The 57671-nt window shown below is 50.5% G+C and carries 49 protein-coding genes and 2 pseudogenes (1 of these 51 running past the window's edge); 26 read left to right on the top strand and 25 right to left on the bottom strand.

Annotated features, from left to right (window positions below; genetic code table 11):
- The 7 genes from adk to lpxK form a co-directional block, all read right to left on the bottom strand.
- A protein-coding gene (adk, locus tag ACTHSQ_RS00255; protein ID WP_003682888.1) for an adenylate kinase crosses the window boundary here: on the bottom strand, nucleotides 1–626 show its 5' portion. The gene continues 22 nt to the left of window position 1, outside the view; only the first 626 of its 648 coding nucleotides appear in the window; the start codon lies at nucleotides 624–626; the stop codon falls past the left edge of the window.
- Between the two features lie 80 nt (nucleotides 627–706).
- Nucleotides 707–1216, bottom strand: a complete 510-nt coding sequence (locus ACTHSQ_RS00250) for a 3-deoxy-manno-octulosonate cytidylyltransferase (RefSeq protein WP_440370887.1) — start codon at nucleotides 1214–1216, stop codon at nucleotides 707–709.
- Between the two features lie 21 nt (nucleotides 1217–1237).
- Entirely contained in the window at nucleotides 1238–1996 is a 759-nt protein-coding gene (gene kdsB, locus ACTHSQ_RS00245; RefSeq protein ID WP_250600125.1) for a 3-deoxy-manno-octulosonate cytidylyltransferase, read from the bottom strand.
- Entirely contained in the window at nucleotides 1993–2175 is a 183-nt protein-coding gene (locus ACTHSQ_RS00240) for a Trm112 family protein (protein WP_002221286.1), read from the bottom strand. The genes kdsB and ACTHSQ_RS00240 overlap by 4 nt, the downstream gene beginning before the upstream one ends.
- Before the next feature lie 68 nt (nucleotides 2176–2243).
- The gene (locus ACTHSQ_RS00235) at nucleotides 2244–2825 is read right to left on the bottom strand and encodes a DUF2059 domain-containing protein (protein ID WP_440370886.1); all 582 of its coding nucleotides are present in this window, start codon (nucleotides 2823–2825) and stop codon (nucleotides 2244–2246) included.
- Nucleotides 2826–2870: 45 nt separating this feature from the next.
- Entirely contained in the window at nucleotides 2871–3536 is a 666-nt protein-coding gene (locus tag ACTHSQ_RS00230) for a hypothetical protein (RefSeq protein ID WP_440370885.1), read from the bottom strand.
- Nucleotides 3537–3600: 64 nt separating this feature from the next.
- On the bottom strand, nucleotides 3601–4611 hold the full coding sequence (gene lpxK / locus ACTHSQ_RS00225; RefSeq protein WP_440370884.1) for a tetraacyldisaccharide 4'-kinase: 1011 nt from the start codon (nucleotides 4609–4611) through the stop codon (nucleotides 3601–3603).
- 181 nt (nucleotides 4612–4792) lie between these two features.
- Between lpxK and xseA the strand changes: the two genes are divergently transcribed.
- The 3 genes from xseA to ACTHSQ_RS00210 all read left to right on the top strand — a co-directional run bounded on the left by xseA (nucleotide 4793) and on the right by ACTHSQ_RS00210 (nucleotide 7856).
- Complete coding sequence (xseA, locus tag ACTHSQ_RS00220; protein WP_440370883.1) at nucleotides 4793–6142, top strand: exodeoxyribonuclease VII large subunit; 1350 nt, start codon at nucleotides 4793–4795, stop codon at nucleotides 6140–6142.
- A gap of 123 nt (nucleotides 6143–6265) precedes the next feature.
- Nucleotides 6266–7045, top strand: a complete 780-nt coding sequence (gene pssA / locus ACTHSQ_RS00215) for a CDP-diacylglycerol--serine O-phosphatidyltransferase (protein WP_070590265.1) — start codon at nucleotides 6266–6268, stop codon at nucleotides 7043–7045.
- Nucleotide 7046: 1 nt separating this feature from the next.
- Complete coding sequence (locus ACTHSQ_RS00210) at nucleotides 7047–7856, top strand: sulfite exporter TauE/SafE family protein (RefSeq protein ID WP_440370882.1); 810 nt, start codon at nucleotides 7047–7049, stop codon at nucleotides 7854–7856.
- Nucleotides 7857–7942: 86 nt separating this feature from the next.
- On the opposite strand, the gene ACTHSQ_RS00205 is transcribed toward ACTHSQ_RS00210, so the two are convergent.
- The 7 genes from ACTHSQ_RS00205 to ACTHSQ_RS00175 form a co-directional block, all read right to left on the bottom strand.
- Nucleotides 7943–8623, bottom strand: coding sequence for a sulfite exporter TauE/SafE family protein (locus tag ACTHSQ_RS00205; RefSeq protein ID WP_049359586.1), 681 nt, complete (start codon nucleotides 8621–8623; stop codon nucleotides 7943–7945).
- Nucleotides 8624–8733: 110 nt separating this feature from the next.
- Nucleotides 8734–9774: an ABC transporter permease gene (locus ACTHSQ_RS00200; protein WP_004520828.1), complete on the bottom strand. Its 1041-nt coding sequence runs from the start codon at nucleotides 9772–9774 to the stop codon at nucleotides 8734–8736.
- A gap of 36 nt (nucleotides 9775–9810) precedes the next feature.
- The gene (locus ACTHSQ_RS00195; protein WP_049329246.1) at nucleotides 9811–10866 is read right to left on the bottom strand and encodes an ABC transporter permease subunit; all 1056 of its coding nucleotides are present in this window, start codon (nucleotides 10864–10866) and stop codon (nucleotides 9811–9813) included.
- An 89-nt stretch (nucleotides 10867–10955) separates the two neighbouring features.
- Nucleotides 10956–11726, bottom strand: coding sequence for a phospholipase D family protein (locus ACTHSQ_RS00190; protein WP_308111405.1), 771 nt, complete (start codon nucleotides 11724–11726; stop codon nucleotides 10956–10958).
- 152 nt (nucleotides 11727–11878) lie between these two features.
- Nucleotides 11879–12808: a CobW family GTP-binding protein gene (locus ACTHSQ_RS00185; RefSeq protein ID WP_003744588.1), complete on the bottom strand. Its 930-nt coding sequence runs from the start codon at nucleotides 12806–12808 to the stop codon at nucleotides 11879–11881.
- A complete protein-coding gene (locus tag ACTHSQ_RS00180) occupies nucleotides 12796–13269 on the bottom strand; it encodes a Fur family transcriptional regulator (RefSeq protein ID WP_250590180.1) in 474 nt (157 codons plus the stop codon). Before ACTHSQ_RS00180 ends, ACTHSQ_RS00185 begins: the two co-directional genes overlap by 13 nt.
- A gap of 113 nt (nucleotides 13270–13382) precedes the next feature.
- On the bottom strand, nucleotides 13383–14207 hold the full coding sequence (locus tag ACTHSQ_RS00175; protein WP_107857210.1) for an SDR family oxidoreductase: 825 nt from the start codon (nucleotides 14205–14207) through the stop codon (nucleotides 13383–13385).
- A gap of 132 nt (nucleotides 14208–14339) precedes the next feature.
- Between ACTHSQ_RS00175 and ACTHSQ_RS00170 the strand changes: the two genes are divergently transcribed.
- Together ACTHSQ_RS00170 and ACTHSQ_RS00165 are read left to right on the top strand one after the other, a co-directional pair.
- A complete protein-coding gene (locus ACTHSQ_RS00170; RefSeq protein ID WP_250590181.1) occupies nucleotides 14340–14801 on the top strand; it encodes a c-type cytochrome in 462 nt (153 codons plus the stop codon).
- Nucleotides 14802–15187: 386 nt separating this feature from the next.
- Complete coding sequence (locus tag ACTHSQ_RS00165; protein ID WP_250590182.1) at nucleotides 15188–17950, top strand: TonB-dependent receptor domain-containing protein; 2763 nt, start codon at nucleotides 15188–15190, stop codon at nucleotides 17948–17950.
- A gap of 149 nt (nucleotides 17951–18099) precedes the next feature.
- Here ACTHSQ_RS00165 and ACTHSQ_RS00160 read toward each other — a convergent pair whose 3' ends face one another.
- Nucleotides 18100–19296 carry an acetate kinase gene (locus ACTHSQ_RS00160; protein WP_250590183.1) on the bottom strand — a complete coding sequence of 399 codons (1197 nt, stop codon included), beginning with the start codon at nucleotides 19294–19296 and terminating at the stop codon, nucleotides 18100–18102.
- 240 nt (nucleotides 19297–19536) lie between these two features.
- Between ACTHSQ_RS00160 and ACTHSQ_RS00155 the strand changes: the two genes are divergently transcribed.
- From ACTHSQ_RS00155 to trxA, 9 genes are all read left to right on the top strand, one after another.
- The gene (locus tag ACTHSQ_RS00155; RefSeq protein WP_003681461.1) at nucleotides 19537–19842 is read left to right on the top strand and encodes an HLGFF motif protein; all 306 of its coding nucleotides are present in this window, start codon (nucleotides 19537–19539) and stop codon (nucleotides 19840–19842) included.
- The gene (gene ccoS / locus ACTHSQ_RS00150; RefSeq protein ID WP_003681462.1) at nucleotides 19842–20030 is read left to right on the top strand and encodes a cbb3-type cytochrome oxidase assembly protein CcoS; all 189 of its coding nucleotides are present in this window, start codon (nucleotides 19842–19844) and stop codon (nucleotides 20028–20030) included. Before ACTHSQ_RS00155 ends, ccoS begins: the two co-directional genes overlap by 1 nt.
- Entirely contained in the window at nucleotides 20027–21343 is a 1317-nt protein-coding gene (locus ACTHSQ_RS00145) for an MFS transporter (protein ID WP_440370881.1), read from the top strand. Before ccoS ends, ACTHSQ_RS00145 begins: the two co-directional genes overlap by 4 nt.
- Nucleotides 21344–21665: 322 nt before the next feature.
- Nucleotides 21666–22646, top strand: a complete 981-nt coding sequence (locus ACTHSQ_RS00140) for a DNA polymerase III subunit delta' (RefSeq protein ID WP_308887340.1) — start codon at nucleotides 21666–21668, stop codon at nucleotides 22644–22646.
- A 10-nt stretch (nucleotides 22647–22656) separates the two neighbouring features.
- Nucleotides 22657–23010 carry a PilZ domain-containing protein gene (locus tag ACTHSQ_RS00135; protein ID WP_003682949.1) on the top strand — a complete coding sequence of 118 codons (354 nt, stop codon included), beginning with the start codon at nucleotides 22657–22659 and terminating at the stop codon, nucleotides 23008–23010.
- Nucleotides 23011–23014: 4 nt separating this feature from the next.
- Nucleotides 23015–23800 carry a TatD family hydrolase gene (locus ACTHSQ_RS00130; RefSeq protein ID WP_003682946.1) on the top strand — a complete coding sequence of 262 codons (786 nt, stop codon included), beginning with the start codon at nucleotides 23015–23017 and terminating at the stop codon, nucleotides 23798–23800.
- A gap of 321 nt (nucleotides 23801–24121) precedes the next feature.
- On the top strand, nucleotides 24122–25675 hold the full coding sequence (locus ACTHSQ_RS00125; protein WP_440370880.1) for a fatty acid--CoA ligase: 1554 nt from the start codon (nucleotides 24122–24124) through the stop codon (nucleotides 25673–25675).
- Between the two features lie 81 nt (nucleotides 25676–25756).
- Nucleotides 25757–27322: an ABC transporter ATP-binding protein gene (locus ACTHSQ_RS00120; protein ID WP_440370879.1), complete on the top strand. Its 1566-nt coding sequence runs from the start codon at nucleotides 25757–25759 to the stop codon at nucleotides 27320–27322.
- A 125-nt stretch (nucleotides 27323–27447) separates the two neighbouring features.
- A complete protein-coding gene (gene trxA / locus ACTHSQ_RS00115) occupies nucleotides 27448–27780 on the top strand; it encodes a thioredoxin TrxA (protein ID WP_440370878.1) in 333 nt (110 codons plus the stop codon).
- Between the two features lie 61 nt (nucleotides 27781–27841).
- Here the strand turns inward: trxA and ACTHSQ_RS00110 are convergent, their stop codons facing one another.
- From ACTHSQ_RS00110 to ACTHSQ_RS00085, 6 genes are all read right to left on the bottom strand, one after another.
- Nucleotides 27842–28159 (bottom strand): DUF2322 family protein, encoded by a 318-nt coding sequence (locus ACTHSQ_RS00110; RefSeq protein WP_440370877.1) that lies wholly within the window; start codon nucleotides 28157–28159, stop codon nucleotides 27842–27844.
- A 97-nt stretch (nucleotides 28160–28256) separates the two neighbouring features.
- On the bottom strand, nucleotides 28257–28883 hold the full coding sequence (gene upp / locus ACTHSQ_RS00105; protein WP_039864255.1) for a uracil phosphoribosyltransferase: 627 nt from the start codon (nucleotides 28881–28883) through the stop codon (nucleotides 28257–28259).
- Between the two features lie 148 nt (nucleotides 28884–29031).
- Nucleotides 29032–29343 (bottom strand): Grx4 family monothiol glutaredoxin, encoded by a 312-nt coding sequence (grxD, locus tag ACTHSQ_RS00100; protein WP_003681608.1) that lies wholly within the window; start codon nucleotides 29341–29343, stop codon nucleotides 29032–29034.
- Between the two features lie 87 nt (nucleotides 29344–29430).
- On the bottom strand, nucleotides 29431–30681 hold the full coding sequence (locus ACTHSQ_RS00095) for a glutamate-5-semialdehyde dehydrogenase (protein ID WP_440370876.1): 1251 nt from the start codon (nucleotides 30679–30681) through the stop codon (nucleotides 29431–29433).
- A 9-nt stretch (nucleotides 30682–30690) separates the two neighbouring features.
- Complete coding sequence (gene proB, locus ACTHSQ_RS00090; protein ID WP_440370875.1) at nucleotides 30691–31494, bottom strand: glutamate 5-kinase; 804 nt, start codon at nucleotides 31492–31494, stop codon at nucleotides 30691–30693.
- A gap of 264 nt (nucleotides 31495–31758) precedes the next feature.
- Nucleotides 31759–32544, bottom strand: a complete 786-nt coding sequence (locus ACTHSQ_RS00085; protein ID WP_188209057.1) for an inositol monophosphatase family protein — start codon at nucleotides 32542–32544, stop codon at nucleotides 31759–31761.
- A gap of 175 nt (nucleotides 32545–32719) precedes the next feature.
- Here ACTHSQ_RS00085 and ACTHSQ_RS00080 point away from each other — a divergent pair, with 175 nt between their 5' ends.
- The 6 genes from ACTHSQ_RS00080 to ACTHSQ_RS00055 all read left to right on the top strand — a co-directional run bounded on the left by ACTHSQ_RS00080 (nucleotide 32720) and on the right by ACTHSQ_RS00055 (nucleotide 40848).
- Nucleotides 32720–33535, top strand: a complete 816-nt coding sequence (locus ACTHSQ_RS00080) for an RNA methyltransferase (protein ID WP_070712323.1) — start codon at nucleotides 32720–32722, stop codon at nucleotides 33533–33535.
- Between the two features lie 40 nt (nucleotides 33536–33575).
- Nucleotides 33576–34445 carry a DUF1853 family protein gene (locus ACTHSQ_RS00075; protein ID WP_440370874.1) on the top strand — a complete coding sequence of 290 codons (870 nt, stop codon included), beginning with the start codon at nucleotides 33576–33578 and terminating at the stop codon, nucleotides 34443–34445.
- A gap of 35 nt (nucleotides 34446–34480) precedes the next feature.
- Nucleotides 34481–35740 (top strand): RsmB/NOP family class I SAM-dependent RNA methyltransferase, encoded by a 1260-nt coding sequence (locus ACTHSQ_RS00070; RefSeq protein ID WP_440371052.1) that lies wholly within the window; start codon nucleotides 34481–34483, stop codon nucleotides 35738–35740.
- 303 nt (nucleotides 35741–36043) lie between these two features.
- A complete protein-coding gene (locus ACTHSQ_RS00065) occupies nucleotides 36044–37273 on the top strand; it encodes a TolC family protein (RefSeq protein ID WP_440370873.1) in 1230 nt (409 codons plus the stop codon).
- Nucleotides 37274–37316: 43 nt separating this feature from the next.
- Entirely contained in the window at nucleotides 37317–39530 is a 2214-nt protein-coding gene (locus tag ACTHSQ_RS00060) for a type I secretion system permease/ATPase (RefSeq protein ID WP_440370872.1), read from the top strand.
- 88 nt (nucleotides 39531–39618) lie between these two features.
- A complete protein-coding gene (locus ACTHSQ_RS00055) occupies nucleotides 39619–40848 on the top strand; it encodes an HlyD family type I secretion periplasmic adaptor subunit (protein WP_440370871.1) in 1230 nt (409 codons plus the stop codon).
- Nucleotides 40849–40909: 61 nt separating this feature from the next.
- Here the strand turns inward: ACTHSQ_RS00055 and pheA are convergent, their stop codons facing one another.
- Complete coding sequence (gene pheA, locus ACTHSQ_RS00050; RefSeq protein ID WP_440370870.1) at nucleotides 40910–41998, bottom strand: prephenate dehydratase; 1089 nt, start codon at nucleotides 41996–41998, stop codon at nucleotides 40910–40912.
- Between the two features lie 171 nt (nucleotides 41999–42169).
- On the opposite strand from pheA, the gene tsaE reads away from it, so the two are divergent.
- Nucleotides 42170–42640 (top strand): tRNA (adenosine(37)-N6)-threonylcarbamoyltransferase complex ATPase subunit type 1 TsaE, encoded by a 471-nt coding sequence (tsaE, locus tag ACTHSQ_RS00045; RefSeq protein WP_440370869.1) that lies wholly within the window; start codon nucleotides 42170–42172, stop codon nucleotides 42638–42640.
- Nucleotides 42628–43875, top strand: coding sequence for an N-acetylmuramoyl-L-alanine amidase (locus ACTHSQ_RS00040; protein ID WP_250590200.1), 1248 nt, complete (start codon nucleotides 42628–42630; stop codon nucleotides 43873–43875). The genes tsaE and ACTHSQ_RS00040 overlap by 13 nt, the downstream gene beginning before the upstream one ends.
- 66 nt (nucleotides 43876–43941) lie before the next feature.
- Here the strand turns inward: ACTHSQ_RS00040 and ACTHSQ_RS00035 are convergent, their stop codons facing one another.
- Nucleotides 43942–44553, bottom strand: coding sequence for a DUF4230 domain-containing protein (locus tag ACTHSQ_RS00035; RefSeq protein ID WP_003683145.1), 612 nt, complete (start codon nucleotides 44551–44553; stop codon nucleotides 43942–43944).
- A gap of 190 nt (nucleotides 44554–44743) precedes the next feature.
- Between ACTHSQ_RS00035 and ribBA the strand changes: the two genes are divergently transcribed.
- From ribBA to ACTHSQ_RS00015, 4 genes are all read left to right on the top strand, one after another.
- Nucleotides 44744–46084: a bifunctional 3,4-dihydroxy-2-butanone-4-phosphate synthase/GTP cyclohydrolase II gene (ribBA, locus tag ACTHSQ_RS00030; RefSeq protein ID WP_003683202.1), complete on the top strand. Its 1341-nt coding sequence runs from the start codon at nucleotides 44744–44746 to the stop codon at nucleotides 46082–46084.
- A gap of 254 nt (nucleotides 46085–46338) precedes the next feature.
- Entirely contained in the window at nucleotides 46339–49773 is a 3435-nt protein-coding gene (locus tag ACTHSQ_RS00025; protein ID WP_440370868.1) for a TonB-dependent receptor domain-containing protein, read from the top strand.
- A 159-nt stretch (nucleotides 49774–49932) separates the two neighbouring features.
- Nucleotides 49933–50925 (top strand): Slam-dependent surface lipoprotein, encoded by a 993-nt coding sequence (locus ACTHSQ_RS00020; RefSeq protein ID WP_250600080.1) that lies wholly within the window; start codon nucleotides 49933–49935, stop codon nucleotides 50923–50925.
- Nucleotides 50926–51144: 219 nt separating this feature from the next.
- On the top strand, nucleotides 51145–52638 hold the full coding sequence (locus tag ACTHSQ_RS00015; protein ID WP_440370867.1) for a surface lipoprotein assembly modifier: 1494 nt from the start codon (nucleotides 51145–51147) through the stop codon (nucleotides 52636–52638).
- Between the two features lie 127 nt (nucleotides 52639–52765).
- Here ACTHSQ_RS00015 and ACTHSQ_RS00010 read toward each other — a convergent pair.
- Together ACTHSQ_RS00010 and glgX are read right to left on the bottom strand one after the other, a co-directional pair.
- A pseudogene (locus ACTHSQ_RS00010) lies at nucleotides 52766–54999 on the bottom strand (glycogen/starch/alpha-glucan phosphorylase).
- A 570-nt stretch (nucleotides 55000–55569) separates the two neighbouring features.
- Nucleotides 55570–57553: pseudogene (gene glgX / locus ACTHSQ_RS00005) on the bottom strand (glycogen debranching protein GlgX).
- Between the last annotated feature and the right edge of the window lie 118 nt (nucleotides 57554–57671).

Raw genomic sequence — 57671 nt, 5'->3', positions numbered from 1 at the left:
ACTTCGGCTTTCACGGCTTCTACCGGTTGAGTGCCGTCAACTTTGATGTATTTAGGCGCGTGTTCGCCTTCCAGTTTGCTGTAAAAATCAACCAAAACTTCGGTTTGCTCGTGGTAAACGGCAAGACGTTTTTTCACGGTTTCTTCTTTGTCGTCGTCGCGTTGAATCAAATCTTCGCCGGTTACGTCGTCTTTGCCTTCGACTTTAGGCGGATTGTAGGTAACGTGGTAAGTACGGCCGGAAGCCAAGTGTACGCGGCGGCCGCTCATGCGGTCGACAATCACGCTGTCAGGCACATCGATTTCAACCACGGCATCCAAATCCACACCGGCTTCAACCATGGCTTCGGCTTGTGCCAATGTGCGTGGGAAACCGTCAAACAGGAAACCATTTTTGCAGTCGTCTTGGGCAATGCGCTCTTTAACCATGCCGATGATGATGTCGTCGCGTACCAAACCGCCTTCATCAATGATTTTTTTTGCTTCCAAACCCAGCGGAGTGCCTGCTTTGATGGCAGCGCGGAGCATGTCGCCGGTAGAGATTTGAGGAATGCCGAATGCAGCAGTGATGAATTGAGCCTGCGTGCCTTTGCCGGCGCCTGGCGCGCCCAACAATAATACTTTCATGATGAGTCCTTTTGGTTGACGGATTTAATGTTCAGATAATTTTACACGGCTTGTGTTTATCGTTCAAAACTTCAGACGGCCTATTCCGCGCCGAAATATTTCCATGCATCGTCGCGCATTTCGATAAACCATGAGTCTTCGGGGAATCGCTCTATCGCGTCTTTCAAAGTGGAAAGCAAGTTTTGCGATAAGGCTTTAGCCAAATATTCTTCCTCATTGGCTTCGGCCGCTTTGTCAGGCTGCTGCGCCAGACCGATTGCACGGGTTTGATGACCATGAGCCAAATAGTTGAGCGCAATGATTTTTTGTGCCCAAAGCTGCGGAATATCGGGATTATCTTGCAGCAATACCGACAAAATCGATACGGCAACGGTCAAGCGTCCGCCGTTCATACGCAAGTCCAACGACTGGTTGGGCGGCAAAGTGCTGAGCATTTCTGCCATGCGGAACCAAAACTCGCCGCTGGCCTGCTCCGGCGCTTCTATTTTCAGCATGTCATAGTTGAATTCTTGCTCGTCTTCTCTTACCAGCTTCGCCACGTCGGCAAGCAATTTTTGTTCTTCACGGCTCAAATGGCGGAAATCATTCATGTCTTTTCCTTTCAGACGGCCTTAAGCTTTAAACGCAACACGCACTCTGTCCAAATCTTCCTGCGTATCCACACCTGCAGCAGGCGCTTCTTGGGTGATTTCAACAGCAATCGGATAACCGTGCCACAGGACGCGCAACTGTTCCAGCGATTCGATGGTTTCCAAAGGAGAAACATCCATTTCCGAATAGCGTTGCAAGAAACCTGCACGATAGGCATAAATGCCGATGTGGCGCAAAACAGCTGTTTCTGAAGGCAATTCGCGTTTTTCGGCACGCATCACATCGCGCGGATAAGGAATCGGGGCGCGGCTGAAATAAATGGCGTTGCGGTTTTTATCAAGGATGACTTTGACGACATTGGGATTCATAAACTCGTCAAATTCGTGCAATTCGTGGGCGGCGGTCGCCATTTGCACATTGTTTTCAACCAAAACTTCGGCTGTACGGTTGATGAGCTCGGGATCAATTAAAGGCTCATCGCCTTGTACGTTCACAACAATCATATGCTGCGGCAGTTTCAGCGTATTGGCCACTTCGGCTAGGCGCGTTGTACCGCTTTCGTGTTGATTGGAAGTCATGACCACTTCGACGCCATGCGCCTGACAGGTCGTCTGAATATCGGGATGGTCGGTGGCAACGACGACACGCGCGGCCTTGCTTTTTGCCGCCTGTTCGGCAACGCGCACGACCATCGGTTTGCCGTGAATATCCGCCAAGGCTTTTCCGGGCAGACGCGATGAATCCAGCCGCGCCGGAATCAATACGACAAATTCGGTCATGCTTTGAGTTCCTCTTCGCTCAATGCTCGCGCTTCGTTTTCCAGCATATAGGGAATGCCGTCTTTAATCGGATACGCCAGCTTGGCTTGACGGCTCCACAATTCCTGTTTGTCCTGATGATATTCCAGCCTGCCTTTGGTAACGGGGCAGACGAGGATGTCTAAGAATTTTTTTTCCATGGGGTTTCTTTCGGGTTTGATGGTTTAATCAATCGAATGCCCTCTGCAATATTTCAGACGGCTATCATTTATTTCTGATGCCTTTTCCCAACCTGTCCGGCTTGCTTGCAGCCTGCATCGGGATTTTTACCGCCGCAGATGATGCGCCGCAACTCTTCCTTAAACTCGGGCAGATGATTTTGCGCGATTTTCTCTGACAATGCAGTCCAAGATACCGCTATTTCACTCATCGATTTCTTGATTAAGCGTGGATTTTTGGCAACGACGGCCTGACCGACGGGCGAACCGTAAAAGGCAATCATGCCGTCAATTTCTTCTTGCGTGTATATCTCACGGGCATTCTTCAATAAAGTATTGCGGACAGCCTGTTTCACTTCGGGCGTAATCAAATCTTTCAAAACATTCTCACGATAGCGGTTAAAGGCTTTTGCCGCCTGATCTTTTTTCTCTTCCGGCATTTCGGCAAGGGCTTTGTCCGCATACGGTTTAAATCCGGCATTAAAGCCCTCAATCATATTTTTTTCTATATCCCGGTCAAAATTCTGAGTATCCAGCCAACGCTCCAGCGACTCATTGCTAGGTGCGGCGGCAAATGCGTTGGCACACAATGCCAGCGCGGCGAAGGGCAATAACAAGGTTTTCAGTTTCATTTTTTCTCCTTTTCAATAAAAAAATATTTTCAGATAGTCGGAAAATTATTTGGCACATTCCGAAGAATGTTTATTGCCCTTACACAAAATATCGCGCGTTTGTGCCTCAAAAGCAGGCGTATATTTATCGCTTGCATTGAGGTAGTTTTGACTCATGGTTTTGTGGATAATCTCATCACTCAGCTTATCGAAATGTTTGACTTTTTCGAGCGCAGACTTACCGGCACCATGCCCAAATGCTTCAGCCATCTTTTCTATATCCGATTGGCTCAACATATCCTCAGGATTTCCACCATGCTGTTGTAAACTTCTTATCTTTTTCAAAATATTTTTTCCCTGAGCCGAAGAGAAAAAACGGTTGGTTACATCCACTTCTTCTTGTGTAAATACTTTCTGTACGGCACGCTTTTCTTCATCCAACCATTGTTTTTTCAACTCAGGGCGGCTCAAATCGTCTTGCATGTTTTTCATATAACGACTGATGACCGCCTTCATCTGCGCTTTTTGAGCTTTGGGCGTCATCGTTAACAAGCGCTCATTGTCCTCTTTATTCACCATCTCCAAAGAACGTTGTACTTTCTCGCTATAATTATTGCTTATCCCTTGAATCTCCAACCATTTCATTGCAGATTCATCACTTGGTTTAGCAGCCAGGCTTTGAGTAGATACAAATAAAGCTGCACAAGCGACCAACAAATATTTTAACTTCATGATTTACTCCTATCGCGTAGTTTGAAGATCATCTTTAAAACATCTGTGAAACATCCATAAGCATTTAGATTGAAACATTCGCGGATACAAACGCCGCCAAGTCCGGCTCAATTATCGCATAAACAGGCAAGACCCACACATGATTCAGGCCGTGGCCGTCTGAAAATTTGACCGCATCCTTTTCCGTGATAATCACTACATCTGCATTCGGTAAATCCGCGGCCGTAATATCTGCATGATCAGGCAAGGCAACGGTTTGTTTTAAAGCAATATTCATGCTTTGCAACGTATTGAAAAAACGCTCCGGCTTGGCGATACCGGCGACGGCGGCGACGGTTTGATTTCCCAGACCCGCCAAATCCAATTTTTCAGACGGCCTGTTCAAACGGTAAATCCGCCCTGTTTCAATATGGCTGGCAAACATATTTTCAGACGGCCTGAATACCGTATCTGCTTGCCCCTCGCTGACGACAACCGCATCAATGGAAGCCAACCGAGACAAAGGTTCGCGTAAGCTGCCGTTGGGCAGTAAATCCAAATTGGTGCGTCCTGTATCTGCCGCCGGGAATACGGCAATTTCCATATCGCGTTGCAAGGCATAATGTTGCAAGCCGTCGTCAGCCACAATCAATTCAAGCTCCGGATGCGCCGCAAGCAATGCCCTGCCTGCTTCTGCACGACTGCTGCCTACCGCCGTCGGCGCACCGGTTTGGCGAAACAGCAATAAAGGCTCGTCGCCTACATCTGCCGCGCTACTGACTGTATTCAATACATGAACCGTCTTACTCTTGCGTCCGTAACCTCGGCTGATGATGCCGACCTTAACGCCCTTTTCCTGCAAACCCGACACCAGCGCGGCGACTATCGGCGTTTTCCCTGTTCCGCCTGCATGGATATTGCCGACCACCACCACAGGCACTGGCAATTTTTCGCTTTTCAGACGGCCTGAAACAAAATCATCGCGCCGTTTCGCCGCAACTTTGGCAAACAGCCTGGACAATGGTTTTAACAGCAAAGACAAAAACGGATTGGGGGATTGCCAATGGCGTTCGATAATTTGGTGGAGTTTGGGCATACGCACGGCTTTTGAAGCGAAAATCAAACGATAATATAACACAAGCCCGCCCAGACAAGGCCGTCTGAACATGCGGCTTTGATAATATTAAAACAAAGGGCGCAAATTTCATGAAAACGAATACAACGAATGGCTCTAAAACCCTTATAATTCAGCTTTCAAAAATTTTTCCCGTTTCGTAATGTCCGAACTTTTCGCGCCCTCCTCCATTTCCGTATCCGAGCTCAACGCCCTTGCCAAAGCCTTGCTGGAAGACCATCTTGCAGGCTTATGGATTGCCGGCGAAGTATCCAACCTGACCCGTGCCGCCAGCGGACATTATTATTTCTCGCTCAAAGACAGCCGCGCTCAGGTACGTTGCGCGATGTTTAAGGGTGCGGCCATGCGTTTGGCGAAGCCTTTGAAAGAAGGCGACCATATCGAAGTATCAGGAAAAATCAGTATTTATGAAGCGCGGGGTGAATTTCAAATTACCGTAAATGAGGTGCGGCTCAAAGGTTTGGGGCAGCTTTACGAAGCCTATGAACGATTGAAAGCGCAGTTGCAGGCGGAAGGCGCGTTTTCAGCGGAACGCAAAAAACCGTTGCCTGCCCGTCCGCAATGTATCGGCATCGTAACCAGCCTGGCGGCAGCGGCATTGCGCGATGTCGTGACCACCTTAAACCGCCGCGCGCCCGAAATTCCCGTCATCGTTTATCCGACGCCCGTACAAGGCACAGGCAGCGAGTTACAAATTGCCCAAGCGATTAAAACCGCTTCGCAACGCGCCGAATGTGACGTGCTGATTGTCTGTCGCGGCGGCGGCAGCATTGAAGACTTGTGGGCGTTTAATGAAGAGCCGGTCGTACGCGCCATCGAAGCCTGCGCGATTCCCGTCGTCAGCGGCGTAGGACATGAAACCGATTTCACGCTTGCCGATTTCGTCGCCGACGTGCGTGCGCCCACACCGACCGGCGCGGCAGAGCTGGTCAGCCCCAACCGCCAAGAATCGCTACACCGCCTCGCCCAAGCGCAAGGCCGTCTGAAAACCGTTTTGGAACAACGCTATTTCGATGCCAGCCAAAAGCTCGATTGGCTCGCGCGGCAAATCCGTCATCCGCGCCAAAAACTTGACGAACAGCGCGCTTCAATCAGCAAGCTGGCGCAAATGCTGTCTTACTCAATGACGCAAAACCTCCGCGCCCATACCGCCCGTTTTGAACGCCAAACCCAAACTCTGAAACATTGCCGTCCTGATGTTTCCGTTTACAAAAACAATATCGACCGCTTTCAGACGGCCTTGTCGCACTCCTTCCGCCAGCTGCTTGTCCACCGATGTCAAAGCCTGACTGCCCAAGCCGCATTGCTCGAAGCCGTATCGCCGCAGCATATTCTGGAGCGCGGCTTTTCGGTCGTCAAAAACACTCGCGGACAAGTCATCCGCAATGCCGATATGTTGAAACAAGGACAGAAACTGCACATCACTTTTGCCGACGGCGAAACCGACGTACGCGTAACCAAAGAGCAGGCGCAGGGCGAGTTATTTGACTGACAAAATAAAGGCCGTCTGAAACTTTATGCGATTGAAGTGAAACTATGTCTGCCTTTTAAAAATCCTTAACCTGCCAATGCGGTATAATGCCTCATCTGCACACGCAGCATATACGGAAACATTATGGACAACGCACAAAATACAGAAAATCCGATTCCTCCACGCAACTCCATCCGCAAAAACAGCATTTACCTGCTGCCCAATTCCTTTACCATCGCCGCACTGTTTTGCGCGTTCTTCGCCATTACCCAGTCCATGCACGGACGTTATGAAACGGCGGCGATTGCAGTCTTCCTTTCCATGCTGCTCGACGGCATGGACGGACGCGTTGCTCGTTTGACCAACAGCCAGAGCGCGTTCGGCGAACAGCTCGACAGCCTTGCCGATATGGTCAGCTTCGGCGTGGCGCCTGCCCTGATTGCCTACAAATGGCAACTTTGGCAGTTTGGCAAAATCGGCTATTCCGTCGCCTTTATCTACTGCGCCTGCGCCGCCCTGCGTTTGGCACTGTTCAACACGCTTATCGGCAAGGTCGACAAACGCTGGTTTATCGGCGTTCCAAGCCCGACCGCCGCTGCGTTGATTGTCGGCCTGATTTGGGTCAATCACAGCTTTGAACGCTTCCCCGGCGTGCATTGGTGGGCATTGGGTATCACCCTGTTTGCCGGTATTTCCATGATTGTGCAGATTCCGTTTTGGAGCTTCAAAGAAATCAATATCCGCCGCCAAGTGCCGTTTATGGGCATGGTATTGGCCGTGTTGGTATTGCTGCTCATCAACTGGAAGCCTTCGCTCGTCCTCTTCTTGTTCTTCCTCGGTTACAGCCTGTCCGGTTATGTGATGGCAGTCATCCGTTGGTTTAAAAAACGCCATAAAGCACACAAACACGACAAGGCCGTCTGAAATGTGGTCTTGGGACATCATCCTTGCCCTGCTCGCCGTCGGTAGCGCGGCGGGCTTTATTGCCGGACTATTCGGCGTAGGCGGCGGCACGTTAATTGTTCCTGTTGTCTTATGGGCGTTGCAACTGCAAGGCATAGGTGGCCACCCCTATGCCCAGCATCTTGCCATCGGCACTTCCTTTGCCGTCATGGTGTTTACCACCTTCTCCAGTATGTACGCCCAACATAAAAAGCATGCCATCGATTGGGCGACCGTCCGCCGGATGACGCCGGGCATGATACTTGGCGTACTCCTCGGCGCGGCAACGGCAAAATATATGCCGACGCTGGCTTTGCAGGTTTTCTTTATTGCATTTCTTGCCTTTATCGCACTCAAAACCCTACGCGATTCCAAACCCAAACCTTCACGTACCCTGCCTACACTCCCCGGCCTGACAGCCGTCGGCACGCTTTTTGGGGCGGCTTCAAGTTGGGTCGGTATCGGCGGCGGTTCGCTGTCCGTTCCATTTCTGCTGTATTGCAACTTTCCGGCGCACCGTGCCATCGGCACATCTTCAGGTTTAGCATGGCCGATTGCGATTGCCGGTACCATCGGCTATTTTGCCAACGGTTTGCATATTGTCAACCTGCCTGAAGGCGCGGCAGGCTTTATCTATCTTCCGGCCGTGGCCATATTGAGCGTTGCCACCATCCTCTTTGCGCCACTCGGCGTAAAAACGGCTCACAAGCTGCCCGCCCGAAAACTCAAAATCGCCTTCGGCATTATGTTGCTGCTGATTGCCGCCAAGATGGCTTGGAATTTGATACATTAAATCTTTCTTGTGAAAAAGGCCGTCTGAAAATCTTTCAGACGGCCTTTTTGATTGCAAAACAACAAACTAAATAAAACCTTTTTACCTTACCCGATTTGCCCCATCGCAAATACAGCCAAGCGCCATATCGCCCATCCCGCCACCAACAATCCGGCGCACAAACGAACCATGCGTTTTTGCAGAAAGGTTTTCAACTGCGCTGCAAATATGCCCATCGCAAGCAGGTTCGGTAATGTCCCCAATGCAAACGCCAGCATATACAGCCCGCCGTACAAGGCATTGCCGCTGCCCAAAGCATACAAAGACGCGCTGTACACCAAGCCGCAAGGCAGCCAGCCCCAAAGCACGCCCACGCCGAAACAGGCAGGCACTGATTTAATCGGCAGCAATTTATTCAGCAAAGGATTCAGGCGTTTCCATATCGGTTTGCCGATGCCTTCGATTTTGGTTGCAGCAGTTGAAATACCGGCAAGATACAGCCCGAGCAAAAGCAGCAAGACATTGGCGGCAATATACAAACCGTTTTGAACTGCGCGCGTATCGTCCAAGGAAATGCCAACCTGCCCGACCAAGCCAACCAACAGGCCAATGACGACATAGCTGCTGATGCGCCCCAAGTTCAACAATACAATCAGCCCGATTCGGTTTAAATGGGGCGGCAGTTGCAAAGCGAATGCGCTGCTCAAGCCGCCGCACATGCCGACGCAATGCGTTCCGCCAAAAAAGCCGAGCAGAAAAAGAGTAAGAAATGTGATTTCTTGATTCATGGTTTTTAATGATTCAAACGAATGGATGAGGCCGTCTGAAACTTTTCAGACGGCCCTAAGAATGCAGGATAAGCTTTTCCGCCCATCCTCTTCACGCTTTAGAAAAGCAATTAACTGCGTGCGCGTACGTCAAATGCCTGACGCAAACCTTCGCCGATCATGACCAGCAAAAGCAGCATCACCGTCAACGTAGCAACGGCAGACAGGCCGATCCACCACGCATCCAAGTTGTCTTTGCCTTGCGCCAGCAACTCACCCAAACTTGCCTGTGAGGCAGGTACGCCCAAGCCCAAGAAGTCCAAACTGGTCAGAGCGAGTACTGCACCTGAAATACGGAAAGGCAGGAAGGCCAATACCGGCGTTAAGCTGTTGGGCAGGATATGGCGCCACATGATTTCACGGTTGCCCACACCCATCGCGCGCGCCGCCAAAACGTAATCGGTCTGACGGTTTTTCAAAAACTCGGCGCGGACATAGTCGGACAAGCCCATCCAGCCGAAAAGCGACAGCAACACCAGCAAAATCAACAGCCCCGGATTAAAGAACGAAGACAGGATAATCAGGAGGTACAGCTCTGGCATACCGCCCCAAACCTCGATAAAACGCTGCATCAGAAGGTCGGTTTTACCGCCGAAATAACCCTGCACCGCGCCTGCAACCACGCCGATTACGGTAGTCACCACGGTCAACACCAAGGCAAACAGCAGCGAATCACGGAAACCATAAACCAAGCGCGCTAACAGGTCGCGGCCGCGGTCATCTGTTCCTAAGATATGACGTTCGGACGGTTTGGCCGGATCGGGTGCCGTATCAAAATCGTTCAAGGTATCGGCATCGTAAGGATTGGGCAGGTAAAGGGCAAAATTGCCGTCTGAAGTGATGTTGTGACGGATAAGCGGATCCAGATAATCCGCAGGCGTATCGAAATCGCCGCCAAATGTGGTTTCGTTATATTCGTTTACCAAGGGGAAGAAATACTCGCCCTGATAGCGTATCCACAAAGGTTTGTCGTTGCTCCACAAAGGTGCAAGCAAAGTGACGACAAATAAAACGGCCAAAATCCGTAAAGCCAACCAACCGCGCTTATGCTGCTTAAATGCTTGCCAAGTAGGGTTTGAAGTAGATTTTTTCTTTTTCATGGTTCGAAACATTCTTTAATAATGGATTGAAGATATTTTCAGACGGCCTTATTTCTGTCCGCCAAAGTGAATGCGCGGATCGACCCATGAATAAGAAATATCCGACACCAATTTAGCCAACAACCCCATCAGCGTGAACACATACAGCGTACCCATTACGACAGGATAATCGCGTTTCATCACTGCCTCGTAAGACAGCAAACCCAAACCATCCAGCGAGAACAACGTTTCAATCAACAGGCTGCCGGTAAAGAATGCGCCGATAAATGCGGCCGGGAAACCGGTAATCAGAGGAATCATGGCATTGCGGAAAATATGTTTCCACAAAATCTGCTTCTCAGGCAAGCCCTTGGCTCGCGCGGTATAAACATATTGACGGCGGATTTCTTCAAGAAACACGTTTTTCGTCAATACGGTCATCACCGCCAAGTTACCTGCCACCGAAGCGGTAATCGGCAAAGCCATATGCCACAAATAATCTTTGACTTTACCTGCCCAAGAGAGCGTATCAAAATCATCGCCGACCAAGCCGCCCTGTGGGAACCAAGCAAAAAAGCTGCCACCGCCAAATAACACCAGCAATACCAAACCCAATACAAACGGCGGTACGGTATAGCCGACCAAAATCACCATGCCCGTAATCGTATCGAATCGGCTGCCATCCCTGACCGCCTTGGCAATACCCAACGGAATACATATCAAATAAGTTAGGAAAAACGTCCACAAACCCAAACTCATCGATACTGGCATTTTCTCTTTCACCAGCTCAAATACGGTTTGGTGGTGGAAAAAGCTCTCGCCCAAATCGAAACGGGCGAATTTCCATACCATATCGACAAAACGCGTCACAGGCGGCTTGTCGAAACCGTACAAAGCATTCAGCGCGGCCAAATCTTCCGCACTGATGCGGTTGCCGTTTTTAGCCAAAGTTCCGGGCATGCTGTGTCCTGCTGTTTCACCGCCAACAGCACCCTGCGTCAGCTGCTGAACCATCTGCTCCACCGGACCGCCGGGAACAAACTGAATCACGGCGAAGGTAATCGCCAAAATCCCCAACAACGTGGGAATCAAAAGGAGCATACGATGAAAGATATAACGCCACATGGTAAAGTGTTCCTCTATTTGGGTTTTAAGGTTGTCTGAAAAGTACGGATTGCTTTCAGACGACCTATACTTTTAATACTTATAAAAAATTAACTGATAAGCCAACTAATAAACCTATCCAGCAAATCTTTCTGATTATTGCCAGCCGCTTCAACCATTTCCAATGTCAAACTATCCGGCCACACAATAAAATATCCGTAACGTCCTTTTTTGATAAGCCCACCGGCTTTCTTACCTGTATCTGTCAAACGGTAGAACTTACCGTCTATTTCCTGCAAGCCTGCATGACACAGTTTCGCATTGCATTCTTCCGTTGTTACGCCCCATTTTTCTGCCAGCTTAGCGACAGTCAATGTATCGTATTTTTTAGCAATTTCTATATTCTGATTTTTCTGCGAAACTTGCTCTTTTTCTACTACGTCAACTGAAATTTTAACTTCATCGCTAATACGGATAATACGCTGCGCTTCGCTATAAGCATCTTGATAGACTTCTCCATCTTCACTACGCTTCAGCAAGATACCCATTTCATTATTATTTACTTGGCTGAATTCATATAAATTCAGGCTTGTAATAATGCAAGCATCTTCGCTGACGTAACATTTTGCATGAAGATTCGGACAATAACTCGTACGAACATAATTTAAATTTTTCAACCAAGCTGCCTCTGAAGGCTGCAATTCACTTTTACCATATACAATCCGCACATCGATTTTCATGCGGTCTTTGTCTTCTAAAAGCTCTTTTACCCTATCGTTTAATTTTAGATAAGGGCTAATCAAATAAAGCCGTTCCTGTGCATTTTTTATTAATTCTTCCAAGTAATACGTTGTACCGCTGGTATTTAAAAATTTTGCCATTTTCTTCTTTCCTGCAATGTTTATTTAATTTATTCGCGGGCAAAGCCCACGCTACACAGTTGCTTTATATTCTTCTGACAATTGAAACAATAGACTTCACTATCGCTTAGGTCGTCTGAAAATTGCTGCGGCAAACTTTCAGACGACCTTCCTTATTTCTCCAAAGCCTCTTGCAGTTTCTTCTCAATCAAATCCGCGTCAAACGATTTGGCAATCAGCTCGAAGCGTGAGTCGCGCCGCCATGAGACTTGATTGGCACCCCATTGCCCGTCCACCCAGTTGAGCCACACCCATGTACCGAGCACTTGGAACACGCCTTTGGCGCGAACAAGACCGTCTGTGAATTTGGGCAGGTCATTGAAGAAGTTGGTCAGCTTTTCGCCGTCGAAATCACGTCCGGCAGGGAAAGTGAAGCCTTGAGACTGGAAGCCCATGGTGTTGTCCGGCAAGGCTTTGAGGCGGTAGCGCGATTTTTCGACAACGGGAATATCAAGCCATTGGATGTCGAGTTGCGCATTTTGTACTTCAACCACTTTGGCTTTAGGCGGGAACAGCTTGGCCGCTTTATCGTGAAACTCAGCCAGCTGCTCGGGCGTGCACAAGTCGGTTTTGCTGGCAACCAATACGTCGCAAATGCCGATTTGGTCTTTATACAAGGCTTGTTGCGCGTAATCGGGGTTGATGAACTGGCGCGGATCGACGACGGTAAAGACAGCGCCGATTTCCAAAAGGCTGTCCAGCGGTTTGGCTTTCAATTCGTCGATGACGCTGGCGGCGTGCGCCAGTCCGCTTGCCTCAATCATCAGGCGGTCGGGTTTGGCATCGCGCAGCATTTTCTGTACGGTTACGCCCATTTGCGGGCCGGCGGTGCAACACAAACAGCCGCCGGCGATTTCTGCCACGGGGATGCCGTTGTCGCTCAATACCGCGCCGTCAATACCGATTTCGCCAAACTCGTTGACGATGATGACCCATTTTTCGTTCGGGTCTTTCTGTTCCATCAAGCTTTTAAGCGCGGTGGTTTTGCCTGTTCCCAGAAAACCTGAAATCAGGTGGACTTTGGTTTTTTTCACTTCTGACATTTTTTACAGATTCCAGTTAAAACAACGTGTTCTTCTTTCAGCGCAAAGCCGCTTTCGGCCACGCCTGCACGCAACGCCGCCCATTCTTGGCTCAAGGTCTGCTCATCTGCCGTACCGCATTCGGTACAAACCAAAATAAACGCGCTATGGTGCGCTTCGGCTTCTTCGTGGTCATGGCAATGGTCGTTGCACTCATGCTGCGCGTGGCTGCACAAAATATAGCCGTTGACCGCCGCCACTTTGTGCAAAACGCCCTGCTCGGCCCAAAAATCAAGGGCGCGGTAGGCCGTCGGCGGCGCAACCACGCCCTCGCTTTGCTGCTGCATCTGCGACAGAACGTTATAGGCTTTAATCACGCCGCTTTGTTTCAAAACAATATCAAGCACTTGCTCACGCAATGCGGTTACCTGCACGCCATCGCGCTGCGCTTGTTCTAAGATTTTTTGTTTGATTGCGTTCATAACTGAAACGGCCTTTCAGACGGCCTTGTTAATAAAAAATTACATTATAACGTGTTTGTTCAATTTCAGATAACAAAGAGGCCGTCTGAAACCTTCAGACGGCCTGATGCCGATTACTTAAACCAAGATTTAATTTTTCCAAACAAAGACATGCTTTGTTTTTCAAACGTTTCTTCCTTCACCGGAGCAGGCTCATCGCGGTAAACTTTCATGCCTGCAAAGGTCTGGGCAACCGGCATGATTTCGATGGAATTGACGTTCATCCGCGCCGGACGCTGATAGAGCCATAAAGCGGTATCGGCAATATCTTGCGGCTGGATAAACTCGACATTCTCATAAACCTCGGCCGCACGCTGATCGTCGCCTTTGAAACGGACGTTGGAAAACTCGGTATCGCCGCATAAGCCCGGTTCGATATTGGTAATGCGGATGTTTTTATCTGCCAATTCGGCGCGCAGGTTCATACTGAATTGGCGCACAAAAGCCTTAGTTGCACCATAGACATTACTGCCTGAATAAGCATAACTGCCGGCAATCGAACCCAAATTGATGATGTAGCCTTGTTTGCGCGCTACCATTTGCGGCAAAATCTGGCGGGTCAGAAAAGTCAGGCCGATGATATTGGTTTGAATCATGGTTTCCCAATCGCCAAAATCGGCTTTATCAGCGGAATCCAGACCTAAAGCCAAACCGGCGTTGTTGATCAGGCAATCGATTTCAGCTAAATGCTCGGGCAGGCTGTTCAAAGCGTTTTGAATCGACTCCGTGCGCGAAACATCCATTTCCAACGGGTAAAACTGCTCGCCCAATTCTTCTGCCAATTGCTGCAATTTGTCTTCACGCCTTGCCGCTCCGATGACATGATAGCCTGCCGCAACAAAAGTGCGACACATCGCCGCGCCGAATCCTGCCGATGCCCCGGTAATCAAAATTGCCATATCGTTTCCTTTCTATACTCGTTTCAGACTTGGGTTTAAGGTATGATAACGCCTTATCAGACGGCCTAAGCGTTTGGCCGGCTGATTCTAAATTTAACGATAATCATATCATCACAATAGGACACACTCCATATGAAAACCCGTTTTATCCCAGTTGCCCTGGCAGCAGTAGCGCTTACGCTTTCCGCCTGCGGCGGCAGCAGCGCGCCCTCCCAGCCTAAAGGCCCTATTTCCGAAGACCGTACGGCCGCGTTCAAATCCATGATGCCTGAGTTTACCCGCATGGGAAAAATGGTCAAAGACGAAGAGCCTTACGACGTTGAGAAATTCAAACAAGCTGCAGCCACTTTTGCCGAAAACAGCAAAAAACCGTTCACCCTGTTTGAATCCGATCCTCAAGGCAACGGCCGCGCCCTGTCTGCCATTTGGACAGACACAGCAAAATTCAAAGCCGAAGAAGAAAAATTCGTCGCAGCAGTTGAAAAACTCAACGCCGCCGCTCAAACCGGCAAGCTCGAAGAAATCAAAGCCGCTTACGGCGAAACCGGTGCAACCTGCAAATCCTGCCACGACACATTCCGCGGTCCGGAATAAGGCTTAAAACAATAAAGGCCGTCTGAAATATCATTTTCAGACGGCCTTTTCTTCAACTGACTTCAAATCTTTCTATATCGACTTTATATTTTGCATTTCATGTTTTTTTACCGGTTTCATTTGAAACCGACGGCTCAATTCACATATCGCAATCAAATTTTCTTCTTCCGGCTGTTTAAATTCAATTAAATCTCCCTTCTTCTCGATCAACCAAATTCAAATTCAGACCTGCTTTATCTTTTCAGCCTGATTAATCATATACGGGGGGATTATCTCCTGAAATAAGAATCTGCTTTATTTTTTAATGAATAAAAACCATTATTAAAATATTTGTAAAGTTTAATAATATGTTATAAAGTAGCGACTTCGTTTTTGAGGTAACTATCATGAATCCGAATTTCAAATTAAATCTACTGACATTATCTTTACTTGCTATAACAAGTATCGCACACGCAGAAGACGAGGTTTCCACTCAAGAGCTTGATGAAATTCAAGTCAAAGGCAGACACATTGCCAAAGAGAAAAAAGTTTTTACCGAAGGCCAAGCCAAAAGTTCGCGTGAACGCGTTTATCAATCCAGCGAAAACATCGACACCATCGTTCGGAGTATGCCCGGCGTTTTTACCCAACAAGACAAGGGATCGGGGGTATTGGCGGTCAATATCCGTGGTGATAGCGGTTTGGGACGCGTCAATACGATGGTTGACGGCGTCACCCAAACCTTCTATTCCACTTCTGCCGATGCCGGACGCAGCGGCAGCTCCTCACAATTTGGTACGGCACTGGATCCCAATTTTATTGCCGGTGTGGATGTAACCAAAGGCAGTTTCACGGGTGCCAACGGCATCAATGCCTTATCCGGTACAGCCAATTTCCGTACTTTACGGGTAGACGATGTGGTACACGGAAACAATACCTTCGGCCTCTTGACCAAAGGATTGACCGGCACAAACAGCACCAAAAGCAACTTTATGGCAACCGGAGCAGCACAAAAATGGTTTGACAGCGGTGCGCGCCTTGGCGCGTTATATGGCTACAGCCACCGTAATGTCGAGCAAAACTATAAAGTAGGCGGCGGCGGTCAGCGTATCGGCAATTTTGGCGAGGAATATCTGGACCATAAAAAACAAGAATATTTTGAAAGCAACTTATTAAAATTCGACCAAGGGCAAAATCGTTGGGTTCGCGACTTTTCCAAGCGCAACGCAGCCGGTAAAAGCTATTGGGACTACCCTTTCTCCAAAAAATATAACGATCCTGAAGTTTTGCAAAGAGAATATGTCGATGATTTGGAAAGAGGCTGGAAAGAGAATTTGGCACCGCAATGGGATCTGACTCCAATCGATCCTACCAGCCTGCAACAACGCTCAAACAGCCATTTGGTCAAAGTGGAATACGAAAATGACAACAACAAGCTGGATCTTCAGCTTCGTACCATGAACAACCGCATCGGCAGCCGCAAAGTAGAAAACCGCAACTACCAAGCCAATTACAATTTAAACATTGGCGATTATGTCGATTTAAACGTATTGGCCGCCCATAATCTGGGAAAACAAAAATATCCGAAAAACTCACGTTTTTCGGGATGGGGGCTGCTTGATTATTTGGAAACCAAAAACACAGCCAATCTTTTGGATATCAACAACAGCTTTTCTTTCAAACTTCCCCAAAAAACAGATTTAAAAGCCACCGTCGGTTTCAATTTCTTTAAAAACCAATACAGTAAAAACCGCTTTCCGGAAGAGCTGAGCCTGTTTTACAACGGCCCGGATCAAGATGCCGGCCTGTACAGCTTTTTAGGCCGCTTCAAAGGTGACAAAGGAATATTTCCTCAGAAATCAACCATATTGCAACCTTCAGGCCAGCAAAAATTCAATACGTTCTATTTTGATACTTCCTTGAAAAAAGGCATTTATCAATTGAATTACAGCGCCAATATGGTCAACTACCGCTACAAAGGCGAATATACCGACTACTTCAATACCCAAGAAGACTTTAAAAAAGCATTTGGAGAAGATTCTGAAATTTATAAACAGCATTGCACGCCAAGCTGCGACCTTTACGAACCGGTTTATACCAAATCCGGTAAAAAGCATGCGGTAAACCATTCGGTGGCATTAAACATCAATGTCAATGACTACTTTATGCCGTTTATCAGCTATTCGCGTACGCATAGAATGCCGAATATTCAAGAAATGTATTTTTCACAAATCGGCGACTCGGGCGTCAATACCGCCCTTAAGCCGGAACAGGCCAATACTTACCAAATAGGCTTCAATACCTTCAAAAAAGGGATTTTCAAGCCGGACGATGTATTAGGTTTCAAACTGGTCGCCTATCGCAGCAGGATAAACAACTATATCCACAATGTTTATGGCAAATGGTGGGATTTGGATAAAGCACCCAGCTGGGTAACCAGTACCGGCCTGAAATACTCTATCCAGCATCGAAACTATGCCAAACCTGTCCATAAAAATGGTTTGGAAGTGGAAATGAACTATGATTTCGGCCGCTTTTTTACAACCCTGTCTTACGCATATCAAAAAACCAACCAACCGACCAATTATAGCGATGCCAGCGAATCGCCCCGCAACTCTTCTAAAGAAGACCAAATCAAACAGGGCTACGGCTTAAGCAAAATTTCACGCCTACCCCGAGATTACGGTCGGTTTGAATTAGGGTCCCGATGGTTGGGCAACAAATTGACCGTCGGTGGTATTATGCGCTATTACGGCAAAAGTACACGGGCGACTACTGAGGAGGAATTTGTTGACGGTACAACCGGTGACAATACCTACTCTTCATGGAAAACGGGCGGAAGGGTGATCAAAAAAACAGAAAGCATCAACAGACAGCCGCTGATTTTTGATTTCTATGCCAATTACGAACCGAAGAAAAACCTTATCCTTCGTTTCGACATTCAAAATGCGTTCAATAAGCGCTATATCGATCCTTTGGATGCCGCAAACGATGCCGCAACCCAGCGCTATTTCAGCGTATTTGAAAGAAAAGGCGGTTTTGATGACGAAGAAGTCGAATGCGATGCCAGCGGTTTATGCAATGGCAAATATGGCGGTACGACACGCTCCGTCTTGAACAACTACGCACGAGGCAGGACTTTGCTGTTTACCATCAGTTATAAGTTCTAAACCTATCCGTCAGCATTCTTAATATTGCACTGATTAAAAAGCCGGTAAACACAATGTTTACCGGCTTTTTTCAGTATATTCTCAAAATTCTCTTTATCTATACACAACAAAAAACCTGCCCTTTCGGGCAGGTTTTCAATAATGACGGATTACAGGCCGCTCAGACGGGCTGTATCGTGTGCAATCATCAATTCTTCGTTGGTAGGAATCACAACGGCAACAGCTTTGCTGTCGGCAGTGGTAATTACACCGGCGTTACCGAAGCGGGCTTTCAGGTTGGCTTCTTGGTCGATGTGCAAACCGAGGAAGCCCAAGTAACCCAATACGCGTTCGCGGATGATGTCGGAGTTTTCGCCGATGCCGCCGGTAAATACCAAGGCGTCTAAACCGCCGGCTGCTACTGCCATGCTGCCGATGTATTTAGCCAAGCGGTAGATGAAGATTTCCAAAGCCAGTTTGGCACCTGCGTGGCCGTTGGCAGCTTCTTCTTCGATGGTACGGCAGTCATTGGACAAACCTGAAATACCGAGCAGGCCGGATTTTTTGTTCAGCATTTCGGTAATTTGGGAAATGGTCATGTTTGCGTTTTCAGCTAAGAAGCTGAACACTGCGGGATCGATGTCGCCGCTGCGGGTACCCATTACCAAACCTTCCAGCGGAGTCAGGCCCATGCTGGTATCGCGTGATTCGCCATTGGCGACGGCGGTAATAGATGCGCCGTTACCCAAGTGGGCAATCACCATGCGCAGGTCTTTTTTGTCTTTGCCGAGGAAGCGTGCAGTTTCGTCAGAAACGAAGCGGTAGCTGGTACCGTGCGCACCGTAGCGGCGCAAGCCGTATTTTTCATACAATTCATGTGGAACAGCATATTTGTAAGCGTGTTCAGGCATGGTTTGATGGAATGCGGTGTCGAATACGACAACGTTCGGCAGGCCTTTGAAGATGCTTTGTGCAGCGCGCAGGCCCAAAAGGTGGGCCGGGTTGTGTAAAGGAGCAAGTGGAATACATTTTTCGATACCAGCGATAACATCGTCGGTAACCAAAATGGATTCACTGTACAATTCGCCGCCGCTTACCACGCGGTGGCCGATCGCGCCGATACGGGTGTCGAGGCCGTGGGCTTTGAGTTCTTCCATCAGGGCTTCAACTGCACCGGTGTGGTCGGGCTTGGCAGACAGGTCGACTTTGTGTTTTTCGCCGTTGAATTTGAAGGTGATGTAGGCATCGGGCAGATTGAGTTTTTCGGCAAGGCAGCTCAGCAATACTTCGCCGCTGTCGTTATCCAATACGGCACCTTTGAGGGAAGAGCTGCCGCAGTTCAAAACCAAGATTAATTTTTGTGTCATTTTATGCTCCTTGAGGTTTCAGACGGCATTTTTGTCGGAACCTTACTGCTGCTCCGGCTATGTTGCACCCCTTGTGGGACGTAGTGGGTAGCGGTCTGAACAGATTAACAAAGTAAACGTCGTATTCTAATTCTAACAAAAAATGTAATCGGCTGCTTGACTTAATATTTGATGTAAAATGGACGGAATTTTATTTTAGGCCGTCTGAAAAAATGACGGCGGTTTTGAAGATTTCCCGATATGCATTATTTCAGTATCCACACTCAAGACGGCGAACACGCCGGATTTTTTATTATGTTGGCAGACGATGAATCACAAAATCCGCCGCAAAGCGGACGCTTTGCAATCAAGCTGCAAAGCGAAGATGCAGCCGAAGCAGCGGTATTGTCGCCTTTCGAGCAAACCGATATCCCGCAATACTGGCGCGTGGTTAAAGACCGTATCGAATTGTTTTTTGACGATAAAAATATCGGCGCGTTGCGCAACGAGTATCTGACCATCAGCGGTAAAACCTTTATCCTGACCGATTTGACCGGAGCGATGTAATGGAAAGTATGTTTATCCTTGTCCCCATCAGCATTATTTTGGCCTTTATCATCGGCTGGTTTTTCTGGTGGTCGGGTAAAAACGGACAGTTCGACGACCTTGAAGGCCCTGCGCACCGCATTTTGATGGACGACGACTCCACTGAAAAACTGATCGAAAAAGACGAAGATAAAGAATCCAAACAATGAGCCTTAAAAAAGACAATCTGAATTTCCACACGACCTGCCGTTTTGCGCCGCTCTTTGGGACGCAGTTTTTGGGCGCGTTTAACGATAATATGTTCAAAACCGCATTATTCGTGATGATCAGTTTTTACGGTTTAGGCAAAAACGACTTGCTGCCGCCCAGCCAAATGCTGAACTTGGGCGCAATGCTGTTTATCCTGCCCTACTTCCTGTTTTCCGCGCTCTCTGGGCAGCTGAGCAACAAATTCGATAAAGCAGTTTTAGCACGTTGGATCAAGCTGTTGGAAATCATCATCATGGCAGTGGCGGCATATGGCTTCTACATCCAATCCGCTCCTTTACTTTTAATCTGCCTGTTTTGCATGGGCACACAATCAACCTTGTTCGGCCCGCTGAAATACGCGATTTTGCCCGATTACCTCAACGACAAAGAACTGATTATGGGCAACAGCCTGATTGAATCGGGTACGTTTATCGCCATTTTGCTTGGCCAACTTTTGGGCACGGCAGTCGCAGGCGTTCCGCCGTATATTGTTGGCGGTTTGGTGTTATTGGTCGCCGTCGGCGGCACGATGACCAGCCTGTTTATGCCGTCTGTCCCCGCTAAAATGCCGGATACAAAAATCGAATGGAACATCATCAAAGGCACGAATTCACTGATTCGTGAAGCGGCGGCCGACCGTCCCGTATTTACTTCCATTATCGGTATTTCATGGTTTTGGTTTATCGGCTCGGTTTATACCACCCAACTGCCGACGTTCACACAAATCCATTTGGGCGGCAACGATAATGTGTTCAACCTGATGTTGGCGCTGTTCTCCATCGGCATTGCCATCGGCTCGGTGTTATGCGCCAAACTCAGCCATGAGTGCCTGATTTTGGGCTTGGTTACCATCGGCACTCTGGGTCTGACCGTCTGTGGATTATTGCTGGTGTGGCTGACCCACGGCCAACGCTTTACCGAATTAAACGGCATTATTTGGTTTTTATCACAAGTCCAAGCGTATCCAATTATGCTGGTGATGTCGGCTATCGGCTTTTTCGGCGGCTTCTTCTCCGTACCGCTCTACACTTGGCTGCAAACCGCCAGCAGCGAAACCTTCCGCGCCCACGCCGTCGCCGCCAACAACATCATCAACGGCGTGTTTATGGTATCGGCCGCTATTTTGAGCGCGGTTTTGCTGATGTTGTTCGACAGTATTACGCTGCTGTATTTGATTGTTGCCGTGGGTAATCTTCCGTTGATTGTTTACCTCATCAAACGGGAACCAAAATTTATCGGGGATTTGACCGCTTTGTTGAAAATCAGCAAATAAGGCCGTCTGAAATGTATCCCCACCATGCACATTTTCACTGTTCAATCGCGTGGACAGCTTGTGCATAAATCAGATTACTGTCTGATTTAAAATTAAAAAACACAACTACCTAAATTTTGAGCACCACTTTACCGCCAAACAAAATGCACATTTTCCCCAAACAAGCGTGTGCAAAGGCTGTGAATAAGTCAGCTTAATAGTTGATATTTCAAAGTAAAAATATATTTAATTAATTTTTAGGCAGTTTATTAAAGGCCGTCTGAAACCTTTTTCAGACGGCCTGAGAGTATAATAACCACCTACCTTATAGTTCCCAAACGATATGATTTATCCATGGCATGAAACCCAATGGCAACAGCTCGCCGCCCATTGGCAAAACCGTCCTAACGCCTGGCTGTTTACCGGCAAAGAAAATACCGGTAAAACCGAGTTTGCCCGCTTTGTCGCGCAGGCATTGCTGTGCGAATCGCCCAAGTCCGGTCATGAACCCTGCGGCGAGTGTGCTTCGTGCCATTTGTTCAGCCAAAATACGCATCCCGACTTTTACGAACTCACGCCGGAAATTCCCGAAGGCGAGGCAACAGGACGCAAACTCCTGCAAATCAAAATCGATGCCGTGCGCGATATTGTGGAAAACATTTACCTGACCGCCGTCCGCGGCGGCCTGCGCGTGGTATTGGTGCATCCGGCTGAAAGCATGAATACACAGGCGGCAAACGGTTTGTTGAAAGCTTTGGAAGAGCCGCCGCAACACGTCGTTTTCCTGCTCGTTACCCATGCGCGCGACAAACTCCTGCCCACCATCAAAAGCCGTTGCCGCCAGATGGTGCTGCCCTCGCCTACCCATGAGCAGGCTGCGACATATCTGCGCCAACAGGGCGTGGAAAATGCAGAAGCCTTGTTGGCATTTCACAGCGGCGCGCCTTTATTCACGCCGACTCCCGAATTGGACGCATTACGCGAAGAGTTGCTGACACTGCTGACTGCCCCGCGCCTGTTGGCCATACTCGACTACGCCGCCGCGTTCGACAAACAAAAGCAACCGCTGGCCGTTTTCATCGACTGGCTGCAAAAGTGGCTGATGGATGTCGGCTTGGCACAACAAAACATGGCGCCGCTTTATTATCCGCACCATGCCCAAGCCCTGCTTCAGACGGCCTCTAAAACTGATTCACGCAAGCTGTTTGCCCTATTGGGCCGTCTGAACGCGCTCAACCCTTACGGATACCATACCTTGAGTGTTAAAATGCAGCTTGAGTATCTGCTTATCGAATATTTAGATTTTTGGCAAAACAAACCCTAACAGGTAATAAATGATGAATAAAAAAGACATTCCGGCGAAGATGTTGGCTTTGCAACTCAAAGACCCCAATCTGTTGTACAACTGCTATATGCCGTTTTTAGAACACGGCGGCCTGTTCGTACCGACCGATGACGTATTCTCCCTAGGAGAAGACATCCTCTTGGCCGTAGAAATCGCCGACTATCCCAAACGCTTCCTACCAACCAAAGTCGTTTGGATCAATCCGGCGCGCACTTCAGCCCACCGTCCCAAAGGCGTAGGCCTTGCATTCTCCGAACACGAAAGCTGCCTGCAGGCCAAAAATCTGATTGAAGCCGAGCTTGGCCCGCGCCTGCGCAGCGACCGTACTACTTTTACCCTGTAATACCATGTATTTAATCGATTCACATTGCCATCTCAACTTTGACGGCTTAAAAGACCGCCTGCCCGAAGTCTTTGCCAATATGGAAGCGCAAAGCGTCAAGCAGGCGCTTGCCATCAGCGTCAGTAAACAAAGCTTTGCCGAAGTATTCGACATTGCTCAGGCAAACGACCATATTTACTGCACCATCGGCATACATCCCGACAGCCAAGAAGCGGAAGAATTTACCATTGCCGAAATGGTAGAAGCGGCCAAACACCCCAAAATCGTCGGTATCGGCGAAACCGGTTTGGACTATTACTGGTGCAAAGGCGATTTGTCATGGCAACATCAACGCTTTGCCGACCATATCCAAGCCGCTAACGAAAGCGGCCTGCCCGTTATCGTCCACACGCGCGATGCGGCCGAAGACACGTTGCGGATTTTAAAAGAATGCCACACCAACTCTGGCGTGATTCACTGCTTCTCTGAAGACGTCGCCTTTGCCAAAGCCGCTTTGGATTTGGGCATGTATATCTCCTTCTCCGGCATTGTGACGTTTAAAAACGCGCCGCTGATACAGGAAGCCGCCAAATACGTCCCTGCTGATAGAATCTTGGTAGAAACCGATGCGCCTTTCCTCGCGCCGGTTCCCAAACGCGGCAAACAAAACGAGCCATCCTACGTCCGCTATACGGCCGAGTTCTTAGCCAATCTGCGCGGCGAGAGCTTGGAAACATTGGCACAAAACACCAGCGACAATTTCTATCGCCTGTTTAACAAAGTACCCGATGGCCGTCTGAACAATGGCTAGGTCTCAAAGTCTCTAACATCGGCTCTGCCTACCTGTCATCCGGGTTCTGCCTCAAATTCAGCAGTAAACTCGAAATGACCTGAGACAGAAACGCAATCGGCTTGCGCTATCTTCCGAACGGCCAGACTTTTGAAGAATGGAAATTTTCCCATTAGCACAATAAATAAGTTTAAATTCAAAATATTGCTTTCCTAAGCCCAGCAAAGCTCAAGGCCGTCTGAAAGTATTTTCAGACGGCCTCTTGCTTATTTTACCGATAGGATGTAAAACCTATCCTTCGAAATAAACGGTTCATCGAAAGCGTACATCAATCGACACAATATGGACACAAACTCCGAAATGCACACCCACCCTAATTTTTACGCTATGCTGACTGCAGCCTGCCAAAAAAACGGTAAAGGCACAGTCATTTTCAACGACAAAGAAAAAATCAGCTATTCCTCCCTCAAACGCAAAGTAGAAACCGTCGCCGCCTATCTGCAACACCAAGGCGTACAATATGGCGACAGAGTCGCCCTTGTCGTTTCCAACTCTCCCGAATTTATTGCCGCCTATTTCGCCATTACTTCCATCGGCGCGGTAGCCGTCCCACTCAACGTCTTTTTGAAAAGCGAAGAATTTTCCTACATCCTTAATGACTGCGGCGCACGCTTTATGTTCGCCTCCGCGCCGTTGGCCAAAGAACTCAAAAACATCAAAGCCAAAACCAAAATCAATAAAATCATCTGGATTGGTGAAACCAACGCCGCCAGTGGCGATGACAGCTATTTCGATGCCGCGCGTACATTCCCCGGCAAGCCGAATCTGAGCCGTCAGCCGTCAGCCAACGATTTGGCGCACATTATCTACACCTCCGGCACAACCGGCCACCCCAAAGGCGCATTAATCAGTTATAGCAATCTGTTTTCCAACCTTTCGGGCATCGAACAAATTTTCCAAATTTCGCAAAAAGACCGCTTCGTCGTCTTCTTGCCCATGTTCCACAGCTTTACGCTGACTGCCATGGTTTTGCTGCCGATATATCAAGCCTGCTCGATTATTTTGGTCAAATCCGTCTTCCCATTCTCCAACGTGTTGAAACAGGTTTTACTCAAACGCGCTACTATTTTCCTCGGCGTACCGGCTATTTACACTGCCATGAGCAAAGCCAAAATCCCTTGGTATTTCAGATGGTTCAACCGCGTTCGTCTGTTTATCAGCGGTGGCGCGCCTCTGGCCGGACAAACCATTGACGACTTTAAAGCCAAATTCCCGCGCGCCAAACTGCTGGAAGGCTACGGCTTGAGCGAATGCTCGCCCGTTGTGGCCGTCAATACGCCCGAACGCCAAAAAACCGCCAGCGTCGGTGTCGCCCTGCCCGGCCTGACCGTAAAAGCCGTCGATGACGAATTGATCGAAGTGCCGCGCGGCGAAGTGGGGGAACTCATCATCAAAGGCGGCTCGGTAATGCAAGGCTACCTCAACATGCCTGACGCCACAGATGAAACCATTGTCAACGGTTGGCTGAAAACCGGCGACTTCGTTACCATAGACGAAGACGGCTTTATCTTCATCGTCGACCGTAAAAAAGACCTGATTATCTCCAAAGGCCAAAACGTCTATCCGCGCGAAATCGAAGAAGCCATTTACAAACTCGATGCCGTGGAAGCCGCCGCCGTAATCGGCGTGAAAGACCAATACGCCGATGAAGAAATCATTGCCTTTATCCAACTCAAAGAAGGCATGAAACTGGAAGAAGCCGAAGTCCGCAGCCACCTGCGCGGCCTGTTGGCAAACTTTAAAATCCCCAAACAAGTCATCTTCCAAGACGAGCTGCCGCGCAATGCCACCGGCAAAGTGTTAAAACGCAAACTCAAAGAACAGTTTCAAGACTAAACCTCTGTTTCGGACGGCCCCTTGATTCATGCAGGCCGTCTGAAAACCTGTCATCAACAAACTTTTCAGACGGCCACGACCATGACGACACCTATACTCGAAATCGAAAACCTAAACGGCTCCTTTCCGAGCAAGCAAGTCCTGCACGATATCAACCTGACCTTGCAACCCGGCCGCAAACTGGCATTGGTCGGCGAGAGTGGCAGCGGCAAAACCGTATTGTCGCAAGGCATTATGCGCCTGAATCCGATGGTTACCTTTGAAGGCAGTCTGAAATATTGCGGAACCGATCTGCTGACCCAGCCCGAACGCGCCCTGCAAAAACTGCGCGGCCGCGAAATCAGCATGGTGTTTCAAGAACCCATGACCTCCCTCAACCCCGTCATGCGTGTCGGCGAACAAATCGCCGAAGTCCTGTCCCTGCATTTGGGTTTGGATAAAAAACAGGCATGGGCGCGCGCTATCGAACTCCTGGACGAAACCGGCATCCACCAGCCCGAGCAAAAAGCCCAGGCCTACCCTTTCCAACTTTCCGGTGGCCAACGCCAACGCGCCATGATTGCCATGGCTGTATCAGCCCAGCCCAAGCTCCTGATTGCCGATGAACCGACCACCGCTTTGGACGTTGCCGTCCAAGCCCAAATCCTCGACCTGCTCTCACGCCTGCAGGAAGAACACGGCATGACCATGCTCTACATTACGCACGACTTAAACCTTGTGCGCCGTTTTGCCGACGATGTCGCCGTTATGCGTAACGGCCGTATCCTCGAAACCGGCAAAGCAGCCGAAGTCTTCGCCAATCCGCAGCACGAATACACCAAAATGCTGCTCAACGCCGGCACAACGCGACGCGTGGCTCCTTTGCCTGAAAACCCTGCCACCGTCCTTAAGGCCGAACAAATCGCCTTCTCCATCAAAGAATCAGACGGCTGGTTTAAGAAACGCGATAAAACCATTCTCGACCCCATTTCTTTCGATCTCAAATCTGGCGAAACCTTAGGCATCATCGGCGAAAGTGGTTGCGGCAAAACCACGCTGGCGAAAGCCGTCATGCACCTTATCGATTCCGAAGGCAGCCTGGACATCAACGGCGAGCCATGGCGACACGAATTGCGCCGAGAAATCCAAATGGTGTTCCAAGACCCGTTCGGCGCATTCAATCCGCGCATGAACGTCTTCGATACCGTTTCCGAAGCCTTGCGCGTTCACGAGCCTAGTATGCCGCGCGAAGAAATGCGCCGCCGCGTCGAAGAAGTCCTCAAACAAGTCGGCCTGCCCGAAGATGCACTCGAACGCTATCCGCACGCCTTCTCCGGCGGTCAACGCCAACGCCTCGCCATCGCCCGCGCCATCATTGTCCGCCCGAAAATCCTCGTATTGGACGAACCAACCAGCGCGCTTGATGTCCAATGGCAACAACAAATCCTTGAATTGCTCAGCGGCCTGCAAAAAGAATACGGCCTCGCCTTCATCATCATCAGCCACGACCTCGCCGTGATCCGCGCTATTTCCCACCGCGTGATGGTGTTGAAAGACGGCAAAATTGTTGAAGAAGGCGAATGCGAAAATGTGTTTGCCAATCCAAGCAGCGACTATACGTGCCATTTGATTGCCCACTCCGGCCACATGGTTCAAGAGGCCGTCTGAATCTTTAAGGATTACGATAGACGCATTTCAAAAAAACTATTGCCGGGTGGCGGCACTTGAAATTTCCCCTGTCTGCCACTATTCTGAACAACATCTTTATTAATCCCGATTTGAAAGGAAATAACATGAGCAGCGAATTGATTATCCACGCCAGCGATGCCAGCTTCGAACAAGACGTTTTGAAATCCGATGTACCTGTACTGCTGGACTTTTGGGCACCATGGTGCGGCCCTTGCAGAATGATTGCCCCAATCTTGGACGACATCGCCGCCGAATTCCAAGGCCGTCTGAAAGTCGTTAAAATCAACATCGACGAAAATGAAGCCACTCCTGCCAAATTCGGCGTTCGCGGCATCCCTACCCTGATGGTGTTCAAAAACGGCGAAAACGTTGCTACTAAAGTCGGCGCATTGGCTAAAGGTCAACTGACTGCATTCGTTGAAGCTTCTATCGCTTAAGGCTTTAAGCAGATAAAAAGGCCGTCTGAAATTATTTTCAGACGGCCTTTTTTTGTATTCATTAAGCAACCAATGGTTTCAAAGTCAGGCTGATATTTTCAGCTTTCACTTTAAACAGCAAATCAATATTCGGATGTTTGCCCGGATTGGCTTCGGCATCGGCAACATGTTCGGCAAACCATGCCAGGCCGCGTTCTGCCGCCGCTACGTCCAGCTTGCCGTCAAATTCTTGCGCTAGAGCATGGTAAAGCTTGAGCGAGCCTTGTTTGCCGGGCGCATTGGGAATGTGATGAACCACATTGCCCTCTTTATCGAGAATATCCAAGCCGCTCAAATGGTCGATGGCAGGCATGGTGGCCAGATTATCTTGGAAGCTCATGATTGTCCTTTCTGATGTGGGTTTTAAAGTAAACCATATAACAAGGCCGTCTGAAAGTTGATGTTTGACACTTTTCAGACGGCCTTAAACATTTCAATTAACGTGTACCGAAAATCTTATCGCCGGCATCACCCAAGCCTGGGATGATGTAGCCGTGTTCGTTCAAGTGGCTGTCGAGCGCGGCAGTGTAGATGGTTACATCAGGATGCGCGTCATTGACGGCTTTCACGCCTTCCGGAGCGGCAACCAATACCAATGCTTTGATATTGCTGCAACCTTTGGCTTTCAGCAAGTCGATGGTCGCAACCATAGAGCCGCCGGTCGCCAACATCGGATCGATAATCAGGGCTGGACGCTCGGCCATGCTGTCAACGAATTTCTCAAAGTAAGAAACTGGTTTCAGCGTTTCTTCATCGCGCTGCAAGCCGACAACGCTGATTTTAGCGGTAGGAATCAGGTCGAGTACGCCGTCGAGCATACCCAAACCGGCACGCAAAATAGGGACAACGGTCAAGGTTTTGCCTTTGATACGGTCGCCTTCGATAGAGCCACACCAACCGTCGATGATGTATTTTTCGGTTTCAAAGTCGCGGCTGGCTTCGTATGCCATCAGGCGTGCCAGCTCGGTAGTGAGCGTACGGAATTTGTAGGTGCTGCATTCTGCCTCGCGCATCAAAGTCAATTTGTGGCGGACGAGGGGATGATTGATGACGGTAACGTTCATTTTCTGTATTTCCGAGTTTCGTTGACGGAATGAATTATACTTTTTTTCACGAATGGCGGAAAGGGTATGTTTCGTGCGAAAGGCCGTCTGAATCAGGGTTTCAGACGGCCTTTGTCAACAATTTTACATTACGGAATATTGTAGATGATTAAGCTTTCAGCAATTCTTGCAGTTCGCCGGCCTCGTACATTTCCATCAAAATGTCAGAACCGCCGACAAATTCGCCGTTAACGTACAGTTGAGGAATGGTCGGCCAGTCGCTGTATTCTTTAATGCCTTGGCGTACGGCATCGTTTTCCAATACGTTGACAGTCACATAGTCTGTGCAACCTGCCGCATTCAGAATTTGTACGGCGCGGGAAGAGAAACCGCATTGTGGGAACTGCTTCGTACCTTTCATGAACAATACGACGCGGTGGGTGGTTACGACTTCTTTGATTTGATCGTGGATAGAGGACATTTGTGTTCCTTTTACTAAATCGGTTGTTCGGGGAAAATCAAATTTCCCGCCATTATACGCAAATTGATGGAGTTGAGGGGGCGTTTCTCAAAGTCGGATCTGACCGTTGCCGTTGATATAGAATTTAGTCGAAGTCAGCGCTTCCAAACCCATCGGGCCGCGGGCGTGCATTTTTTGGGTGGAAATACCGATTTCCGCGCCCAATCCGAAAACAAAGCCGTCGGTGAATCGAGTGGACGCATTGACATAAACCGCCGCCGCATCAATGCTTTCTTGGAAAAGCTCGGCATGAGCAATGCTTTGGGTCACAATCGCTTCCGAGTGATGTGTCGTGTGGCCGTTAATCCAATCGACGGCTTCTTCCACTGTTTTCACTATTTTGACCGACATAATATAGTCAAGAAACTCGGTACTGTAATCTTCCTCGGTTGCCAAAACAGCATTTTTAAACATACGCAATGCTTCCTGATCGGCTCTAAATTCGACCGGATGCACTTTGGCAACGGCTTCTTCCAGTTTGGGCAAAAACGCTTCCGCTATCTTTTCGTGGACAACCAAAGACTCCGCGGCATTGCACACGCTCGGACGCTGCGTTTTGGCATTCACGACGATATCGACCGCCATCTCCAAATCGGCACTGTCATCCACATAAATATGGCAATTACCGACTCCGGTTTCAATGACGGGAACTTTCGATTTCTCTTTCACCGTCTGAATCAAGCGCGCGCCGCCGCGCGGAATCAGTACATCAATATAATCGACTGCCCGCATCAATTCCTCGGCGGCGGCATGACTGGTATCTTCGACCAGCTGCACCACATCGGCATCCATTCCCGCTTGTACCAAAGTCTGCCTGATGACGGCAATCAATGCGGTATTGGAATGGATGGCATCTCGACTGCCGCGCAAAATAATGGCATTGCCGGTTTTAAAAGCCAGAGAAAACGCATCGACCGAAACATTCGGGCGGCTTTCAAAAATCATGGCGACCACACCCAAAGGCACGCGTTTTTGAACAATCTTCAAACCGTCCAGATTGGTATAGCCGCGGACAACCTGCCCAATCGGGTCCTGCAAATCGGCAACCTGCCCAACGCCTTCCGCAATGCCTTGGATGCGTTCGTGATTCAAGCGCAGCCTGTCGAGCATAATGTCCGAAATGCCGTTTTCTTTTGCAGCGGCCAAATCGCGGGCATTTTCCGCCAAAATCATCTCAGCCTGTTCAACCAAAGCCGCCGCAACCTGACGCAGCAGATTGTTTTTTTCTACGCTTCCCAAGCTGATTAACGTTTTACTGGCTTTTTGAGCATTCTTGCCCAACTGTTCGATATAGCTCATAAAACCTCCCTATTTCTCTTGTGCAAACCACGTTCCGATAGGCGCGCCATCTAAAACCTGAAGGATATCGCGCGGATTGACGCTATTCATCAATACCATCTGGCCGTGATGTTCAAACATCATCTGCGCACTCTTAATCTTACTGAGCATGCCGCCCGTACCAAACTTACTGCCCGAGCCGCCGGCAGAAGCAATAATTTCTTCGGTAATATCGGCCACATGGCTGCGCAGCTTGGCATCAGCGTGAATAGCCGGATTTTTATCAAACAAACCGTCGATATCGGACAACATAATCAGTAAATCGGCTTTAACGATTTTCGCCACAACTGCCGACAAACGGTCGTTATCGCCAAACTTGGTCGCATGGTCCATCTCGTCCACGCTGACCGCATCGTTCTCATTGACAATGGGGATGACACCGATGGAAAGCAGGGATTCAAAAGCATTGGTAACGTTTGCCAAACTTTCCGGATATTCGACCACATCACGCGTCAGCAGGATTTGCGATACCGTCATCCGATAATGGGAAAAAATCTGCGAATAAAGGCTCATCATGGCCACTTGGCCGACGCTGGAAACAGCCTGCTGCTGCGCCATTTCCGCCGGACGTTTTTCCATGTTGAGGACATTCAGCCCAAAACCCATTGCACCGGAAGACACCAGCACAATTTCTTTGCCCTTACTGACCAAGCTGGAAATGACAAAGGCCAGTTGGTCGATTTTTGCCAAATTGATTTTGCCGTTTGGCAACACCAAAGAACTGGTTCCAATCTTAATGACAATGCGTTTTACTGCTTCAAAATCTCGTTTCATTATTCTCCTCTGCTTTCTATTTTTATGATTGCATGCGGCATTATTTCAGCCAAACGTATCTACATCATAACTGCGAAGCAATAGAAAATACAGACAAAATTAAAAAACGCTTCCTTTAAAAGCCATATTTTCAGCTTTTATCCGAATTCATTAACAACAAAACAAAAGGCCGTCTGAAGCCCAATTTCAGGTTTCAGACGGCCTTTTACCGATTGTTGAAACTCTAGCCTGCAAAGATAAATACAGACCGTTCCCCACAAACGCTTATTGGTGATCAGCAATAATTTTCAGCATTTGCGCCAATACTTTAGGATTGGCCGCAACGATGTCGCCGCTTTCCAGCCAGCCTTCATCACCGGACATATCGGTAACGATGCCGCCTGCTTCTTGGACAATCAATGCACCGGCGGCAATATCCCAAGGTTTGAGGTTGAACTCGAAGAAACCGTCCAAACGGCCGGCCGCAACGGCACACAAATCCAAAGAAGCCGCGCCTTCACGACGGCCGCCGGCGGTTTTTGCCAAGAAATCTTTCAAAATCGCCAGATACTTGTCCATCATGCTTTGATCGACAACAGGGAAGCCGGTACCGATCAGGCAGCGGTTCAATTCGATGCGGTTGGAAACGCGGATGCGGCGGTCGTTGAGCAATGCGCCTTTGCCGCGAGAAGCCATGTACACATCGTTGCGCTCAGGTGCGTACACCAAAGCTTCTTGCAACACGCCTTTGTGCAGGAGTGCCATAGAGATGGCGTATTGAGGATGGCCGTGGAGGAAGTTGGTTGTACCGTCAAGCGGGTCGATAATCCATTCGTATTCGGCGGTAGCTTTACCGTGGGAGCCGCCTTCTTCGCAAGTGATTTTGTGATGCGGATAGGCTTCTTTAAGCGCTTCCACCAAAATCATTTCGGAGCTGCGGTCAACATCGGAAACGAAGTCGTTGAATGCTTTGCTGTCTACTTTGACGGCATCCAGATTGCCGGCGGCGCGAATCATCATTTGCCCTGCTTTACGGGCGGCTTTGAAAGCGGTATTTAAAAACGGATTCATGGTTTTCTTTCTAATTCAGGTAAAATACGCCCTGATGCGCCGAACAAGGCACACAAGAGGCTGTTAATCGTTTCCGATGCTGTTAAAGAACATTTCAGACGGCATGGAAAAAGGCCGTCTGAAAACAAAAAGATGGCGTATTATACCTGATTCCCGTACAAACAGAAAACAAAACATGACTTCCGAAAAACCCGCCCTGCCCGCTTATCTGGACAACATCCGCATCATCCTCACGCGCACCAGCCATCCCGCCAATATCGGTTCTGCCGCGCGCGCCATGAAAACAATGGGCCTGCACAAACTCACCATCGTCGCCCCCAATCTGATGGCAACGCCGATGACGGAAAATCCGCCTGTGTTCGATCCGGAGCATCCGCAATCGTTTAAATTACCGGAAGAAAGTTTCATCCTCGCTTCCGGCGCGGCGGACGTTTTGGAAAATGCCACCATTGCCGCTTCTTTGGACGAAGCCCTTGCCGACACCACCATCGCCTGCGCCCTGACCAGCCGCCGCCGCGAAATCACCGCGCCGCTGCAAACGCCGCGCGACTTAGTGCCCGAATTACTGCAGGCCGCCAACCGCGGCGAGAAAGTGGCGCTGGTTTTCGGCAACGAAACTTTCGGCTTGAGCATCGAAGAAGTCCAAGCCTGCAACCGACTGATGACCATCAACGGCAATCCCAACTATTTCTCACTTAATCTCGCCCAAGCCGTGCAGGTCGTGTGTTATGAAATCTTCAGCCAAACCGATTCGCCCATGACCCATCTTCAACAGGAAGACCACGCCGCGACCCACGAGCAAATCAAAGGCATGGTCGCCCACATGGAAAGCGTGATGAACGACATCGGCTTTTTCAACCGCCGCAACGGCGAGCGCCTGATGCGCCGTATGCAGAGCCTGTTCGGACGTGCCAATACGCAAACCGAAGACATCGATATCCTGCGCGGTTTTTTCAATACCGTCAGCCACCGTATCCATAAAAAAGACTGATTTAAGGCCGTCTGAAAACGTTACAAGCTTTTCAGACGGCATGACTGATATTCGGATAAGCATGAATTACGCCCTAGACGCATTATGGTGGAAACTCACCAGCCAACCCGTCCGCGACCTCGCCTCGCTGCTGACTGCGCCGCCTTTGTGGCAAAGCGGTTGCGAATTGAGCGTGCGCGAACTACTGGGGGAACATGGTTTCCGCTATCTTTTGGCATTGGACGCCGATCCCGCTCCGCTGACGGATTACCTTGCCCAACGCGCCCCGTTCGGCCATCGTCTCGGCATTTATGCCGAAGAGCTGCTGGCTTTCTGGTTTACCAACGCGCCGCACGCCAAACTGCACGCATACAACCTGCCCGTTTTTTCAGACGGCCAAACTTTAGGCGCCGCGGATTTTGTCGCTTCCCTCAACCAACAGCCCTACCATATCGAGCTGGCGTGTAAATACTACGGCGGAGACCAAGTGCAGAACCTGCGCGGCCTCAATCCTAAAGATACGCTGACGGACAAAGCCGCCAAATTGGTACAGCAATCTCAGCTACTACATACGCCGCAAGGCAAAGCGACCTTAGCCGCACAAGGCCTGCCGGAGAATCCGCTTCCTGCTTCCATCGTGCGCGGCATCGGATTTTTTCCACAAAGTTTCCATGCTTTTGAGCCGCCGCTTAACCCATACGGTTGGCGCGGCATCTATATTCAAGATTGGTCGAAATACGGGTTTGAACGCCAAGAAGCACGCTACCATTTGCCTGACCGTATGGCCTACCTCGCGCCTGCTCGTGTCGCCGAAACCGAAACATTGAACGAAACCGAAATCCGCCGTATCGACCAAGGCTTGATTGCCGTTTTGGAATTACGGCCGGACGGCTTTTGGCACGAAATCGAACGCATCATGAAAGCCGTCTGAAACTATTTACCAACTTTAAGAGAACCCATTACATTATGAACGCCACACAACTCGACCATACCGCCAAAGTTTTGGCTGAAATGCTGACTTTCAAACAGCCTTCCGATGCCGTCCTCTCCGCCTATTTCCGCGAACACAAAAAGCTCGGCCGCCAAGACCGCCACGAAATCGCCGAAGCCGCCTTTGCCGCGCTGCGCCACTATCAAAAAATCAGTACCGTCCTACGCCGTCCGCACGCGCAGCCGCACAAAGCCGCACTCGCCGCACTGGTTCTGGGCAGAAGCACCAACATCAGCCAAATCAAAGACCTACTTGATGAAGAAGAAACAGAGTTCCTCGGCAATTTGAAAGCCCGTAAAACCGAGTTTTCAGACAGCCTGAATACCGCCGCAGAATTGCCGCAATGGCTGGTGGAACAGCTGCAACAGCATTGGAGCGAAGAAGAAATCCTCGCCTTCGGCCGCAGCATCAACCAACCTGCCCCGCTCGACATCCGCGTCAATACCCTGAAAAGCAAACGTGATAAAGTGCTGCCATTGTTGCAAGCCGAAAGTGCCGATGCAGAGGCAACCCCTTATTCGCCTTGGGGCATCCGCCTGAAAAACAAAATCGCGCTTAACAAACACGAACTGTTTTTAGACGGCACGCTGGAAGTTCAAGACGAAGGCAGCCAGCTGCTTGCCTTATTGGTGGGCGCAAAACGTGGCGAAATCATTGTCGATTTCTGTGCCGGCGCCGGCGGTAAAACCTTGGCTGTCGGTGCGCAAATGGCCAACAAAGGCAGAATCTACGCCTTCGACATCGCCGAAAAACGCCTTGCCAACCTCAAACCGCGCATGACCCGTGCCGGACTGACCAATATCCACCCCGAACGCATCAGCAGTGAACACGATCCCCGTATTGCCCGACTAGCAGGCAAAGCCGACCGTGTGTTGGTGGACGCGCCCTGCTCCGGTTTGGGTACTTTACGCCGCAATCCCGACCTCAAATACCGCCAATCCGCCGAGACCGTGGCCAACCTTTTGGAACAGCAACACAGCATCCTTGATGCCGCCTCCAAACTGGTGAAACCACAAGGCCGTTTGGTGTACGCCACTTGCAGCGTATTGCCGGAAGAAAATGAGTTGCAAGTCGAACGTTTCCTGTCCGAACACCCCGAATTTGAACTCGTTAACTGTGCCGAACTGCTGCAAAGCCTGAAGATTGATTTGGATACCGGAAAATACCTGCGCCTCAACTCCGGAGAACACCAAACCGACGGCTTTTTTGCCACTGTATTGCAACGCAAGGATTAAGATTGAAAAAGGCCGTCTGAAATCCTTTCAGACGGCCTTTTTGATAGATTTTTTACATTAAAATCATTAAATACGATAGTCGCGCTCTGCAATAATATACTTTAAGGCATGTATCTCGACCTTTTATCAGAATATTGTGAAAAGCTGGAAAAAATGCTTTATGCTTTGTAAATGTATGCGTTCTCGTTCAAAATTCGCCCGGTCATGCCTCAGGCGATACCCGATACAGACAACGATAATATATAAATCATTTGGTTAAAAATCATGTCGCATAGTTATTCTTCCCCCACAAAGCCCCGTTTCTTGTCATCGGCCGTTGCCGTTGCCTGCTGTCTGTTGCCGTTTCAGACGGCCTCTGCATACAGCCTGCAAGACATCCTCAGGGACGCTTTAGTCAGCGACCCGATTGTGCGTGAAGCCAAAGCCACTCAAGAAGCAGCGCAAAGCACGACCAAAGCCACGCATGCGCGTCATTATCCTGTCGTGACCCTGACCGGCACGAAAGTGCTGGCGCAACACAATAAATATTCCAGCAACGATATGAAAGACGGTGTTGGCGTGCGTGGCAGCGTAAACATCTACTCATGGGGAGCGATTGAAGCCGCCGTCCGCCGCGACCGCAGCCGCGAAGAATACTATCAACACAAATACACCGAAAGCCAAGAGCAGCTGGGCAGCGATATCGGCCGCCTCTATCTGAGCGCATTGCGTGCAAAAGAAACCCTGGTCCTCAACGAACAGACTTTGGCGCGCCACAACAACCTCTTAAAAGACTTGGACACCATCGTCAAATATGATGCCGGCCGCCGTTCCGAGCTGATTGAAGCGCGCGCGCGCCAACTGCAAGTGGCAAACATTATCGCCCAACAACGCCGCACCATGGATTTGGCACTGAGCCGCCTGTCCCGCTATACCTCGCGCCAGCTGACTGCCAACGACTTGGAAGATCCGTTTAAAAACGACACGGCGAAATCCATCAGCGAACGCTTCAACAACCCCAACCGCAACAACAATCCGTCCTATCAGGCGCAATTGGCCGAGCGCGACAGCGTCCGTGCCGATTTGGACGCTTCCAAAGCCGAACGCCTGCCTGCCCTCAATTTGGAAGGCAGTGCAACGCGTAACACCAGACAGCTTTATTTAAACGTTGCATGGAATGTGTTGGATATTGCCGCAAGACACAATGTAGAACGCAATGCCAAATCATTGATCGCCGCAGAAGCCAAGTCCGAACAAATCCTGCGCGACATGAACGAACGCGTTCAAACATCCGCCATCGATATGCAGGAAAGCGAACAGCGTACCGTGCTGACGGCGCAACACATCGCCGCCCAAAAAGAAGTCATCAAAGTGTACGAATTGCAGTTTAAAATCGCCCGACGTACGCTGACCGACGTTTTGAGCGCATACAGCGAGTTATCCTCCATCGAACAGGATTACGTTGCCGCCCGCAACGATTTCCGCGATGCGGCACTCGACTATTTAAATACCCAGGCCAAAATCTCCGCTTGGGTCGGTTTGGCACAAAAATAAAGCCATATCCGCCGGTTAAACCAAAAACATTACGCGAAAAAATATGAAAACCATCATTGAACACATCGTTTTAGTGACCCGCCTTTTGGGTGCGCCCGTATCCGAAGCCGCTTTGTCCGCCGAAGTCGTACGCGACAAAAAGCTCAAAGTCAACTATCACTCACTGGTCGAAGTCCTGCGCAGCCACGGCTTTGAAAATACCTTATCCAAACGCAATCTGGAAGACATCCCCTCGCTCGCCGTGCCGGTCATGATTATCCTGCACAACGAAGAGGCTGCGGTCATCACCCAAATCGAAGGCTCCGGCCAAGAGCGCAAATACCATATCCGCCAGGTTGACGGTTTGGAACAGGAACTCAGCCATGAGCAGCTCTCCGGCCTGTATTTGGGCTACTGCTGGTTTATCAAACCCAAAATGGCGACCGATATGCGCTCGGAGTTGCCTGAATACCATCTGCCCAAAGCATGGTTTTGGAAAGTCATTTGGCGTTTCCGCAGCTACTACTACCAAGTCATTTTGGCCACCATCATCATCAACTTCCTTGCGCTCGTCAGCTCCCTGTATGTGATGAACGTGTACGACCGCGTGATTCCCAACCAGGCCTATGAAACCTTGTGGGTATTGAGCATCGGCGTGGTCTTGGCGATTTTGTTTGAATTTGCCGCCAAGATGATTCGCGGCCACTTGACCGATATTGCCGGTAAAAAAGCCGATTTGATCATCAGCTCCGCCCTGTTCCGCCGCGTGATGGCATTGCGTCTGGCAGACCGTCCTGCTTCTTCCGGTTCATACGCCAGCAACCTGCGCGAATTTGAAGCCGTGCGCGAGTTCATGACCAGTGCCAGCTTGTTGACTATTGTCGACTTGCCTTTCCTGTTGCTGTTTATCTTCGTGATTTCCATGGTCGGCGGCAAACTGGCACTTGTTCCCCTGACCATCATTCCGATTGTCGTGATTGTCGGTTTTGTCGTACAACGCCCGCTCTCTCGCCACATCAACGAATCGATGAAAGAAGGTTCGCAACGCTCCGGCCTTGCCGTTGAAGCCATCGAAGGCATCGAAACCCTGAAAACCAACAACGCCACATCTTGGGCGCAACAACGTTGGGACGAATACACCGCCAAAACTTCCGCTTCTTCCATCAAAGTCAAAGACACCAGCAACTTCATGGTCAACTTTGCCGTTGCCATGCAACAGCTCAATACCGTCTTTTTGGTCGTCGTCGGTACCTATCTGATTCATGCCGACAACCATGCGGAACGCATCACCATGGGTGCATTGATTGCCTCCGTGATTCTGTCCGGCCGCGCCTTGGCGCCGTTGGCACAAATCGCCGGTCTGGCGACCCGCTTCCAACAGGCCAAACTTGCCCTCAAAGGCGTAAACGATATCGTTACCCGCCCTATCGAGCGCAATCCGGAGCGCAAATACATTACTTTAGACAACGTTCAAGGCAGTATTACCTTTGAAAACGTATCGTTCAAATATCAAGCCGACAACAATAGCGCCGTCGAAGATTTGCGCCTGACCATCAAACCGGGCGAAAAAGTCGGTATTTTGGGCCGCATCGGCAGCGGTAAAAGCACCATGCTCAAACTGGCCAGCGGTCTGTACGACACTGAAAAAGGCAACGTTACCCTTGACGGAGTCGATATGCGCCAGCTTGACCCCAACTTCCTGCGCGATCAAGTCCTGCTGCTGAGCCAATCGCCACGCCTGTTCCTCGGCACATTGCGTGAAAACATGGACTTGGCGCGTACCGGCAGCTACTCTACCGACCAAGACTTACTGACTGCGCTCAACCGTTTCGGCCTCGACAAAATCATCCGCAACCATCCGCGTGGTTTGGATATGCCTTTGGGTGAAGACGGTTTGGGCTTATCCGGCGGTCAAAAACAAATCATCGCCCTGGCGCGCATGACCTTGCGCAACCCGAGAGTCGTCTTGCTGGACGAGCCGACCACCAGCCTGGATCAAGCCACTGAGCGTATGGCGCTCAATGCCATTGCCCAATGGGGCCGCAACCGCACCATGCTTTTGGTGACCCACCGTCCGCAAGTGCTGCAAATCGTCAACCGAATCATTGTGATGGACAATGGCAAAGTCGTGATGGACGGCCCGCGTGATCTGGTATTGCAAAAACTCATGCAAAACGAACAGGCCAAAGCAGCCAACGTCAAACAACAGCAACAAGCTGCTGCAGTCAAACAGCAGCAACAACAAGCTGCCGCCGCCCCTCAATCGGCAGCACAATAAAGCAAAAGGCCGTCTGAAACCTACTTACCCTTTCAGACGGCCTGCCCTAATGGTTAAAATCCACCAAACACAATAAAGATACACGATTATGAGCAGCGAAAACAACGTCAAATCCAAAGACCTACACCTCATCAACGACCTCAATGCCGCCCTTCAAAAAGAAAAACACAGCGGCCAATTTTGGATCATCATCCTATTCTTCCTTTTCCTGATTGTCTTCGTCGTCTGGGCATACAACAGCCCTGTCGAAGAAGTGACCCGCGGCAACGGCAATATCATTCCCAGCAGCCGTGAGCAAGTAATCCAAAGCCTCGATCCCGGCATCGTAACCGAAATCATGGTTAAAGAAGGCGACATGGTCGAGAAAGATCAGATTCTGATGAAACTCGACGACACGCGCAGCTCTGCCGTTTTACGAGAAAGCGAAGCCAAAGTCGAAAACCTCGAAGCCACTATTGCCCGTCTTAAAGCCGAAGCCTACGGCATCAAGCTCTCCTTCCCTGACAGCGTGGGCCCTGAGCTTCGCCGTCGCGAAATTGCCGCCTACAAAGCACGCCGTCAAGCCATGACCGACGCTGTCAGCGGCCTCTCCCAAAGCAAGGCCGCGCTTGACCGCGAAATCGCCATTACCGCACCTATGGTTGCCGAAGGCGTGGTTTCCGAAGTCGAACTTTTAAGAATGCGCCGCGATTCCGCAGACTTGGCCACCCAAATCTCCGAACGCCGCAACCGCTACAAAGCCGATGCCAACAACGAACTCTTGCAAGCCGAATCCGAGCTGGCGCAATCCAAAGAAAACGTTGCCATGCGTGCCGATCCGGTTGAACGCTCGCAAATCCGTGCGCCTATGCGCGGCATCGTCAAAGGCATAAAAGTCACCACCATCGGCGGCGTTGTGAATGCAGGCGAAGACATCATGCAAATCATCCCCGTTGACGACAAACTGCTGGTCGAAGCCTATATCCGTCCGCAAGACATCGCCTTTATCCGCGCAGGCCAACCTGCATTGGTTAAAGTCAGTGCCTATGACTACTCCATCTACGGCGGTTTAGAAGGCAAAGTTACCCTCGTCGGCGCCGATACCGTCAGCAACTCCATGCAAAACCGTGCCAACGACTTGAAACTTGACCCGAACCAAGTCTATTACCGTGTTCTCGTCCAAACTGAAAACAACTCCCTGAAAGACAAAAACGGCAAACCTATGCCGATTATTCCGGGCATGGTTGCAACGGTGGACATCAAAACCGGTGAAAAAACCATCTTCCAATACCTGATCAAACCAATTACGCGTATGAAACAAGCGTTAAGCGAACGCTAATCGATAAAACGATAAAAGGCCGTCTGAATATTTTCAGACGGCCTTTTATACCCAATAATCCTTACAAAACAACGGTCGGATAAGAGCCGACAACTTTCACGAAGGAAGCGCGTTCGCCCAAAAGCTGCAAGGCTTTTTGGACATTTTCATCGCTTTGATGGCCTTCGATATCGATGAAGAACAGGTATTCCCACAAAACCGATTTGCTTGGGCGGCTTTCAAATTTGGTCATGGAAATACCCAACTCGGTGAAAGGTTGCAACAAAGAAGTAACGGCACCGGCACGGTTGGGCGCGGATACGACCAAAGAGGTTTTATCATTGCCGCTGCGGCCGGTTTCTTGATGGCCCATCACCAAGAAGCGCGTGGTGTTGTTTGGTTCGTCTTCGATACACTCGGCAGCAAAGCTCAACTGATAAATTTCCGCAGCGATACGTCCGGCAACGGCGGCCACATTCGGGCTGTCAGATTCGGCAACCAAACGCGCTGCTTCGGCATTGCTGGCTACGGCGATACGCTCGGCATTGGGCAGGTTGCGGCTGAGCCAGTCATTGCATTGCGCCAAGGCTTGGGCATGGGCGAAAACTTTGGTAATGCCGCCGATTTCGTGGCTGTCTTTACGCAGCAGGTTGTGATGGATGCGGACAACCACTTCGCCGCAAGCTTTCAAAGCGGTTACAGCCAGCAAGTCCAAAGTTCGCCCCACCGAGCCCTCGGTCGAATTTTCTACCGGCGCCACCAAATAATCGGCTTGACGCGTTTCAACTTGTTTGAAGCAGTTGTCGATGGTGGTACACGCCATGGTGTGTGCGGCGTGGCCGAAATGTTTGATGGCGGCTTGCTGGGTAAATGTTCCCTTCGGGCCCAAATAGGCAATCGTCAGCGGACGTTCTACCGCCAAACATTCGCTCATAATCTCGCGAAACAGCCGGGTGACCGATTCATTAGGCAAAGGGCCGCGGTTCAAATCCTGAATCCGGCGCAAAACGGCCACTTCCCGTTCAGGACGGTACACCGCGCCTGTCCCTTTCAATTCGCCGATAGCATGCGCATGACCGGCGCGCTCGTTGAGCAAACGGAGGATTTCCGCATCGATGCTGTCGATGGCGTTGCGGTGCGGCAATAATTGTTCGTCTATAGATAAAGGCATAAGCTGTCTCGCAATTTTGTGAGGGATATTTTCATTTTAACATTAAAGGCCGTCTGAATTCCGTTTTCAGACGGCCTCAACACTATCTTTATCTAACTTTATCGTCTATCAGGTTTGCAAACGCTGCCAATTCCATCATAATTAAGCCTTTTGAACGACAAGGCCTATTCCATGCACTCAAACGGACTGTACACCCGTTTTCTGCCCGATGAAGAAGCAACCCTGAAACTGGGTAAAGAATGGAGCAAGCAACTTTCCGCTCCGCTGACCATCTATCTTGAAGGCGGGCTGGGTGCAGGCAAAACCACGCTGACACGCGGGATTTTGCGCGGACTTGGACATACGGGCGCAGTCAAAAGCCCGACTTACACCATTGTCGAATCTTATCCGCTGGATGCATTCACCCTCCACCATTTCGACCTCTACCGTTTTACCATGCCCGAGGAATGGGAAGATGCCGGTTTGGACGAATTGTTTGCGCCCGACAGCATCTGCCTCATCGAATGGCCGCAGCAAGGTGGGGAATTCACGCCTCCGGCAGACATTACCATTACATTGACGTACACCGATAAGGGCAGAACCTGCACCTTTTCCGCCCACACAAACCAAGGCCGAAAAAGTTTAGAATCATGGTCAAATTAACTAGAAGACACATTCTCCGTCAAGGCACAGGACTATTTCTCACCCTCACGCCCGTTGGTGCCGCATTGGCCAAACCGGCCTCTCCTGCGCAATTCCTTGCCGTCCGCATTTGGCCGGCGCACGCCTACACACGCGTCACCCTTGAGAGCAACCACTCAATGAAATACCAACATTTTATGTTGGACAACCCCAGCCGGTTGGTCGTGGATATTCAAGGAGCGGAAATCAACAGCGTCCTGCAAGGCATTTCCAGCAAAGTGCTGTCTAACGACCCTTTTATTCGCAGCATTCGCGCCGGTCAAAATACGCCCAGCACCGTGCGTATCGTTATCGACCTGAAACAAAGCACCCATCCGCAAGTCTTTGCACTCGCACCCGTCGGCAACTTCAAAAACCGCTTGGTTATCGACCTCTATCCGCACGGCGCAGATGCCAACGACCCGATGATGGCCTTGCTCAACGGCAATATCCCCAAACAACGTCCGAATACCAATATCGCATACGACACCCCTGCCCCTAAAAGCAATCGCGGCAGCGGCGGCAACCGCCGTCCTGTGATTATGATCGACCCCGGTCATGGCGGCGAAGACCCTGGCGCAATCGGCCCGAGCGGCCTCAAAGAAAAAAACGTCGTACTCTCCATCGCCCGCGAAACCAAAAAACGCCTCGAAGCCTTGGGTTACAACGTATTCATGACGCGCAACGAAGACATCTTTATCCCATTGGGCGTACGCGTTGCCAAAGGCCGTGCACGCAATGCAGACGTATTCGTCTCCATCCACGCCGATGCCTTTACCAGCCCGTCCGCTCGCGGTACCGGCGTATATATGCTCAATACCAAAGGCGCGACCAGCTCGGCGGCAAAATTCCTTGCCCAAACCCAAAACAACGCCGACGCCATCGGCGGCGTACAAACCAGCGGCAACCCCAATGTCGACAACGCCATTTTGGACATGACCCAAACCGCGACCCTGCGCGACAGCCGCAAGCTCGGCCATTCCGTCCTGACCGAATTAGGCAAACTCAACCAACTGCACAAAGGCCGCGTTGACGAGGCTAACTTTGCCGTTCTCCGCGCGCCGGATGTTCCGTCCATTCTGGTGGAAACCGCCTTCCTCTCCAACCCTACCGAAGAGCGACTGCTCGGCAGCGAGTCCTTCCGACAACAATGCGCCCAAGCCATTGCCACCGGTATTCAAAAATACATCAATACCGCCGTTTTACGACGCGGTTAAATGGCTTGATGAAACAAAGGCCGTCTGAAATTTTTTCAGACGGCCTTATCTTTTCAAGCAATCTATTTAACCGCACTTCCCTACCGCAGCCGGATAGACGGACACCTTCGTCTGCGTCAATGCAAACAGGTTTTCCAACTGCGTTTGCGCCTGACGGTTGGCATGTTCCAAAATCTCAGCCTTACACGCGCTTTGCAATACCTGCCGTTTCGCCTCTTCCTGCACCGTCTTAAATACAGACTTATCCATAGGCAGCAAATTAAACGAGCCGGTCTGAATATCGTACACTTCGATATTTTCCAAATCCACGCTCAAGATTTCCACCGCCGGCAGACTGATAATTACCTTATCGTCCACAATATTGACATTGTCCGCGCCCAACTTGTCCAAATCCAAACCGGCCAACACCTTACCGCGCACAATAAAAATACCGCTTTGCGAATCCTGCCACAGCCTGCGCCAATCCCCTTTTTTCTCCGTACGGATAATCGTATCGATATAAAATGCCGTACTTTCCAAGCGGTTCATCTGCTTAATCTGCATCAAAACCCCCTCACGGGACAAAACCTGATGTTCTTCGTTCTGACCATGCAGGGCATAAAACCAGCCGCCCGCAGCCGTCAGCGCACACAACACCAGCACGACCAATCCGCGCCCAAGCATTTTCATTTCAAACATCCCCCGTTAAAATAATCATCAGAACATTCCCCATATTCTCCCAAAACCGTCAATTTCAAGCCATACCCAGGCCGTCTGAAACATTAAAACTTATTACCAAAAAGTAATAAAAAAATTCCAATAAACAAAGTTTGCCTTTTGGTAAAGACAAGACTACAATCCATTACACACAATTCAATTTCATCTCATCATGAATACCACCGACCTGCGCCGCCACAACCTGCGGCAATGGATAACACAACACCACAACGGCCAGCAGACCAAGTTTGCCCAAGCCATCGCCATCAACCAAGGCGAGCTGTCCGCACTGCTGAAAAACAAATCTTTCGGCGAGAAAAAAGCCCGAAAAATCGAGCAGGCAGCCAATATGCCTGACATGTGGCTGGATCAAGACCACCAAGACCGCCACACCCCCACCATCAGCCAAGAAAGAAATACCATGTCCCACATCTCCACCATCCCCGAAATCCTAGCAGACATCAAAGCCGGCAAAATGGTCATCATCACCGATGCCGAAGACCGCGAAAACGAAGGCGACTTGCTGATGGCCGCCCAATTCGTTACCCCCGAAGCCATCAACTTCATGATCAAAAACGCACGCGGCCTGGTCTGCCTGCCGATGGACGGCGAAATGGTCGAAAAACTCGGCCTGCCCATGATGACCCAGAAAAACGGCGCGCAATACGGCACCAACTTTACCGTCTCCATCGAAGCCGCCCACGGCATTACCACCGGCATTTCCGCCGCCGACCGCGCCCTGACCATTCAAACCGCCGTTTCCCCATCCGCCAAACCAGAAGACATCGTCCAACCCGGCCACATCTTCCCACTGCGCGCCCAAAAAGGCGGCGTACTCGTCCGCGCCGGACACACAGAAGCCGGCGTTGACCTGGCACAAATGAACGGCCTGATTCCCGCCGCCGTCATCTGCGAAATCATCAACGACGACGGCACCATGGCGCGTATGCCCGAACTGATGAAGTTCGCCGAAGAACACAACCTCAAAATCGGCACCATTACCGACCTCATCGAATACCGCAGCCGCACCGAAAGCCTGCTCGAAGACATGGGCAACTCACCCGTACAAACCCCGTGGGGCGAGTTCCAACAACACGTTTACGTCGACAAACTCTCCGGCGAAACCCACCTCGCCCTCGTCAAAGGCACACCAACCGCCGACGAAGAAACCCTTGTCCGCGTCCACGAACCCTTCAGCGTAATGGACTTCATCCAAGCCAACCCGCGCCATTCATGGTCATTGCCCAAAGCCCTTGAGCGCATCCAACAAGCCGAAAGCGGCGTAGTCATCCTCCTACACCGTACCGAAGACGGCGCTACTCTACTCGACCGCACCCTACCCAAAGGCGCAAACCAAGCCTACAAATGGGACAGCAAAAGCTACGGCATAGGCGCACAAATCCTCGCCGGCCTCAACGTCAAAAAACTGCGCGTCCTCGGCCAGCCGTCATCCTTCACCGGCCTCACCGGCTTCGGCCTCGAAGTCGTCGGCTTTGAAGAAGCTGAAAAATAATCTTGCTTGATTGATTCTCAAAGCAAATAAAACAAAAGGCCGTCTGAAAGTTTTCAGACGGCCTTTTCATATCTCTATTTATCTGAATATTATCCAAAAAAAATTATGATAAAAACGACTATTTATTAGATTATTTCAATAATGATAAGAATAATCAATTATAATATAAATATTAATAATATTTAAAAATTTTATATTTTTTATATAAAAGAGTATTTTAACCTCTTATATTAAGTTCTTAACAAAGAGAAACTATGTCTGCTTTTACTCCCAAACCCAAAATAATCATTCTCAGCCTTGCCAGCGCATTCAGTACATTAACCGTTGCTGATACCATCGAAGCCTCAGCTCGACCAGAACAATACCAGGAATTGGATACTGTTGTTGTCAGTGGCAAACGTACCAACGACCAAAAGGGCGCGGACGACGTGTATTACAAAAACGTCTCCAACGCCTACGTCGGCAAAGAATACCTCGAACGCTACCGCGTCCAATCCGCCGGCGACGTGCTCAAAGGCCTAAACGGCGTGTACAACATGAACACCCGCACCGCCGGCGGCGCGATTACGCCCAATATACGCGGCATCACCGGCAAGGGCCGCATCCCCGTTACCGTGGATGGTACAGAGCAAACCATAGACGTATGGATGAACAACTACGGCGTGGGCGACCGCAACTACCTCGATCCCGCCCTGTTCCGCAGCATCGCGGTGGAAAAAAGCCCCGCCCTCACGCGCGGCGTGAAATCGGGCGTCGGCGGCGCGGTCACCATCCGCACCATCGAAGCCGACGACATCGTGCCGGAAGGGCAGAAATTCGGCTTCCAGCTGAAAACGGAGTTCTCCAACAACAGCAACAAACAGGCCAACAACCTCAACCAATGGCTGGGCTGGGAAGACTACCGAACCCTGCCTTTCGGCGCGACGGCGGACGGCGCGGGCGGCGGCGTCGACCCGCATACCGGCCAGCAAAGCCCGCAGGCCTTGGTGGCCGACGGCCTGACCCCGCCCAAACATAAAAGCAGCCGCGATAATCGGCGTTTCGGCAACGACCGCGGCTATATGGCCGCCGCCGCCTTCAAAACCGAACTTTCAGACGGCCTGGCCGCCTACAGCTACCGCAACAAAGGCAACTACTTCGCCGGGCGCAAAGGTGCGGAAGGCTACCTGCACAATCCGGTATACGACCTGCAAAAATGCTACGACCAAGGCGGCAGCGATTTCAACTGCAAAAACTCTGCCACCTTCGTGCCCAATATGGCCAAGGTCTACCATCCCGGCGTGGAAGTGCTCAACAGCAACACCGAAACCAAAACCCTGCTGTTGAAAAACAACTGGCATCTGCCCGGCAGCCATAAACTTGGCTGGCAGTATATGCGCACCGACGTGCGCTTTGGCGAAATCAACCCCTTCCATACCACCTATGTGATGAATATGGAAGAATACAATCCCAGCAACCGCCCCAAAGCACTGTCGCCGCAGATGCAAAGTATCGATTCCAATATCCGCACCGACACCTACAAACTCGGCTGGAACTGGAAGCCCGAAAACAGCCGCTGGATAGACCTGCAAGCCAACCTGTGGCGCATCAAAACCAATACCACCCGCCACCAGAGCGGCGGCATGGATTTGTCTGCCGCCAAACCGGACCCCTACTACGATGTCTGGCACTGGTGCACCAAACGCGGACAACTTCCGCCCGATTATGCCGACAGCTACAGCAGTTGCAGCAGCCTGATGGACGATTTCGGCGTAAACGGTTTGAGCAAAGAAGAAGTGATGAAAATCCTGCCCAACGACAACGGACAATACCGTGTACTTTCCGGCGCAGAACAGAAAACCCGCGTCAGCCGCACGGGCTTCGACCTGAACAACCGCTTCCGCCTTCATCCGCACCTGCACATGACCCTGTCCGCCGACTATCAGAACGAGAAGCTGGAAGAAGAAGTGGAAGTGGTTAATTCGCAGGATATGTTCAACCTGGCCGGCATGGCCACCGGCATGACGAAAATCGCCGGCCCGCGCGGCGGCAAACGGCGCGAATGGGGAACCAACTTGGTATTCGACTGGCAGGCCACCGACCGCCTGAAAATCTCCGCCGGCATCCGCTACCACAATTTCAGGGGCTTCGATACCGCCCTGGCCGAAGGCCGCGCCCGCCGCGACCCGCGCTATCAGGCTGGCGGCGGGCACGGCACTTATTCGGACGGCGTGTACATCCCATATTTCGAGCTGGTGGGCGATCAGGAGCGGCGCGATTGGGAGGCGGTATCCGAACAGAGCCGGCGCGCCTACCAGTCAGGCAATGATGCCGCCATCGCCGCCGCCGATCGGGCCATGCAGGCGCACGGTGCACGCTATAATATGCCGAAATATAGTAGTGATGGTACTTACCGGGTTGAGGATCAATACAGCTATATCGGCAGCGACGGGCTTGTTTATGGCGACGGTACAGGTTATAATGATTCTCAAAATCAACCGTTGTACCGGGTGCGCCCCGTATACGTGCCGTTTGTAAACGGCAAGCTGGACAGCGGTTCTCTACCCAAACATTTCCATGATTTTGTGAAAAATTATCAGGAAAAGGTTGCCAATCCGCAGGGATTGAATCAGGCACATTACCGATATTGGGCAGTGCCGGGAAATCCTGAGAACTGTATAAGAAATAGCGTAATAACCTGTCTTGATCATTACAAAGCAGGAAAACTGTCCAATATGGGTGTCGGTTATCCGGAAACCGGCGGTGATACCGGATCAGCCCATAGGGTTATCAACAAACACTACACCGAAGAGCAATACTGGGCGCAGCCCAAACCGATACGCGCCCATGCCTGGGCGCCGACCGTCGCCGTCAGCTACGACCTGACCGACAACAACCGCCTGTTCGTGCGCTACGCGCAGATGACCCGCTTCCCCAGCGTGTACGAAGTCGGCAGCTTTTACAATGACCTGGCCTATGTCGGATCGCCCAAAGCACCGAATTTCCGCTTTAAGCCGGAACGCAGCCGCAGCCTGGAAATCGGCTACAACTTTAACTTCGCACCGCACTTTGCCCGGCTGCGCCAAGGCGATATGCGCCTGACCTACTACCGCAACCGCATCCGGAACGTGATCGAGACCACCGACCATTTCCGCACCGTGCAATACGACAGCAAGGATACCGCCGGGCTGGAATGGCAGGGCCGCATCGACAGCGGTCGCTTCTTCGCCGCGCTGGGCGCGACCTACCGCCTGAAACAGCAGATGTGCGACCGCGACACAGCCTTCGATTTCGACCCCTACGGCTACAAAGGCATACCGGTCTGCATCGAAGGGGGCTACGGCAGCACGCGCGGCTACCAGGCACTGCAGCCGAAGTATTCGGTCAACCTTGATGCGGGCATGCGCGCCTTGGGCGAGAAACTCGAATTCGGCCTGCGCGGCATCTACCACAGCCGCGTCAATACCAAGCAATACGACCAACTGTTGAAGCGGGGTTTGGGGCATATCTTCAACAGCACCGGCAAGCCCTACCATTGGAACCCCTCGCTGACGTGGGACGTGTACGGCCGTTATCAGGTGCACAAAAACCTCAACGTCAACTTAGGCATCACCAACCTGACCAACCGCTACTACCTTGACCCGATGAGCAACGTGCCCGCACCCGGGCCTGGCAGGACGGTTACCTTCGGGCTGACGGCGAAATTTTAGCCGGACGGATAACGACAGGCGCGGCAAACGCGCCGGACATAGGGATACACAAACCAAACCGCCCCGCAGGGGAAGGCTTTTTGCCATTTTTTCCGCCAGCCGGCGGCAATAAAGCGGATGTTTGTTGTTATTCACTTAATGTTAAAAAGGAGACTTATTATGTCTATCTTCAAACAAACCCTGTTGGCCGCAACGCTGTGCGGCATTTTTGGCGTAGCCGCCGCCGCTCCGGAAGGTGATTCAAGCCAAAAAAGGAAGGATAGAGATTGGACAACAGTCAAACCCGGTGAATCCGATAGTCAGCCTTTTGGTGAAGGCAAGGCAGGCTTGGCATTCAGTACCGACAACGGCCATAGTTGGTCAAACTCCATCAATTTGGAAAACGGCCCGGTTAAACATATCGGTATCAAATATAATATCAAATATAAACAGGGCACACAGAAAGTTCCGATTAACGGCAACGACCCCTATGCCAATGTTGATGGCACACGCAATCCGCAGTATCTGCGCTTGGGTGATGTGAAACCGGTTATCGGCTGGTTCTACAACCCGAAACTGGGTCAGGTGTGGTATGAAAACCGCCACAACAACACCGAAGTGTACAGCGTGCGCCAAATAACCGAGCCGAAACTTCCCTTTGCACCGAAATTCGGCGGCTTGGTGATTGCCAAAGTGCCCGGCATGGGCGGCAGCGACGGCAACGTCTTCTTCGGCGAATGGGCGCCGCGCAAAGGCAACCCGCCCGACAACAGCACGGATTTGAATATGGCGGACGGCAAACGCACCGTTTGGTATGTAGGCGACAACCCGACCAAAAACACTACGGGCTTAGCTACTGCCACCTATAATGTTGTCGGCATCAACAAGCACACGCCGGGCAAAAACGATTTCTATACCGGTGAAATCACAGCCACATTCGGTACGAATAAATTCGGTTCTATGAGCGGCGCACTGAAACGCGCAGGCGATAATGATTTGAGCTTTGATGGTGTTGAAATTAACAATTCAAAAGGTACATTCAACAGCGGTGCAGCCAATAACGAAGGCATCAAAGGACAATTCTACGGCAATGGCGCGGCAGCCATGGCGGGTTATGCCGAACGCGGTAACGGCGTAGGCGACGACGTAGCCTTCGGCGGCGCGAAAAAATAACCTTGCCCGCTTACGCGATTAGGGAATGCCGGTGTTTTCGGCGTTTGGCCGTACGTTCCCGCAATCAGGAAAACCGCCGTTTTTTAACCGCAGCCGCAGTAGGCATAAATATACTGCGGCTGACCTGTTTCCGAAGTGCCGTGCAAACCTGCATTGCCTTGCGGAATTTCTGTTTTTACTTCTTTCAGACGGCCTCCCCGCCCCAAAGGACCCCATCACATGACCCACCGCCTCTGCCTGCTTTTCCTGCCGCTCTGTACGGTCTGCCTTGCCGCCCCGTCCGACGATGCCGCCGACGAACGCCGCCGCCTGCTGGACGAGGGCAGCCGCCAAACGCAGCAATACCGCGAAAGCGGTTGGCTGGACACGGAACAGGCACGCGGGGAAGTAGAGGAAAACGACGACTACATCATGATAGACGGTGCAGTCTACCAAGTCGGCGATACGGCGGAAGAACTGGAAAGCGCGATTTACCACGCCCTCAACGCGCGGCAGTGGCACAAGGTGCGGCAGTTCGCCGCCCGCTACGCCAAACTGCCGCAGCACAAGCCCGCGCTGATTCATTTGGCCGATGCGCTGCAAAAACGGGACGAAGGGGATTTCCGCGCGGCGGGGAACAGTTTTCAGACGGCCTTGGAAGCCGAACCCGATAACCCCCGCCTGCTGCTCGAAGCGGGGCGGTTTTATGCCGAAGACAACCAAAACAAAGAGTCCGCCGCCGCGTTTGAGAAAGTTCTGAAAACGGATATTCCCGCAGAAACCCGCCCTATCGTGGAAAACTACCTGTCCGAACTGGGTAAACGCCGCCGCTGGCACGGCCAAATCAGCCTCGGCTACGGCTACAACAGCAATGTAAACCAAGGCAACGGCATCAGCCAATGCGTGTGGGAAATCGCGGGCATGTGCCTGATGGAGCGCACCCTGCCCGCGCCAACGGATTCGACCTTCTCATCCTATAGCGCGACCGCCGAAAAAACCGTCCCGCTCAAAGGGCATCACGGCGCACAGGTGCGCGGTGTGCTGTACGGCAACCGCTACACGGAAAAAGACAAAGATTCGGCGGCTATGCCAGATTACGGCTATCACAACGGTTCGCTGTACGCGGGATACGCCTATGCCGACGCACGCTCCTCCTTTTCCCTGCTGCCCTATTTCGAATACGACTTCCGCAACCGCCACACCCACTACCGCGCATGGGGTGCGGATGCCGACTGGTCGCACACACTCTCCCCGCGCTGGCGTGTCAATGCCCGTGCCGGCGCGAAAAAGACCGGATACGGCGGACAAAGCAAAACTTATTTTGCCGACTACAAGCAATACGAACTGGGCGTAGGGGCAGAATTTTCTCTTACACCCAAAAGCGGACTGTTCGCCAACTTCGATGCTACACGCAAAGCCTATCCCGAAAAATCCTCTTCCAGCAAAGAATATACGACACGGCTGGGAGCGTATAGTTTTTTTTCAAGCGGTACTTACCTCAACGCCATCCTGCTCTACCGCCGCAGCCTGTATGACGCGGCAAGTTTCGTCAGCGATAACAAACGGCGGCGCGACAAGCAATACATCATGATGGCTGCGGCGGGTTTTCCTCAATGGAATATCAAAGGCGTATATCCCGAACTGCGTTTCAGGCGAACAATCGCACACAGCAACGCGGTGTATTACCGCTACCGCCAAAACGAATGGCTGTTGGGTTTTAAATATCGGTTTTAAATTGAGTCATTTAGAAATACGCTAAAACAGCGATATAACCATGCTGTTTTACTCGTTTCTATATCATGCCGTCTAAAAAAGCCGATACACCTTTCCGATGTATCGGCTTTCGCTATCTGCTTAACGCTTAATTTCTGCCGGGCAATTCTTTTTCGCTCAATGGTTTGATGTACCAAATATCGCGGCAGTAGTCGGCGATAGAGCGGTCGGATGAGAAGAAGCCCATGTTGGCGATGTTGATCAAGGCTGATTTGCGCCATGCGGATACGTTGCGGTAGTGTTCGTCCGCTTTGTATTGCGTGTCAATGTAGCTGCGGAAATCCGCCATCAGCTGATAGAAGTCGCCGTATGGTTGCAACACGTCGTTGTAGCGGTTTGGCTCTTCCGGAAAGAAAGTGCCTTGGCTGATTCGATTGACGACGCGGCGCAGGTCGCTGTCTCGCTCGATATAGCTCAACGGGTCGTAACCGTTGTGGCGGATTTCTTCGACTTGTTCTACGGTGTTACCGAAGATATAGCAGTTGTCCGCACCGACTTTTTCCAAAATCTCAACGTTCGCGCCGTCCAGCGTACCCATACAGATTGCGCCGTTGAGGGCAAATTTCATGTTACTGGTACCGGATGCTTCCGTACCTGCCAGTGAGATTTGTTCGTGCAAATCGGCGGCAGGAATGATGATTTGTGCAAGGCTGACGCTGTAGTTCGGGATGTAAACGACTTTAATCAGATCGCGGATACGGGGGGCGTTGTTGATGACTTTGGCAACGTCGTTAATCAGTCGGATGATTTTCTTCGCCATGTAATAGGCGGAAGCGGCTTTACCGGCAAAGATGAACACACGCGGCTGCCAATCGAAATCCGGGTTCTCCAGGATTTTGTTGTAGCGGTCAACGATGTGCATCACGTTCAATGCTTGACGTTTGTACTCGTGGATACGTTTGATTTGGATGTCGAAAAGTGCATCGGTGTTAACTTTGATGCCAAGCTCGGTTTCGATGTATTTGGCAAGGCGCTCTTTGGCGGCTTTTTTCACTTCGCCGAATTCTGCCTGTACGGAGGCATCGTCCACTTTATCGTTGAGCTTGGTCAGGTTGTCCAGATGCAGACGCCAGTCTTCGTTGCCCAGATGTTTGTCCAAGAATTTGGTCAAGCCTGGGTTGGCGATGTTAATCCAGCGTCGTGGGGTCACGCCGTTGGTTACGTTGGTAAAGCGTTCCGGAAATACTTTGGTAAAGTCGGCAAAGATGGATGTGGTCATCAAATCGGAGTGGATTTTGGCCACGCCGTTGACTTTGTGCGAACCGATTACGGCAAGCCATGCCATGCGGACGCGACGACCATGGGTTTCGTCAATGATGGATACACGACGGACAAAGTCGTCGTCGAAGTTACCGATGGCGCGTAAGGCATTGAGGAAGTAGGCGTTGATTTCAAAGATGATGTCCAAATGGCGCGGCAGCAGGCGGCCCATCAAATCGACCGGCCAAGTTTCCAAGACTTCGCTCATCAATGTGTGGTTGGTGTAAGAGAAAATCTTGCAGCACATATTCCATGCTTCGGTCCACGCAATGCCTTCTTCGTCAATCAGGATGCGCATCAGCTCAGGAATCGCCAGCACGGGGTGGGTGTCGTTCAGATGGATGGCGACTTTGTTGGCAAGGTTTTTGATACTGGTGAAACGGCATTTATGGCGCGCTACGATGTCTTGTACGGATGAGGAAACCAAGAAGTATTCTTGTTTCAAGCGCAATTCACGGCCAGATTCGGTAGAGTCGTTCGGATACAGGACGCGTGAGATGTTTTCATCGCTGTTTTGCGCACGGACGGCGGAAGCGTAATCGCCTCGGTTGAAGTCGGTAAGGTCAAACAGGTTGCCTGCGTGTGCGTCCACAAGCGCAATGGATTGGCACATTCGCCGCCATAGCCCGGAATGATTTCATCGTATGTCCAAGCGGAAATTCCTTCGCTCGGCTGCCATTCTTTTTTGTCGCCCAAGTTCAATACTTGACCGCCGAAACGGACGGAATATTGTTTGTTCGGACGGGCAAACTGCCATGCCAAATCTTGGTCGAGCCACAAATCGGGTTTTTCAACTTGTTGGCCATCCACGATTTCTTGTTTGAACATACCGTATTGGTAACGGATACCGTAGCCCATGGCCGGAATGCGCAGGGTTGCCAAAGAGTCGAGGAAGCAGGCGGCCAGACGGCCTAAACCGCCGTTACCCAAACCTGGATCTTCTTCTTGTTCGCAGACATCGGCAAATTCTTTACCCAGTTGCTTGAAGGCTTCTTCAAATTCGGCGTAAACACCTTCGTTAATCAGCGCGTTGACAAACGAACGGCCGAGCAGGAACTCCATAGACAGGTAATAAACCATGCGTTTGCCGTTGTCGATGTGGGCGCGGCGTGTTTTGAGTAAATCTTCCGCAATCAGGTCACGCGCGGCAAGCATGGCGGCGTTGAGCCATTGATGTGAAGTTGCCTCCTTCGGATCTACACCCAAGATAAAAATCAGCTTGTAAACGATGGATTTACGGATGGTTTCGGCGTCCGGTTTAGGCATTACATAATCGTAACCGGAGATGGGGAGTTTTTTCTTAGCCATGGAAGCCTTTCTCTAGCGTGAGGCACTGGACAACGCGCCTGATGGTTTTATTAAAAACAACGAAACTCGGTTTTCAGATGGCCTGACAACGGCAACAGGCCGTCTGAAAGGAATGACGCGTAGGTTTGTTACACAATAAGGGAATTATAGCGGAAAGGTTTTAAAAAAGGATATTTTTTCTTTATAAAACATTTGATTAACAACCAAATCATTAATCATCTCATTGGCATTTTCCATTTATACCACGAAGCCAAAAATGAACAAATACCAACAACATATCAAAGAGTTAATCAAACAATAGTTTAATTCACATTTAATTCTCATTTAATTTGTTTTATGCAAAATCCAAATCCCCATGTGCTCAACAACACATTTTCCTGGTCCTTCGTAATTTAATTTCTCTGATGGTACGCAAGAAATTTCCCAATTACCTTGAGGCAGGTTAAATAACTGACGACTACGTTTGGCATTTACCAACAGCAGCCACTCGTCGTCCAAAACAATCTGAATCACCTTGCTGCCTCTGTTGTGCCAACAATATTCGGTCATCGGGCTGCTATCAGCATTGAGCCATTGCACACGCTCTTTTTCCCACCAGCAATCATCTGTCAGCAGCTTGATTTGGCTGCGGACGCGTATCAGCTCTTGAGTGTAACTTTGCAACACATGAGATTTATTTTGCCAATCCAACCATGTAATCGGATTATCTTGGCAGTAGCTGTTGTTGTTGCCTTGCTGACTGTTGCCGAACTCATCGCCTGCCAAAAGCATGGGCGTACCGTTGGATAAAAATAAGGAGGCAAGCAACGCTTTGGAAGTGTATTCGCGGTTGAGCAAAACCTCTTCATCATCGGTTTCGCCTTCTACGCCGTGGTTGTAGCTGATGTTTTCATTATGCCCGTCGCGGTTGTTTTCACCGTTGGCTTCGTTGTGTTTTTCGTTGTAGCTGACCAAATCGCGCAGAGTGAAGCCGTCATGTGCGGTGATGAAATTGATGCTGCGAAAGGATGGCGGCCGCTGTGGTTGAAAATATCGGACGACCCGGCCAAGCGTTCGGCAAATGCGCCTAAATTACCGCTTTCCCATGACCAAAACGCGCGCATATCATCGCGGAAACGGCCGTTCCATTCGGCAAAAGGTTGCGGGAAATTGCCCAAGTGATAGCCGCCCTCGCCGATGTCCCAGGCTTCGACAATCAACTTCAAACCAGCCAATATAGGGTCTTGATACAGAACTTGGAAAAAACGGCCGTACGATTGGAAATCGGGTTCGCGTCCCAATACGGTTCCCAAGTTGAAACGGAAGCCGTCAACATGAAACTCTTCGGCCCAATAGCGCAGGCTGTCTGTCGCCCAACGGGTAACGTCGCGACGGACAATATTGAGCGTATTGCCGCAACCTGACCAGTTTTCATAGCTGCCGTAAGAGGTGTGCCAATACCATAAGGTGTTGTCGATACCGCGCTGACACAGCATCGGGCCTTTGTCGTCCTGCTCTGCCGTGTGGTTGTACACGACATCCAAAATCACTTCCAAACCTGCCTGATGCAAGGCTTTGACTGCCTGTTTAAACTCCGCCGCCGCACGCTCGGGATTATCGGCATAAGACGGCTCGACGGCAAAATGGGAGTAAGTGTTGTAGCCCCAATAATTGCTCAAACCCATCTGCTGAAGATGGTATTCGTCCAGATGATAATGAATCGGCAGCAGCTCGACCGTCGTCACCCCCAATTCTTGCAGATAAGCCAAAAACCGTTTATCACTCAAGGCCTTATAAGTGCCTGCATATTTCAAATCGGGGAACTGCTTGGTAAACCCTTTGACATGGGCTTCATAAATAATGGTTTTGCCCCACGGTATTTCCGGACGGCAATCTTTGGCCCAATTAAATCGGCTGCGTCCGATCACGACGCTTTTCGGCGCAACGGCGGCATTGTCGCGTTCATCCTCCGGCCTGAACCATGCCATTTCTTCGGCGGTACGGTAGCTTGGTTTGCCGTCAATTTTTTGGAATACGGGTCAATTAGCAATTTGTTGGGATTAAAACATGAGCCGTATTCTGCGTTTTCACGTCCATACACACGAAAACCGTACCGCTGCCCTGCCTTAACATCCGGCACGAATCCGTAAAATACCGAACCGCGCCGTGAAGGCATCTCCAAACGGGTTTCTTTATCTTTATCAAACAGACACAATTCGACCTTTTCGGCATTGATGGAAAACAAGGTGAAATTCGCACCCTTACTTGTCAGGGTCGCGCCCATGGGATAAGGCTTGCCTTCCTCGATATGCCATGATTTGGCAGTCATAGAATGATTCCTTGGTATGTATTTGGTTTCGTGTCCAATATAAGGCCGTCTGAAAAACATTGAACTGGCCCCCAAATCTTGGACACTCATAAAAGCCTTTTCAGGCGCTCTGTGCAAG

Origin of the sequence: Neisseria sp. P0009.S008 (assembly GCF_051958615.1) — a bacterium.
GTDB classification, from domain to species: Bacteria; Pseudomonadota; Gammaproteobacteria; order Burkholderiales; family Neisseriaceae; genus Neisseria; species Neisseria subflava.
The sequence above is the reverse complement of the archived record's forward strand: the minus strand, read 5'-3'. Positions and strand labels throughout refer to the sequence as shown.

Coding starts and splice junctions, on each gene's coding strand:
- ACTHSQ_RS00170 (WP_250590181.1), top strand. CDS start 14,340: ATGAAAACCCGTTTTATCCCAGTTGCCCTGGCAGCAGTAGCGCTTACG.
- ACTHSQ_RS00235 (WP_440370886.1), bottom strand. CDS start 2,825: ATGAAACTGAAAACCTTGTTATTGCCCTTCGCCGCGCTGGCATTGTGT.
- ACTHSQ_RS00230 (WP_440370885.1), bottom strand. CDS start 3,536: ATGAAGTTAAAATATTTGTTGGTCGCTTGTGCAGCTTTATTTGTATCT.
- trxA (WP_440370878.1), top strand. CDS start 27,448: ATGAGCAGCGAATTGATTATCCACGCCAGCGATGCCAGCTTCGAACAA.
- ACTHSQ_RS00130 (WP_003682946.1), top strand. CDS start 23,015: ATGTATTTAATCGATTCACATTGCCATCTCAACTTTGACGGCTTAAAA.
- ACTHSQ_RS00020 (WP_250600080.1), top strand. CDS start 49,933: ATGTCTATCTTCAAACAAACCCTGTTGGCCGCAACGCTGTGCGGCATT.
- ACTHSQ_RS00195 (WP_049329246.1), bottom strand. CDS start 10,866: ATGTGGCGTTATATCTTTCATCGTATGCTCCTTTTGATTCCCACGTTG.
- proB (WP_440370875.1), bottom strand. CDS start 31,494: ATGAAACGAGATTTTGAAGCAGTAAAACGCATTGTCATTAAGATTGGA.
- ACTHSQ_RS00095 (WP_440370876.1), bottom strand. CDS start 30,681: ATGAGCTATATCGAACAGTTGGGCAAGAATGCTCAAAAAGCCAGTAAA.
- ACTHSQ_RS00205 (WP_049359586.1), bottom strand. CDS start 8,623: ATGAATCAAGAAATCACATTTCTTACTCTTTTTCTGCTCGGCTTTTTT.
- ACTHSQ_RS00250 (WP_440370887.1), bottom strand. CDS start 1,216: ATGAATGATTTCCGCCATTTGAGCCGTGAAGAACAAAAATTGCTTGCC.
- ACTHSQ_RS00110 (WP_440370877.1), bottom strand. CDS start 28,159: ATGAGCTTCCAAGATAATCTGGCCACCATGCCTGCCATCGACCATTTG.
- ACTHSQ_RS00155 (WP_003681461.1), top strand. CDS start 19,537: ATGCATTATTTCAGTATCCACACTCAAGACGGCGAACACGCCGGATTT.
- pheA (WP_440370870.1), bottom strand. CDS start 41,998: ATGCCTTTATCTATAGACGAACAATTATTGCCGCACCGCAACGCCATC.
- lpxK (WP_440370884.1), bottom strand. CDS start 4,611: ATGCCCAAACTCCACCAAATTATCGAACGCCATTGGCAATCCCCCAAT.
- ACTHSQ_RS00165 (WP_250590182.1), top strand. CDS start 15,188: ATGAATCCGAATTTCAAATTAAATCTACTGACATTATCTTTACTTGCT.
- ACTHSQ_RS00055 (WP_440370871.1), top strand. CDS start 39,619: ATGAGCAGCGAAAACAACGTCAAATCCAAAGACCTACACCTCATCAAC.
- ACTHSQ_RS00175 (WP_107857210.1), bottom strand. CDS start 14,207: ATGGCAATTTTGATTACCGGGGCATCGGCAGGATTCGGCGCGGCGATG.
- ACTHSQ_RS00240 (WP_002221286.1), bottom strand. CDS start 2,175: ATGGAAAAAAAATTCTTAGACATCCTCGTCTGCCCCGTTACCAAAGGC.
- ACTHSQ_RS00180 (WP_250590180.1), bottom strand. CDS start 13,269: ATGAACGCAATCAAACAAAAAATCTTAGAACAAGCGCAGCGCGATGGC.
- ACTHSQ_RS00145 (WP_440370881.1), top strand. CDS start 20,027: ATGAGCCTTAAAAAAGACAATCTGAATTTCCACACGACCTGCCGTTTT.
- ACTHSQ_RS00060 (WP_440370872.1), top strand. CDS start 37,317: ATGAAAACCATCATTGAACACATCGTTTTAGTGACCCGCCTTTTGGGT.
- ACTHSQ_RS00080 (WP_070712323.1), top strand. CDS start 32,720: ATGACTTCCGAAAAACCCGCCCTGCCCGCTTATCTGGACAACATCCGC.
- ACTHSQ_RS00140 (WP_308887340.1), top strand. CDS start 21,666: ATGATTTATCCATGGCATGAAACCCAATGGCAACAGCTCGCCGCCCAT.
- kdsB (WP_250600125.1), bottom strand. CDS start 1,996: ATGACCGAATTTGTCGTATTGATTCCGGCGCGGCTGGATTCATCGCGT.
- tsaE (WP_440370869.1), top strand. CDS start 42,170: ATGCACTCAAACGGACTGTACACCCGTTTTCTGCCCGATGAAGAAGCA.
- ACTHSQ_RS00015 (WP_440370867.1), top strand. CDS start 51,145: ATGACCCACCGCCTCTGCCTGCTTTTCCTGCCGCTCTGTACGGTCTGC.
- ACTHSQ_RS00185 (WP_003744588.1), bottom strand. CDS start 12,808: ATGTCAGAAGTGAAAAAAACCAAAGTCCACCTGATTTCAGGTTTTCTG.
- xseA (WP_440370883.1), top strand. CDS start 4,793: ATGTCCGAACTTTTCGCGCCCTCCTCCATTTCCGTATCCGAGCTCAAC.
- pssA (WP_070590265.1), top strand. CDS start 6,266: ATGGACAACGCACAAAATACAGAAAATCCGATTCCTCCACGCAACTCC.
- ACTHSQ_RS00160 (WP_250590183.1), bottom strand. CDS start 19,296: ATGACACAAAAATTAATCTTGGTTTTGAACTGCGGCAGCTCTTCCCTC.
- ACTHSQ_RS00190 (WP_308111405.1), bottom strand. CDS start 11,726: ATGGCAAAATTTTTAAATACCAGCGGTACAACGTATTACTTGGAAGAA.
- ACTHSQ_RS00135 (WP_003682949.1), top strand. CDS start 22,657: ATGATGAATAAAAAAGACATTCCGGCGAAGATGTTGGCTTTGCAACTC.
- ACTHSQ_RS00085 (WP_188209057.1), bottom strand. CDS start 32,544: ATGAATCCGTTTTTAAATACCGCTTTCAAAGCCGCCCGTAAAGCAGGG.
- ACTHSQ_RS00200 (WP_004520828.1), bottom strand. CDS start 9,774: ATGTTTCGAACCATGAAAAAGAAAAAATCTACTTCAAACCCTACTTGG.
- ACTHSQ_RS00210 (WP_440370882.1), top strand. CDS start 7,047: ATGTGGTCTTGGGACATCATCCTTGCCCTGCTCGCCGTCGGTAGCGCG.
- ACTHSQ_RS00070 (WP_440371052.1), top strand. CDS start 34,481: ATGAACGCCACACAACTCGACCATACCGCCAAAGTTTTGGCTGAAATG.
- grxD (WP_003681608.1), bottom strand. CDS start 29,343: ATGTCCTCTATCCACGATCAAATCAAAGAAGTCGTAACCACCCACCGC.
- ACTHSQ_RS00040 (WP_250590200.1), top strand. CDS start 42,628: ATGGTCAAATTAACTAGAAGACACATTCTCCGTCAAGGCACAGGACTA.
- ACTHSQ_RS00025 (WP_440370868.1), top strand. CDS start 46,339: ATGTCTGCTTTTACTCCCAAACCCAAAATAATCATTCTCAGCCTTGCC.
- upp (WP_039864255.1), bottom strand. CDS start 28,883: ATGAACGTTACCGTCATCAATCATCCCCTCGTCCGCCACAAATTGACT.
- ribBA (WP_003683202.1), top strand. CDS start 44,744: ATGAATACCACCGACCTGCGCCGCCACAACCTGCGGCAATGGATAACA.
- ACTHSQ_RS00125 (WP_440370880.1), top strand. CDS start 24,122: ATGGACACAAACTCCGAAATGCACACCCACCCTAATTTTTACGCTATG.
- ccoS (WP_003681462.1), top strand. CDS start 19,842: ATGGAAAGTATGTTTATCCTTGTCCCCATCAGCATTATTTTGGCCTTT.
- ACTHSQ_RS00120 (WP_440370879.1), top strand. CDS start 25,757: ATGACGACACCTATACTCGAAATCGAAAACCTAAACGGCTCCTTTCCG.
- ACTHSQ_RS00075 (WP_440370874.1), top strand. CDS start 33,576: ATGACTGATATTCGGATAAGCATGAATTACGCCCTAGACGCATTATGG.
- ACTHSQ_RS00035 (WP_003683145.1), bottom strand. CDS start 44,553: ATGTTTGAAATGAAAATGCTTGGGCGCGGATTGGTCGTGCTGGTGTTG.